We start from the raw sequence: 57671 nt of genomic DNA on the forward strand, positions 1-57671 counted from the left end.
ATCGAACCGAGCGAGGCCATCAGCTTGTCGGCGATGTCGCGCGCGCCTGGCAGGTTGTGGTCGTCTTTCTCAGGCAATACGGTGCCGAGCACCGACACGCCGGTGCGCATCACGTCCATCGGGTGAGCGGCGGCCGGAATCCATTCCAGCGCGGCTTTGACGTTCGCGGGCAGGCCGCGCAGCGCCTTGAGTTTGGTCTTGTAGGCGGTCAGCTCGGCTTGCGTCGGCAGCTTTTCGTGGACCAGCAGATACGCGATTTCTTCGAATTCACACGCACCGGCGATGTCGAGAATGTCGTAACCGCGGTAGTGCAGATCGTTGCCGGTCTTGCCAACCGTGCATAGCGCCGTATTGCCAGCCGTCACGCCGGACAGGGCGACGGATTTCTTCGGTTTGAAGGCGCCTGCATTCGGCGTGCTGTTATCGGCTTCACTCATAATTTCGTCTCCAACTGCGGGGTTGCGTTCGGGCGGCAATCAGCGCGCCGAGCTTGTCTTTCAGGGTTTCAATGCGGTGACCGGTGAAAACGGAGGCTAATAACGCAAAGAATGGGCCAGGCGGAACGCGAGCCGCTAAGTGCCTGATTTAACAAAAAATCGTCTCCTGGCCACATTGCCATCCGGTTTCATAAGTGAAATCGTGAATTTCAAATTCGAAAGCGACGGGTGCATAATAGGCGGCCTTCTCATCCTTCCCGCCGCTTTCTTCAGACAACGAGCCTTCCGCCGTGAGCACGCCTCCCTTCGATCCCGCGCAGCGCCCCCGCATCTGGGCCGTCAGTATCAGCCGGCTGCGCGATCTGTTCTTCGACATTGCCGGCGAGTACGTCGAACGCGCCGATCTGCGCATCGTCTCGCACGGCTTCGAAGACGCCGTGCATGAGGTTGACATGGTTGGCACCGGGCGTCCGGATGTCGTCATCGCTGGTGGCTCCAACGGTGCGTATCTGAAAACGCGCGTCGGCGTACCGGTTGTGCTGATCAACCCAACCGGTTTCGATGTCATGCACGCACTCGCGCGAGCGCGGCGCGACGGCGCGAAGGTCGCGCTCGTCACGCACGGCGACACGCCTGACGAAGTGCGCCGCTTCACCGCCGCGTACGGCATCGACGTGACGTTCGCTTCCTATCAATCGGCGCAAGATGCGGAGAGCGTCGTTCTCGATCTGCGCGATCGCGGCATCGACGTCGTGGTCGGCCCGGGGCTCGTCACCGATCTCGCGGCGAATGCCGGCATGGGCGCGGTGTTTCTGTACTCACGTGCGTCGGTACGTGCCGCATTCGATACCGCACTCGAAGTCGCGCAGGCCACCCGCCGCGAAACGGTTCGCCGTCAACGGCTCGACAATCTGCTGCAGCACCTGCGCGACGGCGTCGTCGCGCTCGATGCGCAAGGGCGCGTCGAAGCGATGAACCAGCGCCTTGCCAGCGTGCTCGGCATCGACGCAGCACTTGCAGTGGGCCGCGCGCTGCTCGACCTCGCGCCCGATCTCGCAGGCAGCTTGCCCGACTCGGACGGCGACACGTTCTGCACGGTGCGTGGCGCGAGCTACGTCGTGCATCGCGGGCCGCTGGCGAGCAGCGGCTCAGCGGCAGGCACCGTGCTGACGTTTCAGGAATCACGCGCGGTCGAACGGCTCGACCGCACCTTGCGCTCCCGGCAGCGCGTGCAGCAGTTCAGCGCGCGTTACCAGCTTGGCGATATCGTCGGCGCGGCCGATTCGATCGAACGGGTCCGCACGCTCGTGCAGCGCTATGCCAAATCGGACGCCACCGTGCTGATTCTCGGCGAAAGCGGCACCGGCAAGGAGATGGTCGCGCAGAGCATGCATCAGCTGAGCGCGCGGCGCGACTTCGCCTTCGTCGCCATGAATTGCGGCGCGTTTCCTGAGGCATTGCTCGAGAGCGAATTGTTCGGTTATGAGGAAGGCGCGTTCACCGGCGCGCGCAAAGGCGGCAAGGCGGGGCTCATCGAAGTGGCGCACCGCGGCACGCTATTTCTCGATGAGATCGCCGAGATGCCACTGTCGTTGCAGAGTCGTCTGTTACGCGTGCTGCAGGAGCGCGAAGTCGTGCGGCTCGGTTCGACGGAGCCGACGCGCGTGGACATCCGGGTCGTCGCGGCAACGCATCGCGCGTTGACCGAGGGCATCGAGGCGGGCAGCTTCCGTGCGGACCTGTACTACCGCCTCAACATTCTGAGCATCGCCCTGCCGCCGCTGCGGGAGCGGCCAACCGATCTGCTGCCACTTGCGGTCGAACTGCTGCTGCAGGCGGCGGCGCGTGAGCCGAGACTGGCGGCTCGCCTGCCCGATGCAGATGCGGCCCGGCGCGTCCTCGCAAATCTCAGTGAGCCGTTAAAGCGTTACACGTGGCCGGGCAACGTGCGGGAATTGCAGAACGTGATCGAACGGATTGCGGTGGAACTGGCTGATGCGGACGTGGGCACGCACCCCAACGGCGCGGTAGAAACCGTCTTTACGCGTGAGGTACTGCGCACCGTCGCGCCTGAAATCTTCGAGCAGCCCCAAGCGCGCTCGAAGAAAGCCGCACTAACATTACGCGAGCGTAGCCGTCATGTGGAAGCAGACGAAATCCGCGCCGCGCTCGCCGCATGCGACGGCGATCGCGATGCGGTTTGCCAGGCGCTCGGCATCAGCAAGACGACGTTATGGCGGAAGCTGAACGCGGCGGACTAGCCTGAACCACGCCGCCGTGCTTCACGGCATTCTTCGCCGCATTCGCTCCGGCGCGTGCGATGAACATGCTGGGCGTCATCCCGCAGCATCGTTTGAAATGCCGTCCGAAATGGCTTTGATCGAAAAATCCCACCTCCGTGGCGACGACCGATCCCGGCACACCTTCGAGCAACAAGGTTTGCGCCCGCTGAATCCGCAACCCGCACAGATAGCGATACGGCGACGAACCGTACTGCTGGCGAAACACCGTGGCGAAGCGCGACACGCTGAGCGCGGACAGCGCGGCGAGTTGCGCGAGCGTCACCGGCTCGTCGAAATGGGCTTCGATAAACGCCCGGGCGGCATTGAGGCTGATGGACTGTTTCATGGCGTCGCGATGGTCGAGCGGGGCGCGGCTTGCTTCGCGAACCGGGTGACGGAAAACACGTCGAGGGGAATGGCCGTACTACCCGTATCGACGAGCTCGGCCAGCGTCTCGCCGACGCCCGGACCGATCTGGAAACCCGAGCCGCAGAAACCAAACGCGTAGTAAAGACCGTCGACCTTGCTGCTCGGACCGATCACCGGTTCGCCGTCGGGCAGATAGCTTTCCACGCCACTCCACACGCGAATCACATGCAGTGGCGCCATCGCGGGCACGAGCCGCCGCAACTGCGCGACTTGCCGCACGGTGTTGCGCGGCAGGACTGATGCGCGGCACGTCACGGCATCCGCCGGCCCACCGGGACCGCCGCCGAGAATAATATTGCCGCGTGGAATCTGGCGGAAATAGATACTCTCTTCCTTGATCGATGTGAACACACCCATCGACGACTTGAACACATACGGCACCGGCTCGGTCACGGCCATCTGTGGTCCGCTCGTGGTCAACGGAACGGGTTCGCCGAACTGTTCGGTGAGACGGCTTGCCCAGGCGCCCGCGCAGATCACCAGTTGCGCGGCCCAATACACGTCGCCGCGTGCGCTCTCCACGCGAAACCGCTCACCGTCTTTTTCGACACGCACAATCTCGGTATTCTCGACCACCTGGGCGCCGAGCCGCGCGGCCGCACGCCCAAACGCGGGGGCAGCGAGACGCGGATTGGCGTGACCGTCGAGTGGCGAAATCGATGCCGCCAGCACCTCGCGCCCGAGAAACGGAAAGCGTTGGAACATCGCGTCGCCGTGCAGCACGTTGAGGTCGAGACCATAAGCGCGGGCGTCGATCGCATATTGATCGAAATTCTCCACGTCCTTCTGGTGGTAGCACACGCGCGTGTGGCCCGACGCCAGAAACTCGATGTCCTCGCCGAGCAGTTCCTTCGAGCGCTGCCATGTCCGCAGTGCGCGGTTCGCCATTTCGAGTTGCGGCAGCGCGCGGCCCTGCCGGCGGATGCCGCCGAAGTTCACGCCGCTCGCCTGCTGCCCCGTGAGCCCACGTTCGAGCAGGATCACCGACCGGCTACGCTGACGCAGGAAAAATGCGGTCGTCGTCCCCATGATGCCGCCGCCGATCACGATGACATCGGCTTCGTTTGCAGTCGTCGCGCTCATTCGGCCACCTCTTCGGTAAGCGCCACGGGCAGCGGTTTGACGGGCGCCTGGCCGCGCAGCCGTCCGACCGAGGACAACGGCACCGAAGCCGCCGCCGCGATGATTTCCGCGCCGGCGTGGCCGCAATAGCGCCCCTGGCAGCGGCCCATGCCGACGCGCGAAAAGGCCTTCGCGCGATTGGCTTCCTGGGCGCCCGTCGCGTGCACGACACGGCGTAGTTCACCGGCTGTAATCGCTTCACAACGGCAGACGATCGTTTCATCCGGCAGGGACGCAGCGAATTTCGCTGGCCACGGAAAGGCTTCCCGCAGACCCGCGGCGAAGCGCGTGAAACGTGCGAGTTCCGCGCGCAACTGCTCGGCGCCTTCGACCGGCACGCCGTGATCATGCAATGCCGCCAAAGCCGCGAGACGGCCCGAACGTTCGGCTGCGTCCGCACCGCGCACTCTTGCGCCATCGCCCGCCAGGTAGACGCCCTTGATACTGCTACGGCCATCGTCGTCGATTTGCGGAAGCCACTGCTGCGTGTTGTCGTCGAACAGGAAGCGACACCCCGCGAGGTCCGCAAGCTGCGTCTCGGGACGCAGGTGATAACCGAGTGCGACCGCATCGCATGTGAATTCGAGTCGCTTGCCGCCAGGCAATGCAACCTCGACGCCGCTTACGCCGTCTTGCGGCGAGCCTTTGATTTCCAACGGCTGCACGCCGCGATGAACCGGCACGCGCGCCTTTGACAGCACGCGCGTCAACGCAATCCCCTTTTTGAGCGCGGCCGGGATCGCCAGCAAACGAGGCAGCGCAGCCACACGCTGCACGAACGTCGACGTATCGAGCACCGCCGCCACCTGCGCGCCCGCCTTCACGTATTGCGCGGCCACGAGATACAGCAGCGGACCGCTGCCCATCATCACGATGCGCGAGCCGATCGCGCAGCCCTGCGATTTCAGCGCAACCTGCGCGCCGCCGAGGCTATAGGTGCCGGCCTGGTGCCAGCCCTTGACCGGCATCAGCCGGTCCGTCGCGCCGCTGCAAACAATCAGGGAATCGAACGTCAGCGTCTGGTAGCGCGTGCCGCTCGCCAGATGCACGGTGTTCGGCGAGATATTCCAGACTAGCGTCTCGGGCAGATAATCGATCTTGCCCTTCAGCGCATCGAAGCGCTGATGCAGCGAAGCAGCGCGCTCGGCTTCGGTGCCGTACAAGGTCGCGTAGCTGCGCGAAAAACCTTCCGGTTGCCGCCGATAAATCTGGCCCCCGTCACGCCGTCCTTCATCGATGACGGTCGGCCGCAGCCCGGCCTCGACCAGCGCCTGCGCGGCGCGCACGCCCGCCGGCCCAGTGCCGATGATCACTACACGCGGGGCCATACACCCTCCCCGGCTTCGGCCAGCTTCGTCACGATCGACATGCCAGGCGCCGCGGGCGTACTGCACGCCCGCATGCGTTCGCCTTGCGCCGTCCAGACCCAGCAATCCTGGCACGCGCCCATCAGGCAGAAACCGGCACGGCGGCCATCGCCGAATTCGGAATCGCGCAACCCGCTCACGCCGGTCAGCAAGGCGACCATCAGCGTGTCGCCCTCGGCAGCTTCGCGCACGACGCCGTCCACGGTAATAGGAAAGGTCTTGCGGCCCGTCTCCGCGAGCCGCACAAATCGTCCGTTCATGCCGGGGTCGCCTCCGCGGTCTGCAAGCGGTTCAATTCGGCGGCCGGATGATGGCAAAGAATCTCCGCGCCCGAAGGCAGTTTCTTCATGGACGGCGGCGTCATATTGCACATCCCGTCGATGCGAACCGGGCAGCGCGCGCGGAACGAGCACAACTCGGGAATATCGGCGCTCTCGCCCATCACCGGCAGCGCGGCACAACCGATCACGCGGCGTGCGTCGAGCCAGCCGGGTTTCAAAGCAGGCACCGAGTCGACCAGCAAGCCCGTGTACGGGTGATAGGGCGGCGCCGCGAGCACGTCGCGCTGCCCGGCTTCCACGCGGTGCCCCGCGTACAGCACGATCACTTCGTCGCAAATGGCGCGCACGGTCGAGATGTCGTGGCTGATGAACATGTACGACACGCCGAGTTCGCGGCGCAATTCGGCGAGCAGGTCGAGGATCGCCGCGCCGACCACCGTATCGAGCGCGGAGGTCACTTCGTCGCACAGGATCAATGCGGGATTGGCGGCGAGCGCGCGTGCCAGATTCACGCGTTGCTTCTGGCCGCCGGAGAGTCCGGCAGGCGTGCGCGTGGCAATCGAGGCGGGCAGTTGCACCAGATCGAGCAGTTCCAGCATGCGTTTCTTCGCAGCCGAGCCACCCAGATGGTGATAGAACGCGAGCGGGCGGCCCAGGATATCGGCGATCGAATGGCTCGGATTCAGCGCCGTGTCGGCGTTCTGGAACACGATCTGGATCTGCCGGTACTGCTCCGGCGTGCGGCGCGACAGTTGGGCCGGTAACAGCTCACCGTTGAAGAACACCTCGCCACGCGCGCGGTCAACGAGGCCCGCCACCACGCGCGCGAGCGTCGTCTTCCCCGAACCGGATTCGCCGATCACGCCGAGCGTGCTGCCGCGCGGGATCGACAAACTGACGTCGTCGAGCACACGCACAGCGGGTGCGCCGAAGCGATCGACCCGGCCATAGCCCGCCGAGAGACCGCGGATTTCGAGCAGCGGCGGGATGTGCTTGCCGACCTGCTGCGGCGTCTCCAGCTCCACTTCCGGACGGCGTGTGGCGGCGAGCAACTGACGCGTGTAGGCATCCACAGGCGCATCGAGCACTTGCGCGACCGCGCCGTTTTCCTTCACCGCGCCGCCATTCAGCACGACGATGCGGTCCGCCATCTGCGCGACCACCGCCAGATCGTGCGACACGTACACGGCGGTTGTGCCGAGTTCACGGACCACTTTCTTGAAGGCCGCGAGCACTTCGATCTGCGTCGTGACATCGAGCGCGGTGGTCGGCTCGTCGAACACGACGACAGCAGGATCGGTGATCAACGCCATCGCGGCCATCAAGCGCTGCAACTGGCCACCGGATACCTGATGCGGATAACGATCGCCGATCGTCTCCGGCGCGGGCAGCGCCAGCGCGCGGAACAGGCCGATCGCTTTCGTGCGCGCCGCTTCGGCGGACATCAAGTGATGCAGCAAGGCCGGCTCGGTGACCTGATCCATGATCGTGCGCGCGGGATTGAAACCCGCCGCCGCACTCTGCGCGACATAAGCAACAGTCCGTGCGCGCAACCCGCGACGGCCTTTCGCATCGAGCGACAGCACCTCCACATCGCCGATACGAATCGAACCGCCGCTGATCGAACAACCCGCCCGCGCATAACCGAGCAACGACAACGCAATGGTCGTCTTGCCCGACCCGGACTCGCCGATCAGCGCCAGCACCTCGCCCTTCTTCACCGAAAAATCGACGCCCTTGACGATCTCGATAACCGGCCCCGGCGCCGCACCCGCGACAACCCGCAGACCCTTCACTTCAATCATGTCCCGATCAGCGCGATCAGCCATCATGCACCTCCATGGCTACGGCCACGACGCCGCAGGTTGTCGATCAGCAGATTCATACCGATAGTCAGCGTTGCAATCGCGACGGCCGGCATCAAAACAGCAGGCGCGCCCTCGGACAAACCGCCGATGTTCTCGCGCACGAGCGAACCCCAATCCGCATTCGGCGGCTGCACGCCGAGGCCGAGGAAACTCAGCCCGCTCAGCAGCAGCACGATGAACACGAAGCGCAAACCGAAATCGGCGAGCATCGGATGAATCATGTTCGGCAGCACTTCGACTCGTGCGATATAGAAGATGCCCTCGCCACGCGCTCTTGCCACCTGCACGTATTCGAGGCCCATCAGGTTCACCGCGAGCGAGCGCGAAATACGGAATGCGCCGGGAATATAGGCTAAAGCGGCGACAGTCGTCAGCATCGTGATCGACGAACCGAACGCGGCGATGACAACCAGCGCGAGCACCTTGCTCGGAATCGAAATCAGCGCGTCGAACAGACGGCTCAGGACTTCATCGACCAGGCGCCCGGACACCGCGGCGAGCAAACCAAAAAACGTGCCGATCAGACTGGCAAGCACGGCGGCAGCCAGCGCAAGGCCGACCGTGTAGCGCGCGCCGTAGAGAATCCGGCTCAACATATCGCGGCCGAGATAGTCGGTGCCGAGCGGATAGGCCGCGCTATAGCGGCCGAAAATCTCCGTCGATGTCAGCGCGCCGCCTTTATACGGTGCGACCAGCGGTCCAATGAACGCGACGATCAGCCAGAAAGCCACCAGCACGAAGCCGATCAGGCCGAGCACGGAGAAGCGATGCACCAGCCGTTTAAACACGCCCTGCTTCAGCGCGGCCGTTTCGACGACCGGCGGCTCGATAGTGGGGTCATCCTGGCTCATGTCGTACAGCTCGGTGCCGGCATGGGGAACATGAGGAACGTGGGGATTGGTAGGTTGGCTCATCATCGACGCAGCCTCGGGTTGGATACGATTTGACACAGGTCGGCGATCAACACCAACGCGAGATACGCCGCGCAGAACACCATCACGCAGCCCTGCACAAGCGGCATGTCACGGTTGGTGACGGCATCCACCATCAGGCTCGCAAGGCCGGGATAGTTGAAGATCGACTCCACGATCACCACGCCGCCGAACAGATACGACAGGCTCAATGCCACTGCATTGGCAATCGGCCCAATGGTGTTGGGCAACACATGCCGCAGCACCACGCGCGCGGGTGAGGCACCCTTGAGCACGGCCATTTCCACATACGACGAATTGAGCTGATCGAGCACCGCAGCCCGCGTCATGCGCGCCATCTGCGCGACGATCACGCAGCACAGCGTCATCACCGGCATCGCGTAGATGCGCAGCAGTGCGCCGAACGAATGCACCTCCGAGAGATACGACAGCGCGGGCAGCCAGCGCAGCTTGACGGCGAAGATCAGCACGGCGATCGTCGCGATCAGAAACTCCGGCACAGCCACCGTCGACAGCGTGAGCACGTTGAGCGTGCGATCGAGCAGCGAGCCGCGGAACATTGCCGACGAAATACCGATCAACAACGCCACCGGCACCGAGACCAGCGACGTCAGACCCGCCAGCACCAGCGAATTTGGCAGGCGCGTCGCGATCAGCTCGCTGACCGGCAGATTGTTCGACAGCGAGGTGCCGAAGTTGCCGCTGACAATATGAATGAGCCACTCGAAGTAGCGTTGCAGCGCCGGCTGGTCGAGGCCGAACTGATGCCGCAATGCCGCGACGGCTTCGGGTGTGGCTGCCTGGCCAAGCGCCTGTTGAGCGGCATCGCCGGGCAGCAGCCCGGTGATGGCGAACACGACCGCCGAGACCAGCAGCAGCGTAAGCAGCGCGAGGCCAAGGCGCGCGGCGATGAGTCGTTGCACGTGTGCTTTCATCGAAGTCGGCTCCTAGGTTGAAGCCGCACGCCGCTTGATGCGCGGCGTGCGTGTTGCCGGGTGTGACTTTCCAGTTCGTCAGACTGGAAATCCTTCCTTACTGCTGGTCAGGCGGGACCACCTTAGGCGTTGCTGTTCAGGCGCGGCCGGCTTAGGCGCGGCCGGCCAGGCGCAGCCGCCTCAGGCACGGCCCGCTCAGCTTTCCAGCCAGACGTTTTCCGCGAACATGAAACCCATCAGGCCAGCCAGCGGAATCGAGCTAAGCCCCTTGAGTTTCGTCGTGTGAGCATCGATCGAACTCTGGAACATCGGAATGCCGGTACCGCCGGTTTCATGCACCAGCACCTGCATGTCGCCGTAGATCTTCTTGCGCTTCGCATCGTCCGGTTCGCCGCGTGCGGCCAACAGCAACTGGTCGAACTTCGGGCTCTTCCAGTTCGCTTCGTTCCACGGTGCGTCCGACTTGTAGAACTGGGTGAAAATCACGTCGGCGCTCGGACGCGCGTTGACGTTACCGAAACCCAGCGGATGCTTCATCCAGTGGTTCGACCAGTAGCCGTCGGCCGGCACACGCGACACCTGAAGATTCAGACCGGCCTGGGGCGCGACCTGCTGAAGGAACATCGCCATTTCAACCGAACCGTCCGCCGCCGGCGACGCGAAAATCTGGATCGGCGCGCTGCCGACCTTGGCTTTCTGGAAGTGGAACTTCGCCTTGTCCGGATCGAACGTACGCTGCGGCAAACCGGCCAGGTAATACTTGTTGGTCGGATCGATAGGCTGATCGTTGCCGATCGCGCCATAACCCTGGAAGATCGCCCGGCGCATCTGCTCGCGATCCTGCAGGTACATCATGCCTCGACGAAAATCATCGTTGCCGGTAATGCCACCTTCGTCGCGAACAATCAGGTCGGTGTACTGGCCCGTTTTGGTCTCCAGCACCGAGAAACCGCTGGCGCCCTTGATCTGGTTCGTCGAGCGCGGGCTTACCGCGTTGATCAACTGGACGTCGCCCGAGAGCAGTGCGTTCACGCGCGCGGATTCGTCGCCGATGCCAATCAATTCGACTTCGTCGAGGTGCGGCAGGCCCGGCTTCCAGTAATTCGCGTTCTTCACGCCGACCGTACGCACACCCGGCGAGAATTCCTTGACCTTGAACGGGCCGGTGCCGATCGCTGTTTTGAAATCCTTGGTGCCGTCCTTGATGATCTGGAAATGCGAGGTGGCGAGAATCACCGGCAGATCGGCATTCGGACCGTCCAGCGTGATCGTCACTTCGTTCGGGCCCGTCGCCTTCACATCCTTGATCTGATCGGCAAGCGTCTTCGCCTTCGATGCCGTCGCCGGATCCTTGTGCCGCATGATCGAATACACGACGTCCGCCGGCGTGAGCGCCTTGCCGTCGTGGAACTGCACGCCGGTGCGCAGCTTGACGACCCACACCGTCGCATCCTTCGTGTCCAGCGAGGTGGCGAGCGCCATCTTCGCGCCGAGATGCGAATCGAGTTCGGTCAGGCAGTTGTAGAACATGAAGCCGCGGACATAGTCCGTCCCGAGCGCGCCCTTGGCCGGATCGAGCGTGTCGGCGGCCGATGCGGACTGCGTCGCCACCCGGATCTTGCCGCCCTGCTTCGGCTTCGCCTGCGCAAAAGCCGCACCGCTCGCGCTCAACAGGCCGGCGCCCGTCACCGACATCATGCCGGCAGCGGCCATCGCGCGCAGCACGCCGCGCCGCGACGCGCCTTTTGACGTCAATCGCTCCAACCCGGTGCCGAGTTGAAGAGCGTCATATTGCGAGTTTTCCTTATTCATCGAACTTCTCCGCGAGGGTGACAGGGATAGCTGCGTGGTTTTTTAATGGCAAATACAACAATGAGAAATCAATAAAAAATGTCTTTGATGCGGTAGTACGTCCCCACCAGCGGCAGGAACCAGGGTTTGCCGGTGTGGCCTGGAATCGCGGGCCACTCGGACTCGCGCCACGGATTGCGCTCTTCGTGGCCGTCCATCACGTCGGCCATCACCTGGCCCATGTGCGTCGACATCTGCGTGCCGTGGCCGCTGTAACCCAGCGAGAAGTAAATCCCGTCGTGTTGCCCGGCATGCGGCAGACGGTCGGCGGTCATATCCACGAGACCGCCCCAGCAATAGTCGATGCGCGCGTTAGCCAGCATCGGAAACATCGCGGCGAGACCTTGCTGCAGAATCCTTCCGCTCTTCGCGTCCGACGGCCGCTCAGACGCCGTGAAGCGCGCACGGCCACCGAACAGCAAACGTGAATCGGGCGTCACGCGGAAGTAGTTGTGCATCAGGCGCGTGGTCGTGTACGCACGGCGGTTCGGAAACACCTGTGCCAGCAGTTCCGGCGATAGCGGCTCCGTCACGACGATGAACGAACCCACCGGTGCGAGACGACGCCGATACCAGCCGAACGGACCGTGCCGCGACGGGCCGGTGGCGATCAACACCTGCTTCGCGCGCACTTCACCGCGTGCGGTGGTGACCTTGAAGCCACTGCCGTCCTTCGCGATCGCCGTGACCGCCGCGTTTTCATACAGCTTCGCGCCGCGACGAACCGCGGCATCGGCGAGTCCGACCGTGAACTTGCCCATATGCATCTGGCCGCCGTGCCGTTGCAGCAATCCGCCGTAAAAACTGTCCGACTGGATTTCGCTGCGAATCCGCTCACGCCCGATTAGTTCGATATCCGTATCGACTTCTCGTCGGATCAATTCCGCCGTCTTTTCCAGATGCGCGAAGTGATGCGGTTTCGACGCCAGCTTCAGCTTGCCGGTCGCGCTGTAATTGCAGTCGATGTTTTCCTCGCGAATCAGACGCTCGACCGTGTCGACCGCATCCGAAAACGCGCGGTAGCAGGCGCTCGCACGCTCCACACCCAGTTGCGCAACCAGCGCGACGAAATCCTGCGCGACGCCGGTATTGACCTGCCCGCCGTTGCGCCCGGACGCGCCGCCGCCAATGCGCCCCGCGTCGAGCACCGTCACCAAGGCGCCGCGCTTGCCCAACGCCTGCGCCGCCGACAGGCCGGTGAAGCCACCACCGATCACGGCGACATCGGCCTGGCCCTCGACCGGACCTTCACACGCCGAAACGAGCGCCGGTGCGGTATCGAGCCAATAGGAATCGAGCTTCATCCGGTCTGTCCTTGAGATGGGCAATGGGGCAATCGACGCTTACAGGCCGAGTTCCGCGGCCAGCTGCGGAAGGTCGTTGACTTCGTAGTACTGGTAGTACGGCGTCGACGGTTCGTGGCCGCGATTGACGAAGGCCTTGTGCTTGATGCCCAGGTCGTGTGCGGTCATCAGGTCGTAGCGCAAGCTCGACGACACGTGCAGCACGTCTTCCGGATTGCAGTTCAGCTGGTCGAACATGTATTCGAAGCCTTGCATGCGCGGCTTGTACGACTGCGCCTGCTCCGCGGTGAAGACTGCGTGGAACGGCGCGCCGAGCTTGTCGACGTTGCTCTGGATCTGGTTGTTCGACGCGTTCGACAGGATCACCAGCTTGTACTTCTTCGCCAGACGCGAGAGGCCTTCCGGCACGTCCGGATGCGGACCCCAGGTCGGCACAGCCAGGTATATCTTCTCGGCTTCCTTTTCATCGAACGCGACGTTCATGCGCTTGCAGGCGCGGCGCAATGCGTTGACCACCACGTCGCGATACGGCTTCCATGCGCCGAGCACTTCGTCGCGGCGATAGCCCGCGTAGAACGCGACGAGCTTTTCCAGGTCTTCGGCGTTCAGCAGGTGGCCGAACATTTCGCGGGTCATGTCGGCCATACGGAACTTCGTGAGCGTGCCGTAGCAGTCAAAGGTGATGTATTTCGGTTCGAATTCGATCATGGTGCAGTCCTATCGTTGTGATGAACTCGCGGCGAGTTCAGTGGCGAAAACAGGGGCAACTGTGTTGCATGGGACCGGAGTAAGGGCTTTGCACCAACTCCGGATCGACAAAGCTAATTCCTGTAAAAGATTTAATCAGCGCAAAAACATAGATGTTCCTGATTCGGGCAGTGCTGATGACACAAACCATGCGTTTTGAGGCCGTTGCGCAGCACAGTCTGCGGTGGTCGGGCTGGAAGCCCCGCCCGTATTGGCTTTGCGGGAATCAGGCCCGCAGGTCGATCAACACGCTCTTGAAACGCAGGTTTGCTTCGTAAGCCTGGCGGCCGAGGTCTTTGCCGATGCCGGAGCGCTTGTAGCCGCCGGTGGGGATCATGAAGTCGGAGGTGCGACCGTAACGGTTGACCCAGACCGTCCCCGCCTCGAGGCCGCGCACGAAGCGCAGCGCCCGGCCGAGGTCGGCGGTGTGCACGCCGGCAGCGAGCCCGTACTCGGGATGCTGGGCGAGCGAGAGCGCTTCTTCCTCGGTGTCGAAGGTCTGCAGCGTCAGCACAGGGCCGAACACTTCCTCGCGCACGGCCTCGGAGTGGGCGGTGACGTCCGTCAGGAGCGTCGGTGTATAGAACGCGCCGCTCGATCCACCCGCCGCCCCGCCGTCAGCCCGCACGCCGCCGTAGCGCAGCGTCGCGCCCGCATCCAGCGTGCGCCCAACGATCCCTTCGATGCGCGCCGCCTGTGGCGCGGAGATGATCGGCGACAACGTGGTGCCGGCGGCCCACGTCGCGCCCGGTTTCAACTCGGCGAAGACCTTGCCGATCCGCTCGGCCAGCGGCTCCGCCAGGCTTCGCTCGACCAGCAGCCGCGAGCCTGCCACGCACACCTGGCCGGCATTGCCGGTGATGGCGCCGGCGATCCGGCGTGCCACGTCGTCGAGACGCGGAGCGTCGGCGAACACGATTTGCGGGCTCTTGCCGCCCAGTTCGAGCGTGACTGGCTTGGTGCCGCTATTGGCACAGGCCGCCATGATCGCGGCGCCGGTACGCGTGGAGCCAGTGAAGGTGACCTTGCTGATCTTCGGATGGCGCACCAGTTCGTCGCCGGTGACGCGACCGTCGCCTTGCACCACGTTGAAGATGCCCGCAGGCACGCCCGCCTGCACGGCCAGTTCGGCGAGCCGCAAGACCGAGAACGGCGTCATCTCCGAAGGCTTCAGCACCACCGCGTTGCCCGCCGCCAGTGCAGGGGCGATCTTCCATGAAGCCATCACCAGCGGGAAATTCCACGGCGCGATTGCGCCGATCACGCCGTACGGTTCGGCGATCGTCATGCCGAGATGGTCGTGATCGGTTGCCGCCACGTCGCCGCCCAGCTTGTCGGCGAACTCCGCGTAGAAGCGGATGCCTTCGGCGGTGAACGGCACATCCCAGCCAATTGCCTGAGCAATCGGGCGGGTCGAACCGAGCGCCTCCAGACGGCCTAAAAACGGCGCATCGGCTTCGACCAGCTCGGCGAAGCGGCGCAGGATCTTCGCGCGCTCACGCGGCGCCATGCGCGCCCAGCCGCTCGTTCTGAAGGCCTGCCACGCGTTCTCCACCGCGCGATCCACCATCTGCGCGTCGGCGAGCGGCACGGAGGCATAGATCACGCCATCCGAGGGGCGCGCCACCTCGATGCGGCGCCCGCCAGCATCGACATACTCACCGCCGATGAAATGCCCGCTGCGAATCGCGACGTCGTCCGGATTGAAGCTGTCCATGAGAAAGTGTCCTGTGTGACTGGCTGTTAGTCCCGGGCGGTGCGTCTTAACAACGCCGCCGCCATGACAAAATCGTAGAGCCGCGGGCCTGGCATATGTCGCCGACAAAAATCCCTGCGCAGCAGAACGCGCCTGTAATGAGCGATGAAACGCAGCGTTTTACATCGATTTGCGAAGCGGCCCGTTCGAACGCGCCGGATAAAAAGATCGTCCTAGTCACGCCGCGCACCGGATGACAAAGTGACGGCGTAAGCCTTCAGCCATTCAGGGAGTACGGCGTGTCCGATTCGATTACCTATAGACCCTTCACCCACGACGACATCGCCGCCGCGCACGCGCTGACGGTCGAACTCAAATGGCCGCATCGCGCGGACGACTGGAGGTTCGTCGCGCAGCTGGGTGTGGGGTTCGTCGCGGAAGACGCGAGCGGCGTGATCGGCACGGCGCTGTGCTGGAAATACGGCGCCGACCGGGCCTCGCTGGGGATGGTGATCGTGTCGCCCGAGCAGCAAGGGCGAGGCATCGGCAGGAAGCTGATGGAGTTGGTGCTGGAAGAACTCGGCAGCCGCGTCACGTTTCTGCACGCCACCGCCGCCGGTCAGCCTTTGTATGAAAAGCTCGGCTTTCGCGCGGTTGGCACGCTCGACCAACATCAGGGCGCCGCATTCCAGCCGCCGCTCGTCTCCTTGCCGCCAGGGGAGCGCCTGCGTCCGCTCGGCTCGAGCGATACAGCACGGCTGGTCGAACTGGCGTCGCAGGCAAGCGGCCTGGATCGTGCAGAAGTCTTGCCCGCACTATTGAGCGCCGCCGATGGCATCGCCCTCGATCGCGACGGTGAATTGGTCGGCTTCGCGTTGTTTCGCCGCTTCGGACGGGGCTTTGCGATCGGACCGGTAGTCGCGCCCGAGTCGAAGGATTCGAGCCGCGCAAAAGCATTGATCAGTCACTGGCTGGCGCTCAACGAAGGCGTGTTCGTGCGTATCGACACGCCAGGCGAGAGCGGGCTGACCGAATGGCTGACGCAGTTGGGGCTGCCGCGGGTGGATACGGTCGTCAAAATGGTTCGGCACGCCACACCGGCTGATCTTGCGGGTGCCGGCACCGCCAGTACCGGCAGCGCTGTCGGCAAGGACGCGCCCTATCTGCAATACGGCATCATCAACCAGGCGATCTGCTGATCCATCATGGCCTTCCTTTATAAAGCCGACCCGGCGCGCGGCGCGCAATGGGCGAAACTCTTCGCGCAGAAAGCACCGAACCTGCCGTTCCACATCTGGCCCGATCTCGGCGACCCGACCGCAATCCGCTACCTCGCCGCCTGGCAGCCGCCGGAAAATCCCACCCGCGCTTTCCCGAACCTCGAAATCGTGTTCTCGGTCGGCGCGGGCATCGACCAGTTCGACCTGTCAGGCGTGCCGGCCCATATACCGGTGGTGCGAATGATCGAGCCGGGCATTGTTGAAGGGATGGTCGAATACGTCACGCAAGCCGTGCTGACAATTCACCGCGATCTGTTCGACTACGGTCTTCAGCAACAACAGCAGGTCTGGCGCGAACTGCCGCTCAAGCCGGCCAGTGCTCGCCGCATTGGCGTGCTGGGGCTCGGCGTGCTGGGCACTGCGGTGCTGGAAAAGCTGCACCTGTTCGGCTTTGACTGCGCGGGTTGGAGCCGTTCGCCTCGCGAGATCGAGGGCGTCGATTGCTATGCGGGTGAAGGCGCCCTGGATGAGTTTCTCGCCCGCACCGACATGCTGATCTGCCTGCTGCCGCTCACGGCCGCCACACGCGGCCTGCTCAATGCCGGGTTGTTCGCGAGGCTGCCGCGCGGTGCGTCGCTGATTCAAACGGGCCGCGGTCCGCACCTGAACCAGGATGATCTGCTGGCGGCGCTGGAGAGCGGCCAGTTGCACAACGCCATTCTCGACGTCACCGATCCCGAGCCGCTGCCCGCCGGTCATCCGTTGTGGACGCATCCCCGGGTGCGTATCACACCCCATATCGCCAGCGCGACAAGGCCCGAGAGCGCCGTCGACGTGGTGCTCGAGAATCTGCGCCGCCATCGCGAAGGTCTGCCGATGCTCGGTCAGATTGACCGAACCCAGGGATATTGAACGCCGCGCTGAACGAAACGCCCGCCGGGCGCGGTTTTTCAACGTCCGCAGCAGAAAATGCTAAGGGCATGCATCAAAACGCGTCGGGCGCGCTTTTCAGACAATTGTTTAGGTGAGCAGGCGATCGTCGTGGGTCAGTAGTATGGAACGGTCAACAGCCCTTTCCCGCGACGAGAAACCATCATGCCGATTCATTCGCTCATCGAAGCCGACCGCAAGCATCTGATTCACCCGGTTATCAACTACCGCGCGCACGAAGCCCGCGGCGTCACCGTCCTCGAGTCCGCCAGCGGCGCGTTCCTGCGCGACGCGGCCGGCAACGAACTGCTCGACGCCTTCTCCGGCCTGTGGTGCGTCAATGTCGGCTACGGCCAGCAAAGCATTGTCGACGTCGCCACCGAGCAGATGAAAAAACTGCCCTACGCAACCGGCTATTTCCATTTCGGCTCGGCCCCGGCGATCGAATTGGCGCAAAAGCTGGTGGAGGTGTCGCCCGCTTCGTTGCAACACGTGTATTTCACGCTCGGCGGCTCCGATGCAGTCGATTCGGCCATCCGTTTCATCACGCACTACTTCAACGCAACCGGGCGGCCGTCGAAGAAACACATCATCGCGCTGCAACGCGGCTACCACGGCTCGTCAACGGTGGGCGCGGGGCTGACCGCATTGCCCGCATTCCACCGCAATTTCGATCTGCCGCTGCCAAACCAGCATCATCTGCCGTCGCCGTACGCGTACCGCAACGATTTCGCCGACGACGCCGCGTTGATCGCCGCCTCGGTAGCCGCGCTCGAAGCGAAGGTGGCCGAACTCGGCGCGGACAATGTCGCGGCCTTCTTCTGCGAACCGATTCAGGGTTCGGGCGGCGTGATCGTACCGCCGGTCGGCTGGTTGAAAGCGATGCGTGAGAGTTGCCGTAAGCTCGGCATCCTGTTCGTCGCCGACGAAGTCATCACCGGTTTCGGCCGGACAGGTCCACTGTTCGCGTGCCAGGGCGAAAACGTCGAACCGGATTTGATGACAGTGGCGAAGGGTTTGACCGCCGGCTATGCACCGATGGGCGCCGTGCTGATGTCTGACGAAATCTATCAGGGCATTGCGGATGGCGACGCCGAAGCGATCGTCGGCCACGGCCATACGTATTCGGCGCACCCCGTCAGCGCGGCGATCGGTCTCGAAGTACTGCGCCTGTATCACGAAGGCGGCCTGCTCGCGAACGGCGTGGCACGTGCCCCGCGTTTCGCCCGCGGCCTCGACGCGCTGCTCACGCATCCGCTCGTGGGCGACTCGCGCCATCGTGGCCTGCTCGGCGCACTCGAACTTGTCTCGGACAAAGACAGCAAGGCAGGTTTCGATCCGGCGCTGAAACTGTCCGAACGGATCGCCGCAGCGGCGTATCAAAACCGCCTGATATTCCGCGCGTTCGGCGACAATATCCTCGGCTTTGCGCCGGCGCTGTCGTACACGGAGTCGGAGTTCGATCTGATGTTCGAGCGCCTCGAAAAAACCCTCGACGACGTTCTCGGAGAACCCGATGTCCGGGCCGCGCTAAAGGTCAAAAATCATGCCACTGCATGCTAGAGTAGAGGGCACCTTCAGCCCCTTTCACCCATCGCCGGAGTGATAACGTTACGATGAGCAGCGACTGCAAGCTAGACCGGATTGACCTGCGCATACTTTCACAGTTGCAGAAGAAAGGCCGCATAACCAACGTCGAGCTTGCCGACGCGGTCGGCCTTTCGCCCAGTCCTTGCCTGATCCGGGTCAAGCGTCTGGAGAAAGCCGGCTACATCATCGGCTACGGTGCGCAGATCCAGCTCGAAAAGCTCGGCGACGTGCAGATCGTGTTTACCGAAGTCACGCTCGCCGATCATCGGCGGGAAGACTTCATCAAGTTCGTGAATGCGATCAAAGACGTCGACGAGATCGTCGAGTGCCATCTGGCAAGCGGCGGCTATGACTATTTGCTGAAGTTCGTCACACGTAGCGTGAGCCACTATCAGAGCATCGTAGAAGGCCTGCTGGAGCGCGACATCGGCATCGAGAAGTACTTCAGCTACGTGATCATCAAATCGCCGTTCGTGAAGAGCCACTATCCGCTCGAAACGTTGTTCTCGCAGAACCACCACTAGTGCAACCGCGCAGCAGAGCCGCCCAGCCAACGCCGGTTACGGATAATCGCTAAATCGCGATGTCGGTTCGCTTTCCGTGGTCGCCGGGGTATAACCCGGCACACTCGCGCCGAAAAACCCAGACCCAGCTTATACGATGCGCCGGCAATCACACCCGTGCGCGCAACGGTGCCAATGGGATCGCCGACGTTGAGGGTCACCTGTGGCGTGCGAAAGTCGTACTGCTCCGCAAAGACGAAACGGGCCCGTTCATCACCGCTCGAAGGATCGATGAAGCGCGTTGTCAGAGCCGCCGTGAGACGTCTAGCATCGGACACCCGGTCATTACCGACGAAGCTGTTGGGCATAAACAGTTCCGCCAGCCCGAAATCGGCCGTCGCCGTATCGAACAACGGCGCGAACGACTGGTTGCGGTAAGGCGTGTACACATAGAACAGCCGCGGTTCGAGCGTCTGGATGTACGACTGCCCGAAGAGCCGCACGCTTCGTTCGAAGCGCATTCTCGAATCGAGGCTGAAGGTCGGCACGTTGACGTCGAAGGTCTTCGGCTGGCCGGCGGGCGCATCCGCTCCGATCGTCGTCAGGTCATACGCCGCGAAATGCCATGCGAGCTTCGGTGTGATGAACCAGCCGGGATGCTCGATCGGATAGCTGACGTAAGGATTGAAAACGAAGCGGCTGCCTTGCGTCGCATCCGCGGACGAGATCGTAAAGCGCGTCGCATCCGCTTCGGCGCCGAAGTCGAAGCCCCCCACGTTATAGCGCGCGTAATGGACATTGACCTGCGGTTCACGGTTATAGGTCGAGTCACTGGTAAAAGCTTGCCAACGCTGCTCGCGAGCCAGCACACTCCACGCGCCGTTTGAGTAAGTCAGACCCGCTTCCTGCTGATACAGGGTGGTAGAACCCGTCGGAAACGCGACACCCGACGCAAGATCGGTGACCACCGTCGAATCTGACACCCGGTTGTAGTCGACGTACGCGCCGAAGCCCGAGCCGAGCTTCCAGTTCTGATTCAGCGCAATCGAGTAACGGTCGGTTTTGGTTGAGCGGTTCCGGAATCGCAGACGCGCCGACTAATTGTGCGTATCCGGCAAGCGGCACGCACCCAGCCGTACCCAGCATCAACGAAACGAGAGGCCTTAAGCGTAGGCGTCGAAATACACCGCGTAGTATCAAAGCAGATAAGGATCGGAAAGGATGACGGACACATCAAGGCGAACAGAAGCCCTGACTTGCGTCAGGATGAACAGCGGCGAGTGCGTGGGGCGCTATTGAAGCGTGACGTCACTAGAGCGCGGGTCCGCCCCACCTGCCGCGCTCGCTGCGTCGCCCAGCGCCTGCAGCAGATACGGAATCTGGTCTGCAGGCACTGTATCAGCAGATATTGACCATCCGCCGTCAGCCGCATATCGGTGATCGAATTCAGCATGAAGGTCGACGGATCAGACACGGCGTGTGTCCTCCTGAGTACCCGCTGCATGGTCCACCACGGCCCGGCCCCGCGCTGCGTTCACCGTGCTGCCGGACACGTCGCACAGCGTGCGAATCGACGCCATCGCCAGACGTGCTGAAAAGATCGGCGATGAGCTGACGCGCAAGACAGCCGCAAGAATCGCCGGTGAAAGAAATTCGATCATGATCAATTCTCCAAATGGTGCTACGCAGGTAGCGGAAGCCGACCATTTGACGATAGCAGCGCAAGCACGGCTTCAGGTTACGCGCGCCCTACGCATCCTTCGGATCTGTAACGCATTATTTCGACGCCCGCACTGCAATCCGCGCCGGCCTGACCCTCCTGCTCCGATTTCACAAAGTCTCCTCAATTTCGCCATCGTTGCTGCGACATTGATACCTATCATTCGATCATCATCAGGGCGACCGTGTACGGTCGGTTTTCTCTGAGTTCGATATGTCGTTCCAACGAGCGAATTGCTGAACGTAAACATCGCACAGACTGCAACCGTGGATTCCGGTTGGGAGGTAACGCAGATTTATGACTATCAGCCTTCTTGTAGTCGAACCGGATCAATCAGTCCGGGATCAGTTGCGCTTTCATCTTCATAAGAACCAGATCGCGCTCTCAGTCCTGTATAGCGCGGCTCAGCTTGTCAGCCGGGTGGAACTGGAATGTCCGTCAGCGATTCTATTGCGCGCGGAGTCGCCAATGATCGAGGCGCGAGAGGCGCTCCGGCAACTGCGGTTAGCGGGCTACGACATGCCCATTCTCGTACTGAGCACCTCCGGCGAGATCGTCGACAAAATCGTCGCTTTCGAATTGGGTGCGGACGACTATATCGTCGACCCAGTCGATCCGCACGAATTGACCGCCAGGATCAAGCGCGCCGTGCAACGCTGCAACCGCTCGCTGTGCGACGCGCCGGAAATTCGTGAGAAGGTTTCGTTCGGCAGTTACCAGATAGACTTCGCCACGCGGCGTCTGGTGAAGAATGGCAGCGAAATCTCGCTGCGATCCGGCGAGTTCGCCTTACTCAAACTGTTTGCCAGCAACCCGATGCGAATCCTGACGCGCTCGATGGTCAACAGCCAGCTAGGAAAGGCGGAGAGCCAAAGAGCCAGTCTGGATGTTGCGGTCTGGCGCTTACGCAGCGTGATAGAGGCCGATCCGTCCGCCCCTAAGTTCATTCAGACCTTGCGCGGACGAGGCTATATGTTCGTACCATCGCCAGAGTCGCCACCCTCGCATGGGACCCGCGAAAGTGCGGGTTTTATCGGGCGCAGGGAGTTTGGCGAACGAGGCGCCGGGGCCGTATGAGGCGGGCGGAAGCATTGATGCTCTCCAGGCGCAAACCATGGCGGATCGAAGGGCAGCAGATCGATGCCGCGGCCAGGACGAGTATGAGGATGCGCATGAAGGAAATACTCAAGTTGATCCTGCGAATCATACAGCCATAGGATACCGAAGTTTTTTGGCCAAATTACAGTCCCTGTCTGCTGGACTGACGTACTCGCGGTAACGAGGTTCAGCAACGCTCAGCCGCGCCGCAAACGCACGCGGCTCGCTGGCGTCGTGGGGTCGTCCGTCAGGGTGTGACGCCGACCGTTACGATGCATACGCACGCGCTCCCTGATCTCGGCCACGGTCGCGGCGCCTCGCACGGCAATGCAAGAGTACTCACCGTTGCGGTTGATCCACTCGACGATCCGGCAGCACTCGCCCCACGGTTGCATGAGCGGCGCGGAAACGCGACAGCCGCGTATCTTCATAGCGTCTGTAACCCGTGGTGCGCTAACACCGTTTTTAGCCTCGCCGCGTGCGCTGCCAGTAGAGACTGTCTTCCGGCCGGGCCGGAAACCGCGCGATTCGGCGCGGCTCACAGGTGAGGAGACTTGCATGAGATTGCTCCACTAACGGAACTGACCATCGGACATGGCCTCTATGCAAGGCCACCGGAAAAGTGCCATACCATCATATCCAGACAACACGCAGACACAACGAAGAAAGGATGGAGAAGTTGTGGAGATTCGCCGGTAACTGTGGATCGCCGTAGCATTCATCTAGAATCCAGCCATGCAAAGTGAAACTATCCGAATTCGTCCAAGCCACCCTTTCGGGAACCTTCGGACCCTTCTCTCGCGCGTGCGGCAGCAACAGCGGATGAGGATGCGCTTTGGCATTACCTGGAAAATGTTCCTCGCGGTATTAGTCGCATGCCTGACGATTTCCTTAACGATGGGCTACGCCTTGCGCGTGAGCTTCGAAAACGGTTTCCTGCACTATGTTCGGGAGCGCAACGCCGGGCGCATCAAAGCCGTCATGGCGAAGGTTACGAGTGAATACGCCGCTCACGGCAACTGGAATTTCCTGCGGGAGCATCCCGACGCATGGCTCGCGCTGCTGGACGGCGCCGCACACGACGCCCTGCGCGAAGAACTCGCCACCGCGCAGTTGGGCAAGCTGCCGGGCTGGCGAAGCTTTCCCGGAAGCGGCAGCGTTCAGCAACTGCTCGGGCCGCTCTCGGGCCCGTCTGAAGGACCGCACTGGGGCATGCGCCTTCCGCCCGCGCCACCGTCCAGTCCGGACATCGCGATGGAGCGTGACCGTGTGTCGGCAAGCGGTGTCGTGAGCGGCGACAGTCGCTATGACCGACCGCCCCCTTCAGCCCCTTTGGCGCCTTCTCCCTCCTCGCCGCCGTCGCATGACGGCGTGGCGCGTGACACGCCGCCCGAGGGACCGCCCGTGACACTCTACGACGCGAGCCACGAACTCGTGGCAAGCATCGGCCGGCCTCCGCCCCCCGGCAGCACGATGAGACCGGTTGTCTATAACGGCAAGGTCGTGGGCTGGCTCTCCGTGAACGGACCCGATACCCTTTCGGATGCTGCGGACATTGCATTCCAGGCGCAGCAGAAACGCGCGACCTGGGAGATCGCGGGCGTTGCTGTCGTGCTCGCCGCGCTAGTCGCGCTGATACTTGCGCGCATCGTTCTCGCGCCGGTCAAGCGTTTGATGAACGCGACCCACCGCCTTGCCGGCGGAGACTACACGACACGGGTGCCAGCCGGCAGACGCGATGAGCTTGGACGGCTTGCGGGAGACTTCAACGTATTGGCCGACTCGCTGCATAAAGCCGAGCGCTCCCGGCGCGATTTCATTGCGGATATTTCACACGAGTTGCGCACGCCGCTCGCTGTGCTGCGCGGCGAGCTGGAAGCCATAGAAGACGGTGTGCATGTGTTCAACCGCGATTCGCTCACCTCGCTGCAAACCGAAGTGAACATGCTCAACAAGCTCATCGAGGATCTATACGAGCTTTCTCTGAGCGATGTCGGCGCACTCAGCTATCGCAAGACGCCGACGCATGTCGGGCAACTGGCGCGGGCTTCGATCGAGGCCATGCGGGAGTCGTTCAAGACGAAACGAATCGAACTCGATCTGGTCTGCATGCCGGAAGTTGCCAACACAACTTTCGCGGTCGACCCCGCGCGTTTCGTACAACTGCTGAAAAACCTGCTGCAAAATTCATTGCGTTATACCGATCCGGACGGCCACGTGCACGTGGCGCTTTCGCAGAGCGCCAGCGGTTGGCAACTCGACGTGCAGGACTCCCTGCCCGGTGTGCCCGAGGCTGCACTCGAACACCTGTTCGACCGCTTCTATCGCGTGGACGAATCACGCAGCCGTCAGAACGGTGGCGCGGGCCTCGGCCTCTCGCTGTGCCACGCGATTGTGACGGCGCATGGCGGTACGATCGACGCCAAGGCCTCGCCACTCGGCGGCGTCTGGATCACTGCCCGTTTTCCGCCGGAAGGAGACTGACCTCATGACCGAAGGGCGTCCTTCGCACATCCTGATCGTCGAGGATGAACCCAAGCTCGCCGCCGTGCTCGAAGCGTATTTGCACCTCGAGGGTTTCGCCACCACGATCCTCGACGACGGCCATCACGTGATGCCATTCATTCGCTCAACACCGCCGGCGCTGATGCTGCTGGACCTCATGCTGCCCGGACGCAGCGGCATGGATATTTGCCGCGAGCTACGGCAGTTTTCGGCATTGCCCGTCATTATTCTGACCGCGCGCATCGACGAAATCGACCGTCTGCTGGGTCTCGAAATCGGTGCCGACGATTACGTCTGCAAACCGTTCAGCCCACGCGAAGTGGTGGCGCGCGTCAAGGCGATCCTGCGCCGTGCAACGCCTGCCGTCACGGCTGCGGCTGTGGCTGTGGCCGCGGACGGTTTGCCACAAGCGCCACATGGTCTCGAAGTCGACGAGCAGTTTCATCTTGCTTTACTCGACGGCAAGGAACTCAAGCTCACGCCGCTCGAGTTGCGGCTCCTTGCGCTACTGATGAAATCGCCGGGACGCATTTTTTCCCGCGACTACCTGCTGAGTCATCTCTACGCGGATCACCGGGTGGTCACGGACCGCACCATCGACAGCCATATCAAGAACCTGCGCCGCAAGCTACAGGGCGCACGGCCGGACAGCGAGCCTATCGCGTCCGTGTATGGCGTGGGCTATCGTCTGGAACTCTGATCGATATGATCGGATGCCTTAACGCCCTCTTCACGGGGGCGCTAGCCATTTTCGAACTCAGGTCGCATGCCCCGCCGCCGGTATGTCAGGCGGCGGACTCCATTGCGCGAATTCCTCGGCCAGAAAGTCGACGCACACCCGCACCTTCGCCGACTGCGCCAGCCGTGCCGGGTACACCGCCCACAGGTTCGCCGGTTGCGTGACGTCCGGCAGAACCTGCTGCAACTGGCCGCTGTCGAGCAGCGGCCGCACGTCCCACATCGAACGCAGCACGATCCCGCGCCCGGCCAACGCCCATTGCACCGCCACTTCGCCGTGATTGGTCGACAACGGTCCCGTGACCTTGATCGACGCCGCTTCGCCGCGCACCGTCAAACGCCACAGACCGAATGGATGGTCGCGCTCCTTGATCGCGAGACACGCGTGCGACGACAGATCGGCGAGTTGCCGCGGCGTGCCATGCCGCGCGAGATAGCCGGGCGACGCGCACAGCACCCGATGATTCGACGCGAGCCGTTTGGCAATCAGATGAGGAGCGATCTCGTCGCCGATACGGATATCGAGGTCGAAGCCTTCGCCGCCCACGTCGACGAGACGGTCGAACAGATCGAGCCGCACGCTCAGTTGCGGATACCGCTCGGAGAACCGGGCCAGCGCGGGCGCAACGAAACGGCGGCCAAAACCGAAGCTGCTGGAGATGCGCAGCTTGCCGCCGGGAATGCGGCGCGTGGTAGAGACGTCTTCCACCAGTTGGTCGACGTCGTCGAGAATCTTTTCGGCCCACGTGTAGACGCGTTCGCCGGCCTCGGTAATCGCGACGCGCCGCGTGGACCGGTGCAATAACCGCGTACCGAGCGTAGTCTCGAGCACATTGATGCGTTTGCTGACGTACGCTGCGGAGACCGACAGGGCTTCCGCCGCCGCGCTAAAGCTCGATTTGCGCGCCACTTCACAAAACACGCGCAAATCGCCGAGATCGGGTGACGGGACGGCGTTCATAGGTCGCTCGTTTGTACACGATTCGTGCACAGTGGCTTAACTAAAGCAGCTATTTTAAGCTCAAACAGCAGGAATAAAATAACCGCTGTCGAAACATCGAAAGTCCCCATGGAGGAGCATGAACATGTCGAAAACCTATCGGATTGCGGTCATACCCGGCGACGGCATCGGCGTCGAAGTCATGCCGGAAGCCATTCGCGTGCTGGACACAGTGAAAAAACGCTTCGGCATCGAACTGGAGTATCAGCACATCGAATGGGCGAGCTGCGATTACTACGCCAAGCACGGCAAGATGATGCCGGACGACTGGAAAGCCCAACTGCAATCCGCCGACGCGATTCTGTTCGGCGCGGTCGGCTGGCCCGACACGGTGCCCGACCATATCTCGCTGTGGGGGTCGCTCCTGAAGTTCCGGCGCGAATTCGACCAGTACATCAACCTGCGCCCTGCCCGGCTTTTCGCCGGCGTGCCGTCGCCGCTCGCGGGCCGCAAGGCGGGCGACATCGATTTCTGGATCGTGCGCGAGAACACCGAGGGCGAATATTCGTCGGTGGGTGGCGTGATGTTCGAAGGCACCGAGCGTGAGTTCGTGCTGCAGGAATCCGTGTTCACGCGGCACGGCAGCGAGCGCGTCCTGAAGTTCGCGTTCGATCTCGCGCAACGGCGCGAACGTAAGAAGATCACAGTGGCGACCAAGAGCAACGGCATCGCGATCAGCATGCCGTGGTGGGACAAATGCGCGGCCGGCGTCGCGGCGCAGTACCCGGATGTGGCGTGGGATAAGCAGCACATCGACATTCTCTGCGCGCGCTTCGTGCTGAGCCCGGACCGCTTCGACGTGGTGGTCGCAACCAATCTGTTCGGCGACATCCTCTCCGATCTCGGTCCTGCCTGCACGGGCACGATCGGCCTCGCGCCGTCGGCCAATCTGAATCCGGACCGTAAGTTTCCGTCGTTGTTCGAACCGGTGCATGGTTCGGCGCCCGACATCGCCGGCAAGAACATCGCCAATCCGATTGCGATGATCTGGTCGGCCGCCATGATGCTCGACTTCCTCGGCAATCACGAGGGCACGGAACGCGAGGCGCATGACGCGATTCTCGCCGCGATCGAGGCGACGCTGATCGAGGGTCCGCATACCGGCGACCTCGGCGGCAAGGCCAACACCACAGAAGTCGGCCAGGCAATCGCGGCAAAACTCGCCTGAGCCAGGCGACCCCAACCCTCTGCGAGGACGCTTTCGAATGAGCACGGAAACCTATCCCATCGAAGTCGAATTCCCCGATATTTCGGTTCACGAACAATCGTCGTCCGGCATCGCCTACGTTCATACGTTCGACTCGGGTGTGCCGGGACCGCATGTGATGATCAACGCGCTCACGCACGGCAACGAAGTGTGCGGGGCGATCGTCGTCGACGAACTGCTGCGCCGCGCGTTGAGGCCGCGCCGTGGACGCCTCACGCTCGCCTTCGCGAACGTCGCCGCCTATCAGTGCTTCGATCCTGCGAAGCCCGACGCGGCCCGCTTCGTCGATCAGGACTTCAATCGCGTGTGGACCGCCGCGGTACTCGACGATACGGCGCGCACGTCGAGCGAATTGGCCCGCGCACGCGAGATGCGCCCGGTGATCGACACGGTCGACGCGCTGCTCGATCTGCATTCAATGCATGAGAAGAGCAAGCCGCTGATCGTGGCGGGACCGCTGCAGAAAGGCATCGACCTTGCGGTGCGTCTCGGCACACCCGCCACGGTGATCTGCGACGAGGGCCACCCCGAAGGCCGCCGCATGCGCGATTACGAAGGCTTCGGCACGGCGGATAGCGCGAAAAACGCGTTGCTGATCGAATGCGGACAACACTGGGAACGAAGCGCGGTCGCCGTGGCGCGCGATACCACCGCACGCTTCCTGCTGCTGGCCGGCGTGATCGACGAAGCCGATCTGCCGGACGGCTGGCTGGCGCCGCTGCCGCCCACCCAGCACATCGTCCGCGTGACGCAGCCGGTGGTCGCGACCAGCATGGATTTTCGCTTTGCGGCGCCCTACACCGGCCTGGAAATCTTTCCAGATGCCGGCGCGGTCATCGGCTGGTCGAACGGCGAAGCGGTGGTCACGCCTTACGACAACTGCATGCTGGTGATGCCGTCGCTGCGGCAGCTGCGACCCGGGGTCACCGTTGTGCGGTTGGGCAAGATCGAACGAACCGTGACGAACGCCAGCACAAACACGAACACGAGCGGCCGATGAATCGGCTCATGCACATTCAAAAGGTAACGTGAAGATGAAGGTACAAAGCATCAAGCAAAGCGTGAGTCTGCAGAATCTGGAGGACTGGGGCACGGCAGGGCTGCCCGGCACCACGCCGCTTCGGGTATCAGGCGTGCAGCGCGTCATCAAGGGCAGCGAATCCATCGACACCGGTATTTTCGAGTGCACGGCGGGCACGTACCGCCGCTCGGTCAAGCAGGCCGAGGTGATGCACTTCCTCGCGGGGCGCGGCCGCTTCACGCCCGACAACGAAGAGACGGTCCATTTTGCAAGCGGCGACACGCTCTTTTTCGAAGCCAATACAGAAGGACTGTGGGAAGTCGAGGAAACAATGCGAAAGGTTTACGTGATCTTCTGAGCACGGCCTGAAAGACTAACCCGAGCGCCGCCTCCCGGCGCTCGCCCCCTCCCCCCTCCCCACTCCCGACTCCCGTCACGCCTCACTCCCGACTCCCGTCACGCCTCACTCCCGACTCCCGTCACGCCTCACTCCCGGCGCACCCTGCGTCGCGGCATCCGTAGCCATTCCCGCTGTCCATTCGCTCTGCCCGGTTCGATGTGCATCTGCAACATAGTCGGGTAATCCCGCGTTGCCCCTTGTTGTCAAACTACTTACAGTTCGGCCTGTTCGCATAAAGAATGGTAGTTCTATATACGAACATAACTCACAAAAAATCATCGACGACCGGGTCGCCTGGATCTTCTCGCAGGTCAGGCAGGTCGAATTGGAGAGAACGCCTCATGAATCGCAACATCACTATGACCCGGATCGCCTGCGCGATCGCAGCCTTGGCCAGCGCGCCTGCATTCGCGCAAAGCAGCGTCACGCTGTACGGTATCGTGGATACGGGTATCGGCTATCAAAGCAGCCAGACATCCCTCGGCTCGACTTCCGGCGGCAAATCCGCCGTCAAGATGATCAACGGCGTATGGGCCGGTAGCCGCTTCGGCCTGAAGGGTGCGGAAGATCTCGGCGGCGGCACCAAGGCCATCTTCCAGCTGGAGTCGGGTTTCAATTCCGCCACCGGCGCGCAGCAATACACGAATGCGCTGTTCGGCCGCCAGGCATGGGTTGGCGTGACGAACAACACCTACGGAACGTTTACCGCCGGCCGTCAATACACGGCCTATTACACGCTGCTGTCGCCGTATAGCCCGACCACGTGGCTCACTGGCTACTACGGCGCGCACCCGGGCGACGTCGACGCACTCGACACGATCTACCGCGCCAACAATTCGCTGGTCTATACCTCGCCGAAACTGTACGGCTTCACGTTCAGCGGCTCGTATGCGGTCGGCGGCGTGCCGGGCAGCCTGAATCGCGGCTCGACGTGGAGCGGCGCGCTCCAGTACCTCAACGGTCCGGTCGGCCTCGCGGTGGGCTTCATGCGGATCAACAATTCGACGCTGGGCGGCGGCGCGTACGGCGCGGATTCGACCGTGTCGAACAACGGCGCGCAACCGGGCGTGTCGGCCGTGACCAACGGCTATCAGACGGCGCAGGCGCAGCAGCGCTTCGCGGTCACCGGCGGCTACAACTTCGGTAACGGCTGGGACGTGTCCGCAGCCTACTCGAACGTGCAGTACATTCCGGGTGTAGGCTCGAGCTTCCGCGATACGGCGATCTTCAACACGGCCGGCGTCGTGCTGCACTGGAAGCCGACGGTTGCATGGGACTTCGCGACGGGCTATGCCTACACGCGCGCAACCAAGGCAAACGGCATCACGAGTTCGGCGCAGTACCAGCAGGTCAACCTGTCCGAGTACTATTCACTGTCGAAGCGCACCGGCCTCTATGCGTTGCAGGCGTTCCAGCGCACCAACGGCAACACGCTCGGCACGGCGGGTTCGGGCCACATCATCACGGCCACCGCAACCCTCGGCGACGGCTTCCAGAGCGCGCCGTCGTCGTCGCGCAGCCAGTTCGCCGCCGGCGTAGGCATCGTGCACCGCTTCTAAGCGACGCGCGATCGTAAAAGAAAGGAAGGCTCGTTACGACGAGCCTTTCCATATTCTGCAGTCAGGAGACCATCATGAGCCGCAGCACCGCCGTGAACGTTCAAACGTTTATCAACGAACATCCCTTCTCGCCGTTCCAGTGGCTCATCTTTTTCATGTGTTTCATCATCGTCCTGCTGGACGGATTTGACACAGCCGCGATCGGCTTCATTGCGCCGTCGCTGATCGCCGAATGGGGTATCACCCGACCCGCACTCGCGCCGGTGCTCAGCGCGGCGCTGTTCGGCCTCGCTTGCGGCGCGCTCGGCTCAGGGCCGCTGTCCGACCGGCTCGGGCGGCGCTCGATGCTGCTCGGCTCGGTGCTGCTGTTCGGTGTTGCCTGCTTCGCTTCGGCGTTCTCGAACAGCATCGAACACCTGACGATATTGCGCTTCATCACCGGCGTCGGCCTCGGCGCGGCCATGCCGAACGCCGTGACGATGATGGGCGAGTACTGCCCGGATCGCCGCCGCGCGACCGTGATCAATCTGATGTTCTGCGGCTTTCCGCTGGGCGCGGCCTTCGGCGGCTTTCTCGCTGCGTGGATGATTCCGCACTTCGGCTGGCGCAGCGTGCTGCTGCTCGGCGGTATCACGCCGCTGTTGCTGCTGGTCGTGCTGGTGCTGAAGATGCCGGAATCGGTCCGCTACATGGTGGCCAACAGCAAGCCGGTCGAACGGATTCGCGCAGCGCTGGCACGCATTTCGAGCGACGCCGCGCAGGCCGGCAGTTTCGTCATGACCGAAACCGCGCCTCAAACCGGCGGCAAGGGCATCGGCGTGGTGCTGTCGCGTTCGTACATCATCGGCTCGGTGATGCTGTGGATTGCCTATTTCATGGGTCTCGTGATCTTCTACGCCTCGATCAACTGGATGCCGATTCTGCTGAAGGACGCCGGACTCACGCCGCAACGCGCGACGCTGATTTCCGCGCTGTTCCCGCTCGGCGGCGTAGGCGCCGTGCTGTGTGGCGTGCTGATGGACCGCTTCAACGCGAACCGCATCATTGCGGCCTGCTACGCGCTGACCGCGGTGAGCGTGTACTTCATCGGCCAGGCGGTCGGCAATGTCGGCGCGCTGATCTTCATCGTGTTCGTCGCGGGTGTGCTGATGAATACCGCACAGTCGTCGATGCCGGCCCTTGCCGCGGCGTTTTATCCGACTCAAGGTCGCGGCACGGGCGTGGCGTGGATGCTGGGGATCGGCCGCTTCGGCGGGATTGCGGGCTCGTTCCTCGTGGCCGAACTGACGCGCCGTCACTTCACGTTCGCGGGCATCTTCGCGATGGTCGCGGTGGCGGGTCTGATTTCGTGCGTGGCCTTGCTGATCAAGCAGGCGGCACGGCCGCATGTGGCGGCAGAGGCTGGCGCGAAAGCGGAGTCGTTTGGGCATTGAGTTGGGCGTTGAGTTGGGCTTTACGCTCGGCTCGCGGATTCAGCCTGCCCGGTCCGACGAGTTGACGACTAATATGAAGGGTGGGCGCGCGAGCCTTTCGACGCGCCCTTGCATAACGTCGCTCTCGTACGCCAGGCAAAGGCAACCCAGGATGACCGAGCTTTCAATAGTGAAACGCCATCGCGGTGTGTTCAGGACATTGGCAGCCTTACTGGCATCGGGTGCCATCCTGGGTATGTCCGCTTCGACGTCCGTGTTCGCGCAAACCCCAGGCGCGCGTGGATCGATGGCGCAAGTGTTCGCGCCGGGCGGCACGCTGCGCGCGTCGATCAATCTCGGCAATCCCGTCCTGGCAAGTCTCGATCCGGCGACGGGCAAACCGGTCGGCGTATCCGTCGATCTCGCCACCGAATTCGCCAGACGACTCGGCGTGCCACTGCAACTGGTCGCGGTCGAGTCGGCGGGCGCCTCTGTTGAAAACGTAAGTCAGGGCAATGCGGACATCGGTTTCTTCGCCGTCGATCCGAAGCGCGGACAGGAAATCGCTTTCACCAGGCCGTATGTGCTGATAGAAGGTTTTTATCTTGTGCGCAATACCTCGCCGATCATCACCAACGAGGATGTCGATCAACCCGGTGTGACGGTCGCGGTCGGCAAGGGTAGCGCCTACGATCTGTTTCTGACGCGCGAACTGCATCGCGCGACGCTCGTCCGGATTCCAACTTCGCCAGCGGTTGTGCAGAGCTTTCTGGATCAACATCTGGACGTGGCCGCAGGCGTCAAGCAACAGCTCGAAAAGGACGCCGCTCAAGCGGGCGGAATGCGGATACTGGATCAGCGCTTCATGGTGATCCGTCAGGCGATGGGCGTGCCCAAAGCAAGAGGCGATGAAGCGGCCGCGTATCTGTCGAAGTTCGTTGAGGACATGAAGGTATCGGGCTTCGTCTCGGCGTCGCTGGCGCGGCATCACATCGCAGGCGCAGCAGTTCCAAACGACGATGAGCAATAAGTAGTGTGCGCCACGCGCATGCGCAACGTATGTGCCCATGAAGCGCACCGCCTTAAGCACGCCACGGGCTGCGCAAATGCGACCAGAGGACTAGAAACCATGAACAAGAGAGACATCAACTCAGCTGACACAGGTCACAGTGCGCGCCGTGGAAACGTCGTCGCGGGTCTAGTCTATGTGTTTGAGCAGGTCATGCCGGACCCGTTCGTCCTTGCAATTGGCTTGACCCTGGTGGTGGCCCTGCTGGCGGCGGCCTTCGCGCCACATGCTTCGCTGCCGGTCATCCTGACCTCCTGGTACGGTGGCACGTTCAACATTCTCGGCTTCGCGCTGCAGATGATCCTGATTCTCGCGACTGGCTATGCAATCGCTGACGCCCCTCTCGTCCAGCGCGGCTTGCGAGCGATGGCTGCCGGCGTGCGCACACCGACCCGCGCCGCGCTGCTGGTCTTCCCGATCGTCGCGGTGGCCGCGTGGCTTAACTGGGGACTTGGCCTCGTTGTCGGCGCACTCCTGTCGCGCGAAATCGCCAAGCGTGTGAAGGTGGATTTCGCATGGCTGGTCGCAGGCAGCTACTCGGCGTGGTCGGTCTGCAATAGCGGTTTGTCCAGCTCGATCGCGTTGTCACAGGCGTCGCATGGCAACGCATTAAATCTTGTTGAGAAAGCCACCGGGCAGGTGATTCCGTTGAGTCAGACCGTGTTCGCCCCGTTCGTCTTCATCCCGACCGTACTGGTGGTTATCGTCATGACGGCGATCTTCATCTGGATGCACCCGAGGCAGGAAGATGTTGTCGCTTTCAATGAAACGCAGTCCGAGCCTGCGACAGTTGCAGAGGCCGATCCCCATGCCCGGGACTCGACGACATCGTCATTCGCTGCCCGTGTCGAACGCTCAATGCTCGGCACGCTGTTCGTGCTGGCGCTGGGCGTCGGCTATCTCGCGATGACGTGGACCAGCAAGGGCTTCGAGTTGGACATCAACACCACGATCCTGATCTTCCTGCTGGTTGGGCTCGCGCTGCAGCGCACACCGATCGCCTATGCCGATGCGATTCGCCGCGCCGCGCGGCAGACCGGATCGATGCTGCTTCAATATCCGATGTACGGCGGCATCATGGGCATCATGACCGGGACCGGGTTGGCGTCGACAATCGCCAAGACGTTCGTGGCCATCGCGACGCCAGTCACGCTTCCGGTCCTGAGTTACTTTAGCTCGCTGATCATCACGCTGCTGATTCCTAGCGCAGGTGGACACTGGGCTGTGCAGGGACCTTTCGTTCTGCCCGCCGCGCTCAGCCTGCATGCTTCGGTTCCGCGCACCGCCATGGGTGTCGCCATGGCCGAAAACGTCTCGAACATGCTGCAACCTTTCTGGGCCGTACCCGTGGTTGCGATCGCTGGCATTCGCATCCAGCGTGTCATGGGCTATACGGCGATCACGTTTGTCGTTTCCCTCGTCATCTATGCGGCGGCGCTTTGGCTGATTCCGTGACCCGGGGTGGCGACGAAGTTGTGGGAGAATCCGGTGCGCCCTATTGACGGCGCGCATAACGACAGGATTTGGTAATGAAACGTGTAGTCGTATCGGCAGTGCTCGCGGTGTGCCTCGCGCAGCCGGCCGTTGAAGCCGTTGCACAAACAGTCAGCGATCAATGTTTTGCAATCGGCGATATTGCCGGCCAGGTGGCGTCCTGGCGTGCTCACAAAAAGACGAAAGCGCAAGCGCTCGATCAAGCGGCAAAGTACTACAAGAATGAGTCCGACCGGCAAGCAGTGTTCGGCATCATCGATAAAATCTACAGTCCTGGCGCGCCGCACATGACACCCGATCAGGCTAGCATGGCCTTCACATCGGACTGTGCAAACCAGCACAAACCGCAGGCACCCTCGCAGTAGAGCCTGCAGTCTGCACGGATATTTCACTGCGCTAGCGCCAGGCCCTGGCTAGCGCTGTCGAGGTGCAGCATGAGTGGGCCTACGCGTTCTTCCACGCGCAGACATCGCCAGTATTCAACTGTGAATGTCCCAGCACAAAAGTCGCATCGGCCGGCGCGGGTGCCTGCACTTGCTCCGAGCCGAAGTTGAACGCGAAGGTCAGATTGCCGCGCCGACGAATACGCAGGCCATCAGCCAGCCGTTGCGTCCCGATACCGGCATCCTTCGCCGCCTGCTGCAAAACCGTGCGATGCAACGCGTGCGACAACCAACCCGCCACATAGCGAACCCTTCCGTTGGCGAGGATCGCCGGCCACGTGTCGTCGAATTGCGCGTCGACGGTCGTCTCGCCATTGGCGCGAACGTGCTCGCGCCAATGCATCGCAACACCTTGCGTATCGCCTATCGAAAGCGCTGGCGTGAGCGTCGGGCGCAGCGTTTCGACTTCGAGCACCTGCATCGGCAGAACGCGTTGCAACGCGCCGGGCGGCAAGCTCGACGGAATGGCAAAGGTCGTGGTCTTCGAGCCGCTCCTCGGGCCGAATACCCATTGCGCCGAGCTCCGCTCAATCTGATCGACAAGCGCGTCGTCGATCACGGCGATGCTCGGCACCACCACCAGCCGGTACTGCGACAGATCGGCGTTGCTCGACACGATATCGACGTCGAGACCGAGCTCACGCAGCGCTTCGTAATAGTCGAACACCAGCGTCTGATAGTCGAAGGTTTTGCCGTGACGTTGAATCTCGAACATCCACTGCGTCTCGTAGTCGAAGACGATCGCGGTGGCCGCGCGCGCCGGTGCGCCGAGTCCGGACAGCACCGCGGACGAAGCGATTTCACGCGCCGCCTGCTGCACTTCGAGGCCGCCCGGCGACAGTTCGTTGTTCGGCAAATTGAGGCCGGAGTGCATCTGTTCCTGCGCATACGGACACTGACGCCAACGGAAATACGACACCAGTTCTGCGCCATGCGCGAATGCTTCGTAAGCCCACAGCCTGACCATGCCCTTCGCCGGCACCGGATTCCACGACGCCCAATTCACCGGCCCGGCCTGCTGCTCCATCACCCAGAAACGGCCGGCGCCGATTGCGCGGTAGCGGTCATGATCAAACGCGGAGACGTCGGGATGCGCGGTGCGTGCGTAACGCGCCTTCTGCTCTTCAGGCAGCGCGATCGATTCAGTGCGTGCGATCGGATAGCTGTCCCATGCCGCTACGTCGAGCGCGTTGTCTTCGGCGAAGCGGTAATGATCGAAGGTCGTGAAGAAGCCCATGAAGTTATGCAGCAGATCCGCCTCGGGCGCATGCTCACGCAGCACATCGATCTGCTCGCGATGGAAGCTCGCCACCTCGTCTGACATGAAACGGCGGAAATCGAGCAGATGGATCGGATTGGCGTCGGTGGGCGTGAGGTTAGGCAGGCCGATCGCCTCGAACGACGGGTACTCCATGCTCCAGAACACGTTGCCCCATGCATCGTTCAGCGCATCGACGCGCTCGTAACGATGGCGGAGCCACGTCTGAAAGCGCGTCAATGCAGCGAGCGAATAGCTCGGCACGGTCTCGTGGCAGCCGAGTTCGTTATCGGTCTGCCACGAGACGATAGACGGATGCCTTCCGTAGCGCGCCACCATCGCGGTGACAATGCGCACGCACTCGCGCCGGTATATCTCGCTGGAAATATCGTAGTGACGACGCGAGCCGAAATTCCAGCGCACGCCGTCCGCACGCACCGGTAACACGTCCGGGTGCGCGTCGATCAGCCACTTCGGCGGCGACGCGGTCGGTGTGCCCAGCACGAGTTTCAGTCCCGCGGCCGCGAGCGTCCCGACCGCCTCGTCAAGCCAGCCCCAAGCGAATTCGCCGGCGCGCGGCTCCATCCGGCTCCACGCGAATTCAGCGATCCGCACATGCGTGATGCCGAGCTCGACCATACGTTTCGCGTCGTCGGCCCACATCGAACGCGGCCATTGTTCCGGGTAATAGCAAACACCAAGTTGCATAAGAGAGTCTCTTTGATAGATGACGGCAAACGGGCAATCAGCCCTTGCTTGCGCCGAAAGTCAGGCCGGCGACGAAATGCTTCTGCATCAGGAAGAACATCAGCACAGAGGGCAATGCGGCAAGCACCGAGCCGGCGGCGACGAGATTCCATGCCGTCGTCCACTGGCCTTTGAGCGCTGCGACGCCCACGGTGATCGGCGCGGCCTCATCGCCCTGCGTGAGGCACAACGCCCAGAAATAGTCGTTCCAGACAAACGTGAATACGAGGATGCCGAGCGCCGCGAGCGCGGGCCGGATCAGCGGCAGCACGATGCGCCAGTAGATCGTCCATTCACTGGCCCCTTCCACGCGCGCCGCTTCGATCATCTCGAATGGCAACTGTTTGATGAAGTTGCGCAAAAACAGCGTGCAAAAGCCGGTCTGAAACGACACATGAAAAATCACCAGCGCCCACACGCTATTGAAGAGACCCACTTTCAGCGCCATGTCGCGCACCGGGATCATCAGAATCTGGATCGGTACGAAGTTGCCGGCGACAAACGCGAACAGCACAGCGGTATTGCCCGGAAACCGGTAGGTCGCCAAAGCGAAACCCGCCATCGACGCCAGTACGATCGCGCCGATCACCGACGGCACTGTAATCAGCACACTATTGGCGAAGTAATGGAGCATCGGCGTTTGCGTGAGCGCCGTGCCGTAGTTTTCAATCAGCGCGAAATGCTTGGGCCAGCCCCAGTAGTCGCCTTGCGACAACTCGTCCGAAGAGCGAATCGACGTGACCAGCACGGCCAGCATCGGCAGTAGCCATACCAGCAGCGCGAGCGGCAAAGACGCTTTGTACAGCGTACGATTGAGCGGTTTCCAGCGTTCGACGGGAAGCGGATACATGACACGTGACTCCTGTAAATCAGTGTTCTTCGCGCAGCATGCGGCGCAGATGGAACACGATGTAGACGAGCATGATGGCGAACAGCACGACGGCAATCGCCGCGGAATAGCCTTCGCGGTAGTACTTAATCGCCTGGTCGTACATGTAATAGGCGAGCACGGTTGAACTGTCGAACGGACCGCCGCCGCTCATTACCGCGATCAGGTCGAAGCTGCGCAGCGCGCCGATCACGGTCAGCACCACGGCCATGAACGTCGCGGGCCGCAGTTGCGGAAGAATCACGTGCCATAGCAGACGCACGCCTTTCGCGCCCTCCATGCGCGCTGCCTCGACCACTTCCGGATTGATGCCTGTCAGCCCGGTGAGATACAGCACCATGCAGAACGGCGTCTGCGGCCACAGCGCGGCGAAGATGATGCCGAAGGTGACGGTGTGCGGATCGCCGAGCACCGGAATACCGTGACCGACGATCAGCCGCAGCAAGCCGAAAGCGGGATCGTAAAACCAGCTGAACACGAGGCCGACTACCACGCCCGAGAGCACGAATGGCGCGAAGAACAGCGACTTCACGACCCGCATGCCACGGATATGCTGGTTCAGATATAACGCGAACAGCAGCCCGAGCGGCGGGGCCAGCAGGAACAGCGCGAGCCAGATCAGGTTGTTCTTGAGCGCCGTATAGAAGGTGTCCGCATGGAATAACTCGATGTAGTTATCGAAGCCCGCGAACGTCTTCGGCGTCATTCCATCCCAGTTATAAAAGCTGAGCGAAATGCTGCTGATGATCGGGTAGACCACGCACAGGCAAAACAACGCAAAACCCGGCAACAGGAAGAAAAGCGCCGCACGGTGCTGATGACGGCGCGTCGTAGAGACGTGCCGGTGCCGCGCCGTGGGTAAGCGGCGCGCTGCGGAATGAGACATGATCGGGCCTCGTCGGAGATCGAAGGCGAGCGCCAGCTGTTGCTACGCCGCTGGCGCCCTTGGGCTTACTTCTTGTAGATGCGCTTGCGGGTCGCTTCGAGGCGAACGAGCACGGCGTCGAGTTGCGACGGATCGCTGTAGAACTGCTGCATCGCCTTCATGCCTTCGTCGGCCATTTCCTTCTGCATGTCGCGATCGTAGAACTGCGCGATACCGCCCTTCGTGTTCGCGAGGGTCTGGAAACCCACCTTCGAAATTTCATCTTCAGGTTCGGCCGCCTGGCTGTTCGACGGCAACTGCCCCCAACCCTTCGCGAGATCGGCGTTGATCTGCGGTTGTTCCATGAAGGCCAGCAGCTTGCGGGCATCGGTCTTGTTCTTCGCCTTCGCCGGAATCAGCAGCACATTGACCGGACCGTCTTCGGCCAGCGGCACGTTCGCGTCGATCACCGGGAAGCGGAAGAAGCCGGTCTGCGGTTTGACCGATGCCGGAATGCTCGCCGAGAAGAACGTGCCCATCAGCATCATCGAGGCCTTGCCGCTCACGAGAAACGGCGCAATCGAATCGAGGTCGTAGGAAAGCGCGTTGTCGATGAAGTAGTGATCGTCGATCAACGTTTTCCATGCGGCGTAGACCTTTTTAACGCGCGGATCGGTGTAGGGAATTTCGCCGGCCATCAACTGCTGGTGGAATGCGTTGCCGTTGATGCGCAGGTCGAGATAGTCGAACCACGCGGCAAGCGTCCAGCTATCGCGCGCCGCGACGGCGATCGGTGCAACACCGCTGGCCTTCAGCTTCTTGCAGGCGTCGAGAAATTCATCCCACGTTTTCGGTTCGCTCTTGATACCGGCCTTCTCGAACAGGTCCTTGCGATAGAAAAAGCCGTAGGCGTCGTAACCGAGCGGCGCGGCGTACTGCTTGCCCTTATACGTCGAGGCGTCCTTCACCGACGCATACTGCTGCGACCAGCCGTTCTTGCTCCAGTCGGACGACAGGTCTTCGAGCAGGCCGCGTTGCGCGTAATACGCCATCCGCTCGCCATCGTGCCACGACACGACATCCGGCGGATCGGTGGCGAGCCAGCCGCCCATCTGCACCTTGTACGCTTCCTCGGTGATGTAGGTCGCCTTTAGGTCGACGTCGGGATTGGCTTTCTTGAACTTGTCGAACGCGTCCTGCCACGTCGAGCGCTGATTACCGCGCGCCGATACGTTGACGGTCAGCGTGGCCGCGTCTGCCGCGGTGGAGCAGAGTGCGCCTGCGACCAGAGCGGCCGCAATCGACGCATGTGCCAGACGGCGAAGGCGAAGAGAAATCATCTTATGTCTCCTTGACTACCTTGTTGGCTGACAGCGAATCGCTGCCAGACGATGTACCCGCTCTGTGGCGGAATAGGATTTCGGTGAATCCGGTGGCGCCTGGGTGCCTTGGATACCCTGGGCACCTCAAGCGGCGACCCGATCGGGTTCGAACATGCTGCGCCGCAGTGCAACGCCTTCAGCATCGAACAGATGACACGCGGCAGGCGGAACGTGAATGCAGATGCGCTCGCCCGAACCGATCGGCGTATCGCCCGCGGCCTTGGCGATGAGCGTGCCGGTCTCGTGATCCGCGTGAATATAGCTGTGCTCGCCGAGCCATTCCGATAGCACCGTGACGCACTGAATGAACTGCTCGTCGCCATCCAGACGCAAATGTTCCGGGCGCACGCCGAGGGTGACGGGCTGGCCGCGCTGGAGGCCTTGGCCGTCCACGTGAGCAATCAGCCGTTCGCCGCTTTTCATCAGCGTGACGGCCACCTTGCCCGCTTCGATCGAATCGACCACCGCGTCGATGAAATTCATTCGCGGCGAACCGATGAAGCCCGCCACAAAGCGCGACTTCGGATGGTGATACAACTCAAGCGGCGCGCCGGTCTGCGCGATGCTGCCGAAGCGCTCCGCGTCCGCTCCTGCGTGCAGCAACACGATTCTGTCGGCAAGCGTCATCGCCTCGACCTGATCGTGGGTCACATAGACCACGCTCGCGTTCGCGAAGCGCTGGTGCAGGCGGGCGATTTCGACGCGCGTCTGGCCGCGCAATGCGGCGTCGAGATTCGACAGCGGTTCATCGAACAGGAACACGCCGGGTTCGCGCACGATCGCCCTGCCGATCGCCACGCGCTGCCGCTGCCCGCCCGAGAGCGCTTTCGGATAGCGATCAAGAAAGGCGTCCAGTTGCAGAATGCGCGCGGCTTCGCGCACCTTCCGCTCGATCACGTCCTTGGGTTGCTTCGCGAGTTTCAGGCCGAACGCCATGTTGTCGAACACGGTCATGTGCGGAAACAGCGCGTAGCTCTGGAACACCATCGCTACGCCGCGCCCGGCAGCGGGAACATCGTTCACGAGGCGGCCGCCGATGTGCAGCTCGCCTTCGCTCAGGTCTTCGAGACCGGCGATCATTCTCAGCAGGGTCGACTTGCCGCAACCCGAGGGCCCAAGAAACACGCAGAACTCGTGCTGCGCGATCTCGAGATTCACGCGCCGGATCACCGGCGGATGGTCACCGTACGACTTCTGCACGTTCGTAAGACGAATCGTAGCCATGCTGCTGCCTCCCGGATTTAACCGCTTAAATTTCTATGAAAAATAAACGGCCAGCTCTTGTGCAGCAGGCATTTAATCGCTTAAATTTGAGTTCGAGGGAAAAAGTCATGGTGAGTGTCTCCTGTCGACCAGAGTTGGCGCTTCAGCGCCTTACTCTGATCCCATGCAAGGCGCTGTGTTTTCCAGCAAGTTATCAACGTCGCCAGTCGCTTGCAACATTTGAATCGCATTCCCTGAATATGGGATAAACAGAAAATGGTCACCCTGTCCGAAGTCGCGAAGCGCGCACACGTCACCGCCGCCACCGTTTCCAATGTCCTGCGCAACCGCGAGAAGGTCCGGCCGGAGACAGCCGAACGCGTGCTGAAAGCGATCGCCGATCTCGGCTACCGGCCCAATCTGAACGCGCGCGCGCTGGCCGAGGGCCGCTCGTCGACCTTGGCCTTGATGCTGTCGAACATCTCGAACCCGTTCTACCCCGAGTTCGTGCTGGCCGCCGAGCGAGCGGCGCGCAAAGCGGGGTACTTCCTGATGGTTTGCAATACTGACGACGATGCGGAAATCGGCCGCGCGTATCTGAACCAGATCGCCGGCACGCTCGCGGACGGTGTGCTCGTGATGAACACGGACATCGCGATCAACGATTTGTGCGCGTCGGCCACGCACAGCGCGCCGATTCTGCTGGCGATGTGGGAACACCCGGAGACGCCGCCCGCGCTGCCCTGCATTGCCGTGGATTTTGCCCATGCGGGCGCGCTGGCCGCGAGGCATCTGCTCGAACTCGGTCACCGCGAGATCGGCCTTCTGATCGGCGACGGTTGCGGCGGCTTGCAGGATGCGCGCTCCAACGGATTTCGTGCGGTGATGCGCGAGGCCGGAATCGAAACAGACGCTGCCGCAGTGCTGCAGATCCGCGACTCGATCGACGCTGGCTACGCCGCCTGCATGCAGTTGATGGCGAACCGCCCTCACCTCAGCGCGATTTTCGCGACCAACGATCTGCTGGCGATCGGCGCGGCACAGGCGTTGATCACGCTTGGCCGCGCTGTGCCGAACGACGTGTCGGTCATCGGCATTACGGACATTCAACTGGCGCATCAGGTACACCCCGCATTGACGACAGTGGCGATCCAGACGGCGGCCGTCGCGGAGTTGTCGATCGATAGTCTGATTCGTCTGATCCAGACGCCTGAACAGCAACCGTCGATGGTGCTCGCGCCGCCGCCGCAATTGATCGTACGAGCGTCGACGGGACCGCGGCGCATGAGTTGAGGCGCGAGAATACGCGTGCAGGTGGCCGCGCAACACGGCCGTCGCCAGCCGCCCCCATCCGGGCAGGGCGGCTTCACCCCACGTTCAGCAGAAAATGCTGTCGGGGCCCGAAAAAAAACGCTCCGCGCGTCGTGAAAGCCTCGATTGGCGATTTCGTCGACTGCCATGCGCGCGTAGCATCGAAGCATAGATCGGCCTGGTTCAAAGCCGGTCGCGCGCCAATGTGTGCGCGCCGCATTTCGCTGCGCCGCCGCATGCTGCCGTGCGGCCGTATCAACCACACGCCTGTCCTCGACGGCAATTTGAAGGAGCAACCCGATGTCTCTCGCATTGACCCGCAAAGAACTGATTCGCCCGCAGAATCTGATCGACGGCAAGTGGATCGACGCCGCCGACGCCGCCCGCTTTCCTGTCACCAACCCGGCCACCGGCGAATTGATCGTCGAAGTCGCGAACAGCACCGCATCGGACGCCCGCGCCGCCACCGACGCCGCGGCCCGCGCCTTCCCCGCGTGGCGCGATAGGCTGCCGCGCGAACGCGCGGGGATTCTGCGCCGCTGGCACGCGCTGATCGTCGCCAATACCGAAGACCTCGCGAAGCTGATGTCGACGGAACAAGGCAAGCCGCTGGCGGAAAGCCGTGGCGAAGTCGCCTACGGTGCGTCGTACGTCGCCTGGTTCGCCGACGAGGCGACACGCATCTACGGCGATCTGATCCCGCAGCAACAACGCGGCAAACGCATGAGCGCGGTGAAGGAACCCGTCGGCGTGGTCGCGGCGATCACGCCGTGGAATTTCCCGCTGGCGATGATTGCGCGCAAGATCGCGCCCGCGCTTGCGGCCGGTTGCACGGTCGTGGCCAAGCCCGCCGAAGACACGCCGCTTACCGCGCTCGCGCTGGCAGCGCTCGCCCAGGAAGCGGGCTTGCCGGACGGCGTGCTGAACATGCTGTCGGCTTCGCGCGAACAGGGCATTGCGGCGGTCGCTGACTGGCTCGCCGACGCGCGCGTACGCAAGATCACGTTCACGGGCTCGACGCCGGTCGGCAAGCATCTCGCCCGCGAGTCGGCTGGCACGCTCAAGAAGCTGTCACTGGAATTGGGCGGCAATGCGCCCTTCATCGTCTTCGACGACGCCGATCTCGATGCTGCGGTTACGGGTCTGATGGCCGCCAAGTTCCGCAACGGCGGCCAGACTTGCGTGTGCCCGAACCGCGTCTATGTGCAGTCCGGCGTCTACGCGCGTTTTGCCGATTTGCTCGCGAAGCGCGTCGCCGCGCTGAAGGTTGCGCCCGCAACCGATCCGGATGCACAGATCGGCCCGATGATCAACGAACGCGCCATCGACAAGATTGCCCGCCACGTCGAAGACGCCGTCAAACACGGCGCGAAAGTACTGACCGGCGGCAAGCGCCTGACCGAACTCGGCCCGAACTACTATGCGCCGACCGTGCTGACCGATACGCAGGACGGCATGCTCGTCTGCTGCGAAGAAACCTTTGGGCCGGTGGCGCCACTGTTCCGCTTCGATGACGAAGCCGAAGCGATCCGTCTCGCTAACGACACGCCGTTCGGTCTCGCTGCCTACTTTTACACGCAGGGCGTGCGGCGCATCAATCGCGTTGCGGGCCAGCTCGAAGCGGGCGTGATCGGGATCAATGAGGGCGCCGTGTCGAGTGAAGCGGCGCCGTTCGGCGGGGTGAAGGAATCGGGTTACGGCCGCGAAGGTTCGAAGTACGGGCTCGACGATTACATGTCGATCAAGTACCTGTGCCAGGGCGGACTGGATTAACGAGCTCCCGCACTTTCCGCCATCTTCCCCCTGACATCACGCTTCGCATGACGCGAGGCGTGAGCGTCCAGTCAGCATCCCGTTTCCCGTAGCAGTCGAACGTCAGCGCATCGAAGTCGGTGAGTTGCATACCCGTTTCCCTCAGTTGTCCCCAGGATGAAACCACCGTGTAGTGGTTTGTGGCAGTACCCCCAGTACACGCCGTCTCCATCCCTCGTCATGCACCCCATTCATGACGCCCATTTTTGTCCCGAATTTGACCGGGTTTTCTCGCGGCTCTATGGTTCGACCATGCCCGCCGGACTCGTATCGCCGCTCCCGCCGATCAGCATGACTGGGACGCGGAACCCTCAACATCGTGACCTTCCACATACCATGAACTCTGACGCGACCGCCGCTCTCACACCCCTGCCTGCTCTTCGGCGAACCAGCAAGGTTCGTCGCGCGGTGACGACCGCGGTGCTCGGCCAGATCCTCGAATGGTATGACTTTTTTCTCTATGGAACCGCCGCCGCCCTGGTGTTCGGCAAGCTGTTCTTTCCGGTCGGCAGCGATCCGCTGACGGGCACGATCGCGGCATTCGGCGGTTTTACCGTGGGCTTCATCGCGCGCCCCATCGGTGGCGTCCTGTGCGGCCATATCGGCGACCGCTACGGCCGCAAGACCGTCATGATGCTGACGCTGCTGGTGATGGGCACCGCCACCGTCTGCATGGGTCTTCTGCCGACCTACCAGCAGATCGGCATCGCGGCACCCGTCATGCTCGTGCTGCTGCGCATCCTGCAGGGCCTGGCGGCAGGCGGGGAATGGAGCGGCAGCATCCTGCTGATTTACGAGAGCGCGCCCGCCTCGAAACGCGGTGCGCTGGCGGCATGGAGTCCGAGCGGCGCGGCGTTCGGCTTCGTGCTGTCGACCACGGCATTCCTGCTCGTGCAGACGTTGTCGCCTTCCGACTTCCACAGCTGGGGCTGGCGTGTACCGTTCCTCTGCAGCGCCGTGCTGGTCGCGCTCGGCCTATGGATGCGCCGCTCCGTCGACGAAAGCGCGGAATTCGCCGAAGTGAAGGCCACGCGCCGCGCCAGCCGCATGCCCATCGTCGAGGTGCTGCGTCAATGTCCGCGCGAAGTGCTCACGGTGTTCGGCCTGCGCTTCGGCGAAGGCGCCGCGTCATACATCTTCTTCGCGTTCTCGATCGCCTATAGCCAGTTCATCGGCATCAAATCAAGCTGGGTGCTGGGCGGACTGACCTTGTCGATGCTGCTGATGATCCCCGTTTCGCTGTTGATGGGACGCCTCACCGACAAAATCGGCCGCAAACCAGTCTATCTCGCCGGCGCGATCGCAATGGTGCTGGTCGCGTATCCGTACTTCACGTTGCTCGGCTCCGGCGTGCTGTGGAAAGTGATCGCGGCGCTCGTGCTCGCCAACAGCATCACGCTCGGCATTCTCGAAGGCGCACAACCCGCCTTCATCAGCGAGTTGCTGCCTGTCCATCTGCGCTTCTCGGGTTTGGGTATCGGCCGCGAGATTTCTTCGGTACTCGGCGGCGGCCTCTCGCCGATGGTGGCCACCGCTTTGCTCGCTCATTACCGCAGCGCCGCGCCAGTCGCCATTTACCTCGTTGTGCTTGGTTTGATCACCGTAATCGCGACGTGCCTCGCGCCCGAGACCTTCCCCAAAGCGCTGCGAATTCAGGCGCAACGCAAAGAGCAAGACAACGCCTGACGTCCAGCCGACGCCACGTCAGCCTAAACCCCTCATTCATTTCCATACGTTGCCATCATGCAAAGCCTTCAAAGTAGCAGTCTTTCGACGTACGCCTACGAACCTCGCGCGATCGATCACGCGGATTCCTATCCTGAGTACGCAGGTCCGATTACGCTCGACGCGCTGATCGGCGAGATCGAGCGGCGCCGGGACGAATTCGATCAGGTGTCGCATGTTCCGCGCGACATGGTTGCGAAGATGAAACGCGCGGGGATTTTCCGCGCGAGTACGCCACAGCGTTTCGGCGGCGACGCGCTGCCGCCGGCGCAATTCCTGCGAATCCTCGAGCGCATTGCCATCGCCGATGGCTCAACCGCCTGGGTCGCCGCGTTCGGCTCGGCGAACACTTATCTCGCCGCGCTGCCGATCGAAACGCAGCAGCACATTTACGCCACCGGCCCGGACCAGGTCTTCTCCGGCGGCCTCTATCCGCTGCAACCCGCCGCCCGGGTATCCGGCGGCTTCACGGTCAGCGGCCAATGGCGCTTTGCAAGTGGTTGCAAGGGCGCGGATTGGATCGGCGTCGGGATCGGTGGCACGCCCGCCAGTTCAGGCGATGCGGGCGCGGGCAAACCGTTCACCGCAGTATTTCCCGCTCATGAAGTGGAGATTGTCGAGAACTGGAACGTCGTTGGTATGCAGGGCACCGGCAGTCACGACTTGCGATTGCACGACAAATTCGTCGATGCGCAATGGACGTTTGTACGCGGGGGCCAGCCGTTGATCGACGAACCGCTCTACCGCTATCCCGCCGTCGCCTATCAGGCGCAAGTGCACGCCGCCGTCAATATCGGCCTCGCGCGCGCGGCGCTCGATCTGCTGACGGGCATGTCCGGATCGACCAAAACCACGACCGGCGCGCCGCGTCTCGCGGATCGAGGTTATTACCGCTCCGGCCTTGCGAAAGCAGAGGCCAACTGGCGCAGTGCCCGTGCGTTCTTCTACGAGTCCGCCGAGACAGCATGGAAGACAATTGTGGCCGGCGATCCTGTCACACAGGAACAGGCCAATTTGCTGCGCCTGAGTGCGACGCACGCCGCGCAGCTAGGTGCCGAGGTCGTGATGCAGGCTTATCAGATGGCGGGCATAGCAGCGATTTATCGCGAGAACCGGCTGCAGCGTCTGGTTCGGGATTCGATCGTCGTGACCCAGCACGCGTTTCTTGGCGAAGGGACTTACGACGCATCCGGCGCGCTGTTCGCAGGCGTGCCTCCCGTCACGCCTTATCCCTGATGCGCCCCGCACTTCATAACCACGAGGCAGAGAACGTAATGATCGAAGACACCAGAAAGCGTTTCCGCGACGCCATGGCGTGCCTGCCTGCCGCCGTCAACATCATCACGACGGACGGGCCAGGCGGTCGCTGCGGCATCACGGCGAGCGCCGTGTGCTCGGTGACGGACGCGCCGCCGACAATGCTCGTCTGTATCAATCAGGCCAGCTACGTCCACGACGTACTGCATCGCAACCGCAACATGTGCATCAATGTGCTCGCCGCCGAGTACCAGGATCTCGCGCGTGATTTTGCCGGCATGACAGCATGTTCAATGGATGAGCGGTTCGGACGTCACGCATGGGCCAGCGGACAAGCTATGGTGCCCGTTCTATCGGATGCGATTGCCAGTCTGGAAGGCGAAATCGTCGACATCAAGACGGTCGGATCGCACTCCGTCATGTTCGCGCAGATCCGGCACATTGCGCTGCGATCTGATGGTGACGGGCTCATCTATTTCGGGCGGCAGTTCCATCGCCTGACACGGCCGGCAGCGGTAACGCCGTCCGTTACCACGCATACCTCGAGGTAAACATGGAGGCCTGTTTCTTTCTTCTCATCCACTGCGACGACACGGGCAAAACGAGTTCGCCCATCGACCCGTCGTTGCTCGACGCGGCATCGCGTGAAATACAAGGGCTGACGCGTTTCGTGATCCATCTCCCAGCGGAGTCGCCAGATAGCGCCCCTCTGTCGAAGACCCATGCTTCGAGCCCTTGCTGCGCATTGCAATGGTATTTCGACGATCTCGGTTTGCTCGAAACGGCGCTGCAAACCGACGGCGCGATGCACGGGATCGTAGATCGCATAACGCACGCTGCCAAAGTCAATCTTACGTTCGCACAGCAAGTCATGGCAGTCAGGCCATTCGCCACACCGAATCCAGGCGACGCCGACCATTGCGCTGAACGATGCACCTACCTCGTCAGCTACGAGGGCGAAGCGGAAGATTTCAACGCATGGCTGACGCACTACATCACACATCATCCGCCGCTGATGGCGCAATTGCCCGGTATTCGCGAGCTGGAAATCTACACCCGGCTCGATTACCGATCCGGCCTGAGTATTCCGCGCGCCACCACCATGCAGCGCAACAAGGTCGTCTTCGACGATCCCGAAGCGCTCGCCACCGCCCTGGCGTCGCCGATCCGCGCGCACATGAAGCAGGATTTCAACGCGTTTCCGCCGTACAGCGGACCAACCCCGCATTTCCCTATGCGCAGCATTTACGGTAATCTGAAACCGACGTAAACGCCCCTCATTGCCGCGATCCGAACGTCATGACAAAGTCGCACCCTGGCATTACGGATTTGAATCTGCTGCGCGTGTTTCTGGCCATCTCCGATCTGCGCAGTTTGACGGCCGCGGGTGAGCGCCTCGGGCTCACGCAACCGGCGGTCAGCCATGCGCTGCGCCGTTTGCGTGTCCTGTTCGACGACCCGCTCTTCGTTCGAACGCCCACCGGCATGGTCCCGACCGACGCCGCTTTGCGCTTGCACGCGCCCCTCACGCAGGCGTTCGGGATCATCAACGTGGCGGTCCAGCAACTCGCGAAATTCGACCCCGCCACCGCGCAACGTGTATTCCGCGTTTCCATGTCGGACATGTCGGAGTTCTATTTTCTGCCGCCGCTTCTCACCATGCTCGACCAGAACGCGCGCGGCATCCGCATCGAGATCGCGAATTTTCCAGTCGACTCGGTAAGCACCGCAATGCGCAGCGGCAAGGTCGATCTGGCACTCGGCTACGTGCCGGGCCTCGATCCGGGTTGCGTGAGCAAGACCCTCTTCGTCGACGAACATGTCTGCGTGGTACGGGCAGGCCACCCGTTACGCAAACAGAAGCCAACCAGGGAAGACCTCGCGGGCTTGCGCTACGTCTACGCAAGCACAAACGCAACCGGGCACAGGATGGTCGAGCAATGGCTGGAAGAACTGAATCTGCGCCGGGATATCGTATTGCGCCTACCCCATTTCGTAGTGGCGCCCGAGATCGTTCAACATACCGATCTCGCCGTCATTTTCCCGAGGAGCATCGCGCAGCGCTTTAACCGCAACAAGGCCTTCCGCATCCTTCCGTTGCCGTTTTCCCTGCCGCCCATCGAAATTCAGATTCATTCGCACTCGCAATTCTCGGCGGACCCGGGCATTGCATGGCTCCTCGATTCGATTTACACCATGTTCCATCAACCGTCGGCCGGTACAGAGACGGGACGTACATGAATCTTGGGGCGTTACAGTGCGTATGTTTTTCGATGCAGTGCGGCGGTCAGGCTTCAGTGTTGTGAATGAAATACGGCGGCACGTCCGGTCCCCACAAATAAAGCGAATCTTCAGGTGGAAAGTCGCCGGCCGGCCAGACATGGCCCGCTGTCACGAAATCGATATCCGCAGAAAATTCGGAGAACGAACCCCACGGATCCATCACGTAGTGGAAGTAGTTCGAACCGAGCACATGGCGGCCCGTGCCCCAGCCGCGCGTGTAACCCGCGGCCGCCATTTGCGAGGAACCGGTGCCGACTTCGTCGATACCGTCGACATCCCATGCAACGTGATGCCAGCCCTTTGCGTTGCTCTTCGCGAACGCGACCAGGTGGTGGTCGCTACCGTGCGTACCGTGCATGAAGGCGATGAGATCGGCCGAACGGTCGGACAGGCGCAGACCGAGTGCGCGTTCGTAGAAATCGACCGCACGCAACACGTCGGGCGTAAACAGCAGAACGTGGCTCATGCGCCGTGGTTGCACGGTGCGGGCCTGCGAACGCGGGTGTGAGCCGCGCCGATCGGCGTCGACTTCATGGCGGCCAGATGGCGTCTTCTGCGTTGGCGTTGTTTTCGGTCCAATGCCGACGTGAATCAGGTTGCCGTCGGGATCGACGAACCACAGGCCGTTACCCGTATGTTGCCGCCCGTTCGCAAGCGCGACCGCCTCCGCGCCGACGCGGCCGCCCGCTTCGCGCACCTGGCGCTCGAGTGTGCCGAAATCGCCTTCGAAACAATTGAAGCTGAGATACGCGAGCGATTTGCTCGCGGCAGGAAGAATGCGCGCCCAACGGTGTCCGTCGAGTGCGCGCAACTCCAGCTGCGTGTCGGGGCCCTCGCCGATATCGCGCACGTCGAGACCGAACGCGCTGTAGAAATGCCGCGCGTCGTCGATCGACGGCACGTTCAGCGCGAAATGATCGATTGAATGAACGGCGGCGCGGCGCGTGGATGCATCGTTGCTCATCTCTGTCTCCAGCGAGATAGTGCCAGACTCATGGCGCGGCGCCGGTAGCGGCCTCTATGGGCCGTGTGCCGCCGCCGCGCGAAAAACCACCCGGCGCGTCAGCCGCGCGTGGGTTCCTGCACGATCGGATTGCGCAGTGGCATGAAGCCGTCGACGCTCACTTCGCAGACGTCACCCGGCTTCATCAGCAGCTTCGGCTCACGTGCCCAGCCAATGCCAGACGGCGTGCCGGTCACGATGATATCGCCCGCTTCCAGCGTGATCGCCTCGCTGATCGTGGAGATCAGCGTTTCGATGTCGAACACCATGGTGTCGGTCGAGGCGGACTGCACGACCTCTCCGTTCAGGCGTGTTTCGAGTTGCAAACCGCGTGCACCGTGCGGGACTTCATCCGGCGTGACGAGTTCGGGACCGAAAGCCCCCGTGCCGTCGAAGTTTTTGCCGACCGTCCATTGCGGCGTCTTGAACTGATAGTCGCGCACCGAGCCGTCATTGAAGAGCGCATAGCCCGCAATGTGCGACAGCGCGTCGGCCTTCGCGATATGACGGCCACCGCTTTTCAGCACGACGGCCAACTCGCCTTCGTAATCAAGCGCGTCCGACACATTCGGACGCACGATCGGTTCGTTGTGCGCGACAAGGCTGGTATTCACGCGCAGGAACAGCGTCGGATAACTCGGCTGCTCGTACTTGCTCTCCTGCGTGTGTTCGCTGTAATTCAGACCCACGCAGATCACCTTGCCCGAACGCGTGAGCGGCGGCAAAAACTTCAGCTCTGCCACGGACCGCTCGCCGCTGACTTCAACGCCCGCCGCGTAGGTCACCAGATCGACGCCCCTCGCCAGCAGGTCGTCGAGCGACGCCGCACCCAGCACCTTGACCTTGCCGTCTTTCAGCAAACCCAGCTTGCGCTGGCCCTCTTCTTCAAACTGCACGAATCGCATTTCGTCCTCCTCCAGTGTTGAGGACGATCTTAAAGCAAAAATATATATAAAACAATTTTTATATATATTTTTCGCTAGCCGCTCGCAGCGCCTCGGCTACCAGCCGCGCGGTCGTACCGAAATGATCGGCCAGCAGCGAGCCCGCCAGCTCGACGTCGTGCGACAGCACCGCCTCGACAATCGCCTCGTGCTCGTCGGCGACACTGCGGTCGTGCCCGTGCGGCGCGGTGGCCGACAGATGCCGGTAGCGGGCGGTCTGATCGCGCAGCATGGTCGCGAACTGCGTCAGCCACGGCGATTGGCAGCCGGCAATCAGGGTTTCGTGGAACCGGTTATGGGCGATTTCCCACTCCGGATTCAGCCGGTTGGGATCGGCTGGGTCGTAGACAGGCAGGCGCTGCAGCAGATGGTGCGCAGCCAGCAACTCGCCTTCCCAGCGCGCGTCGCGGCGGCGAATCGCCCGTGTGATCGCGAGGCGCTCGATGTCCTGGCGCGTTTGCGTGATGTCCTCCAGCTCGTCCAGCGAGACCTCCGCGACGCGGAAACCCTTCTGGTCGATCGCCACGACAAAACCGCTCGCGCTTAGGCGCGACAATGCTTCCCGCAATGGAATGGCGCCCACGTCATAGCGCTCGCCGAGCTCCCGCACGCGCAGTTTGCTGCCCGGCTCCAGCAGCCCGGCGATGATGTCGCGCCGTAGCGTGGATTCCAGCGCGGAGGCCATCGTGCGGCCCGAGCCGTCGTCGAGTATTGCTGTCGCGTCGCTCATGCTCGCGTCCCCAATCTGATGAAAGTGATACAAACGCCAATTTTATATATATTTCGTGATTTTACCAGCTTCATTATCAAGGAGCCGCTGGTGCGCCGAGATGTCCTCCCGGCGCATGGGCATTGCATCGTCCATCGCACAACCCGCTATCCTTTGCCTAGCGAAGATCGGGGAAAATGGATATGAATCTTAGGGCGTTACAGTGCTTCGTGATTCTGGCAGAGGAACTCAATTTCAGCCGCGCCGCCGAGCGCCTGCATATCGCGCAGCCTGCACTCAGCCAGCAGATCCGCTCGCTCGAAGAGCGGCTCGGCACGCAGTTGGTCGATCGGGCAAGACGCCCGCTGAGTCTGACCGAGGCCGGCCACTATCTCTGCACGGAGGCGCGTCAGATACTGGGTTCGTTGGAACAGGCGGCCCTTGCGGCGCAGGAGATCGGCGTCGGCCGGCGCGGCTGGCTCAGCGTCGGCTTCACGCGCTCGGCGATGTACAGCATCCTGCCGCCCGCACTCAAGGCGTTTCACAACGCATTCCCCCAGGTCGAACTCAAGCTCTTCGAGTTGCTCACCGAGGAACAAACCGATGCGTTGCGCGACATGCGCATTCACATCGGCATCGGGCGGCAGCCGCTGGCGATCGATGGCTGCACATCCTATCCGCTGCTGCGCGAGCGCGTCATGGTCGCGCTCGAACCGGGCCATCCGCTTGCAGCGCACAAAACCGTGCGGATTGCCGATCTCGCCGATACGCCATTGATTCTGTATCCGAAGCATCAGAACGCCCAGTTCAAACGCTCGGTGCAAACGCTCTATCGCGATGCGGGCGTGACCCCGGTTGTCGCCCACCAGGCCTATGAAATTCAGACCGCGATCGCGCTCGTGGCGGCGGGCCTGGGCGTCACGTTCATCGGCGAATCGGTGGCACGGCACGGACGCGCCGACGTCGTGTTCCGCCATCTCGCCGGTCCCGGTTCGTCGTACCGATCGACGCTCGCGGCCACCTTTCGCACCGACGATGCTTCGCCTCATCTGCGTGCGTTCCTCAGCTGCCTCCCCGCTCCGCTGACTGACGCCACACTATAAGTAAAAACCTATACAAGAATAAGGAAGCGGTCTTGGACTCTCCGTCCTGGCGTTCTTATCATTGGTCTCATGCTTCAGCCCACCGCCCTTTCATGATCGCATCAGCGCGTGCAAGCGCAAGCGGTGACACCTGAAGTCCGGCCGTCAAACGCGCGGCCAACGAGACACTGCCGGCGTTCGATCCGGCAGGCCGACCATAAGAGAACGCAGCCACGGCTCCGGCCGTCGCAGCAAGGTAGGAGACAACATGAACTCATTCAACGAAGCCGCGACCATGCGCAAAGTGTACGGGCGATTAATGCCCCTGCTCTTCGCGATGATGTTCTTCAACTATCTGGACCGGATCAATATCGGATTCGCCGCGCTGGACATGAACAAGCAGCTGGGTTTCAGTCCAGCTGTGTTCGGTTTCGCGGGCAGTATCTTCTTCTTTGGCTACATGTTGCTGGAAGTGCCGGGCAACCTGTTGCTGCATCGGGTCGGCGCGCGCCGCTGGATCGCGCGCATTCTGCTGACGTGGGGCGCGGTCGCGGCAGCCACCGCCTTCGTCTTCAACGATTCGAGCTTCTATGTCTTGCGCTTTCTGCTGGGCGTGATGGAAGCGGGCTTCTTGCCGGGCGTGGCAGTCTATCTGACCAAATGGTTTCCGGAGCGTTACCGGGCTCGCGCGGTGGGCGGCTACATCATTGCGGGTTCGTTTTCGGCGGTGCTGGGCGGTCCGATCTCGACGACGTTGATGACCTACGCGAACGGCGTTCTCGGTTTGCAGGGATGGCAATGGATGTTCATCCTCGAAGGCGTCCCGGCGATGGCGCTCGGTCTCTTGACGCTGCGCATCATGACCGAACGTCCGGCCGATGCCACCTGGCTCTCCGACGACGAAAAGCGCTGGCTCGAATCGACGCTCACCGCCGAACGCGAAGCCGTCGGCGGCAACACCCATTTTCCGCTGCTGCGCGTGGCGAGCGACATCCGCGTGTGGAGCCTCGCGTGTCTGTTCGGCTGCGCGCTGGTCGGCATCTATGGTCTGTTCCTGTGGCTGCCGCAGATCGTCAAGAGTTTCGGCCATCTGAGCAATATCGAGGTCGGCTTTCTGTCCGCCGCGCCGCCGCTACTCGGCGTGTTGGGCACCTTCCTGATCAGCCGCAGTTCCGACCGCACCGGCGACCGCAAGAAGCACCTCGCCTTCGTGTACGGCATGAGCGCCCTGGCGATTGCCGGCAGTGCGTACGCGCCGAACCCCGTGATCGCCTACGCGTTGCTGTGTCTGACCGGTTTGTTCATCTACGCGGGCAACCCGCTGTTCTGGAGCCTCGCGTCGTCGTTCCGAACGGGGGCCGCGGGCGCCGCGACGATCGCGCTGATCAACACCATCGCGCAGTTCGGCGGTCTGGTCGGCCCTTGGAGCATCGGGCTGGTGCGCAATGCGACCGGCAGCTTCAAGCTCGCTTTGCTGACGATCGCAGCGTTTCTGGTGGTCGCAACCATCATCGCACTCGTGATGCGCGTCACGCCGGCCGAAGACGAAGCCCGCTCGCTCGCGACCGGCGACGCGGCCCCGCGCGCCTGACCTGTGACCGACGAAGCAGCGAATGCACATCGCGGACAGATAAGCACGCACGCAAGTACAGGTAAGCACTCTCAAGGACACCCAAGGGGTTTCACACCATGATCATCGATTGCCACGGTCACTACACCACCTCGCCGCCGCAGCACGAGGCCTGGCGCGCGCAGCAGATCGCCGCGCTCAAAAACGGCGGCTCGCCGCCAGCGCGCCCCGTCATTACCGACGACGAAATTCGCGAGAGCATCGAAACCGGCCAGATTCGCATCCAGCGTGAACGCGGTACCGACCTCACGATTTTTTCGCCGCGCGCCGCCGGCATGGGGCACCACCTCGCCACGGCCGAAGCCAACGCGGTCTGGTCGAGCGAATCCAACGACCTCATCCATCGCGTGGTTTCGCTGTTTCCGCGCAACTTCGTCGGCGTGTGCCAGTTGCCGCAGGCGCCGGGCGTGGCCCCGGCCAATTGCATCGCCGAATTGCGGCGGTGCGTGGAAGAGCTGGGGTTCATCGGCTGCAATCTGAATCCGGATCCGTCCGGCGGCCACTGGTCGGGGCTGCCGCTCACAGACCGCTCGTGGTATCCGCTCTATGAAGCGATGGTGGAACTCGACGTGCCGGCAATGATTCACGTGTCCTCGTCGTGCAACCCGAATTTTCATGCGACGGGCGCGCACTACATCAACGGCGACACCTCCGCGTTCATGCAGTTGCTGCAGGGCGATCTGTTCGCCGACTTCCCGACGTTGCGCTTCATCATTCCGCACGGCGGTGGCGCGGTGCCCTATCACTGGGGACGCTACCGCGGGCTCGCGCAGGACATGAAGCGGCCGCTGCTCAGCGAGTACCTGATGAAGAACGTGTTCTTCGATACCTGCGTGTATCACCAGCCCGGCGCCGAACTGCTCGCCAAAGTTATTCCGGTCGAGAACATCCTGTTCGCGTCGGAAACCATCGGTGCGGTTCAGGGTATCGATCCGGAAACCGGTCATTACTACGACGACACGCGGCGCTACATCGATGCGATCGAATGGCTCAGCGCCGCGGACCGTCAGCGTATCTACGAAGACAACGCCCGCGCGGTGTACCCGCGGCTGTCATATCAACTTGAGCAGCAATTCGGCACGCAAGGAGCAACGGTATGAATCCCGCAACGAACCCCATCGGCTGGCGCGAACACGAATCCGCGCCGCAGGCAAACCCGGCAACGCTCGATGTATTGCGTGAACTGGCAGTTTCACTGCTCAGCGACAACATGGCGCGCGCAAGCGGCATGGTCGGCTTGCGGCCGTATCATCAGCCCAAACCAATGGCCGGGACCGCGGTCACGGTCCATACCCGCCCCGGCGACAACCTCGCGATCCATCGCGCGTTCGACTTTTGCCGGCCGGGCGATGTGCTCGTGATCGACGGCGCGGGTGAACTCACGCAAGCGCTGATGGGCGAGATCATGGCCAGTTTCGCGGAGAGCCTGGGTGTGCAGGGCCTCGTGATCGACGGTGCGATCCGCGATGTCGGCGCACTACGGCAGCGCGATTTCCCGGTGTATGCGCGTGGCGTGACGCATCGCGGGCCGTACAAGAACGGGCCTGGTGAGATCAATGTGCCGGTCACGGTGGGCGGGATGGTGGTTCATCCCGGCGATATCATCGTTGGCGATGAAGACGGTTTGCTCGCGATCTCGCCCGCTGACGTGGAAGCGGTGATCGAAGGCGCACGGCGGCAGCATGCGAAAGAAACGGCGGCGTTGAAGTCGATCGCGAATGGGTGTTTCGACCGTTCGTGGGTCGTCCCTCATCGCGACCGGATGATGAACACCTGACTTCACGCGCGGCGCCGGAGCGTGCATGATGTTGCCGGTCCGCCGCGTAGCATGAGTCGCGGCGGCATCATCGTCTCAACCCTGCAGGAATCGTGTGCCTCATGGCGGAATATCTGAACGCTGCAACGCTCCTTGAACTCGCGCAACGTGCACAAGAGCGCGCTGCCGCGCCCTGCATGTGCACAAAAACACCGCTGGACGGCTGGCAATCGCAGCCGCTTTCTCTCGACGAAACGCAGTTCAAAGAGATCGGCACGCTTGCACCGGACGACGATCCGGAACCCACGTTCAAGGAATACCTGCCGGGCAAAACCAACTACTGGTCGGCCGACGCACCCATCGCGCCGCGTTACTTCCCGTACAACCGCTGTGCCGTCTGGCAGTGCGCGTTGTGCAGCCGTGTTTATCTGCGGTACACGGAAGGCGGTGGTTATTTCGTCGATCGCAGGATTCGCGCAGTCCAATCGGCGCTGATCGAGGACGTTCCGCTTCCTGAGTAAGCCTAGAGGCGCTTCTTCGCCTGTGACGCTTGAGCTTCGTTCTCGGGAGCGCCTGCGAGGTTCGAGGCGATTCCCTGTAGCAACGCGCGCCGCATCCCAGCAACGCGCGGACCTAATGCCCAGGCTTCAGCGCC

General features: G+C 62.5%; 52 protein-coding genes and 1 pseudogene (1 of these 53 running past the window's edge). 28 read left to right on the plus strand and 25 right to left on the minus strand.

The features are described from left to right. On the minus strand, window positions 1-437 hold a 437-nt coding region (locus HHL24_RS06655; RefSeq protein ID WP_329606592.1), incomplete at its 3' end, for a citrate/2-methylcitrate synthase. A 290-nt stretch (window positions 438-727) separates the two neighbouring features. On the opposite strand from HHL24_RS06655, the gene prpR reads away from it, so the two are divergent. Beyond that, entirely contained in the window at window positions 728-2698 is a 1971-nt protein-coding gene (gene prpR / locus HHL24_RS06660) for a propionate catabolism operon regulatory protein PrpR (protein ID WP_169484717.1), read from the plus strand. Here prpR and HHL24_RS06665 read toward each other — a convergent pair. From HHL24_RS06665 to HHL24_RS06715, 11 genes are all read right to left on the minus strand, one after another. After that, complete coding sequence (locus HHL24_RS06665) at window positions 2655-3065, minus strand: helix-turn-helix domain-containing protein (protein ID WP_169484718.1); 411 nt, start codon at window positions 3063-3065, stop codon at window positions 2655-2657. The genes prpR and HHL24_RS06665 overlap by 44 nt on opposite strands. After that, window positions 3062-4231, minus strand: a complete 1170-nt coding sequence (locus HHL24_RS06670; RefSeq protein WP_169484719.1) for an NAD(P)/FAD-dependent oxidoreductase — start codon at window positions 4229-4231, stop codon at window positions 3062-3064. Before HHL24_RS06670 ends, HHL24_RS06665 begins: the two co-directional genes overlap by 4 nt. After that, window positions 4228-5598, minus strand: coding sequence for an FAD/NAD(P)-dependent oxidoreductase (locus HHL24_RS06675; protein WP_169484720.1), 1371 nt, complete (start codon window positions 5596-5598; stop codon window positions 4228-4230). The genes HHL24_RS06670 and HHL24_RS06675 overlap by 4 nt, the downstream gene beginning before the upstream one ends. Further along, window positions 5583-5897, minus strand: a complete 315-nt coding sequence (locus HHL24_RS06680; protein WP_169484721.1) for a (2Fe-2S)-binding protein — start codon at window positions 5895-5897, stop codon at window positions 5583-5585. Before HHL24_RS06680 ends, HHL24_RS06675 begins: the two co-directional genes overlap by 16 nt. Continuing rightward, the gene (locus HHL24_RS06685; protein ID WP_407947486.1) at window positions 5894-7747 is read right to left on the minus strand and encodes an ABC transporter ATP-binding protein; all 1854 of its coding nucleotides are present in this window, start codon (window positions 7745-7747) and stop codon (window positions 5894-5896) included. Before HHL24_RS06685 ends, HHL24_RS06680 begins: the two co-directional genes overlap by 4 nt. Then, on the minus strand, window positions 7747-8703 hold the full coding sequence (locus HHL24_RS06690) for an ABC transporter permease (RefSeq protein WP_169484723.1): 957 nt from the start codon (window positions 8701-8703) through the stop codon (window positions 7747-7749). The genes HHL24_RS06685 and HHL24_RS06690 overlap by 1 nt, the downstream gene beginning before the upstream one ends. Beyond that, window positions 8700-9653 (minus strand): ABC transporter permease, encoded by a 954-nt coding sequence (locus HHL24_RS06695; RefSeq protein WP_169484724.1) that lies wholly within the window; start codon window positions 9651-9653, stop codon window positions 8700-8702. The genes HHL24_RS06690 and HHL24_RS06695 overlap by 4 nt, the downstream gene beginning before the upstream one ends. Window positions 9654-9848: 195 nt before the next feature. Next, a complete protein-coding gene (locus HHL24_RS06700; RefSeq protein WP_169484725.1) occupies window positions 9849-11465 on the minus strand; it encodes an ABC transporter substrate-binding protein in 1617 nt (538 codons plus the stop codon). Window positions 11466-11533: 68 nt separating this feature from the next. Continuing rightward, window positions 11534-12808, minus strand: a complete 1275-nt coding sequence (locus HHL24_RS06705; RefSeq protein ID WP_169484726.1) for an NAD(P)/FAD-dependent oxidoreductase — start codon at window positions 12806-12808, stop codon at window positions 11534-11536. A gap of 39 nt (window positions 12809-12847) precedes the next feature. Beyond that, window positions 12848-13516 (minus strand): haloacid dehalogenase type II, encoded by a 669-nt coding sequence (locus HHL24_RS06710; RefSeq protein ID WP_169484727.1) that lies wholly within the window; start codon window positions 13514-13516, stop codon window positions 12848-12850. Between the two features lie 265 nt (window positions 13517-13781). Continuing rightward, the gene (locus HHL24_RS06715; RefSeq protein ID WP_169484728.1) at window positions 13782-15272 is read right to left on the minus strand and encodes an aldehyde dehydrogenase family protein; all 1491 of its coding nucleotides are present in this window, start codon (window positions 15270-15272) and stop codon (window positions 13782-13784) included. A 278-nt stretch (window positions 15273-15550) separates the two neighbouring features. On the opposite strand from HHL24_RS06715, the gene HHL24_RS06720 reads away from it, so the two are divergent. The 4 genes from HHL24_RS06720 (at window position 15551) to HHL24_RS06735 (ending at window position 19515) form a co-directional block, all read left to right on the plus strand. Next, window positions 15551-16450: a GNAT family N-acetyltransferase gene (locus HHL24_RS06720; protein ID WP_169484729.1), complete on the plus strand. Its 900-nt coding sequence runs from the start codon at window positions 15551-15553 to the stop codon at window positions 16448-16450. Window positions 16451-16456: 6 nt separating this feature from the next. Beyond that, a complete protein-coding gene (locus HHL24_RS06725) occupies window positions 16457-17383 on the plus strand; it encodes a 2-hydroxyacid dehydrogenase (RefSeq protein ID WP_169484730.1) in 927 nt (308 codons plus the stop codon). A 183-nt stretch (window positions 17384-17566) separates the two neighbouring features. After that, window positions 17567-18964 carry an aspartate aminotransferase family protein gene (locus HHL24_RS06730; protein ID WP_169484731.1) on the plus strand — a complete coding sequence of 466 codons (1398 nt, stop codon included), beginning with the start codon at window positions 17567-17569 and terminating at the stop codon, window positions 18962-18964. A 53-nt stretch (window positions 18965-19017) separates the two neighbouring features. Beyond that, complete coding sequence (locus HHL24_RS06735) at window positions 19018-19515, plus strand: Lrp/AsnC family transcriptional regulator (RefSeq protein ID WP_074288529.1); 498 nt, start codon at window positions 19018-19020, stop codon at window positions 19513-19515. A gap of 107 nt (window positions 19516-19622) precedes the next feature. Here HHL24_RS06735 and HHL24_RS06740 read toward each other — a convergent pair. Both HHL24_RS06740 and HHL24_RS06745 read right to left on the minus strand, forming a co-directional pair. Next, window positions 19623-20561: pseudogene (locus HHL24_RS06740) on the minus strand (LPS-assembly protein LptD); the annotation flags it as partial. A gap of 399 nt (window positions 20562-20960) precedes the next feature. Next, entirely contained in the window at window positions 20961-21155 is a 195-nt protein-coding gene (locus HHL24_RS06745) for a hypothetical protein (RefSeq protein WP_169484716.1), read from the minus strand. A 356-nt stretch (window positions 21156-21511) separates the two neighbouring features. Here HHL24_RS06745 and HHL24_RS06750 point away from each other — a divergent pair, with 356 nt between their 5' ends. Beyond that, a complete protein-coding gene (locus tag HHL24_RS06750; RefSeq protein WP_169484732.1) occupies window positions 21512-22291 on the plus strand; it encodes a winged helix-turn-helix domain-containing protein in 780 nt (259 codons plus the stop codon). Between the two features lie 218 nt (window positions 22292-22509). On the opposite strand, the gene HHL24_RS06755 is transcribed toward HHL24_RS06750, so the two are convergent. After that, window positions 22510-22743, minus strand: coding sequence for a DUF2866 domain-containing protein (locus HHL24_RS06755; RefSeq protein ID WP_169484919.1), 234 nt, complete (start codon window positions 22741-22743; stop codon window positions 22510-22512). Between the two features lie 391 nt (window positions 22744-23134). On the opposite strand from HHL24_RS06755, the gene HHL24_RS06760 reads away from it, so the two are divergent. Next, window positions 23135-24796, plus strand: coding sequence for an ATP-binding protein (locus HHL24_RS06760; RefSeq protein ID WP_169484733.1), 1662 nt, complete (start codon window positions 23135-23137; stop codon window positions 24794-24796). 4 nt (window positions 24797-24800) lie between these two features. Further along, complete coding sequence (locus tag HHL24_RS06765) at window positions 24801-25517, plus strand: response regulator (RefSeq protein WP_169484734.1); 717 nt, start codon at window positions 24801-24803, stop codon at window positions 25515-25517. Between the two features lie 57 nt (window positions 25518-25574). On the opposite strand, the gene HHL24_RS06770 is transcribed toward HHL24_RS06765, so the two are convergent. Beyond that, window positions 25575-26516 carry a LysR substrate-binding domain-containing protein gene (locus HHL24_RS06770; RefSeq protein ID WP_169484735.1) on the minus strand — a complete coding sequence of 314 codons (942 nt, stop codon included), beginning with the start codon at window positions 26514-26516 and terminating at the stop codon, window positions 25575-25577. Between the two features lie 124 nt (window positions 26517-26640). Between HHL24_RS06770 and HHL24_RS06775 the strand changes: the two genes are divergently transcribed. The 8 genes from HHL24_RS06775 to HHL24_RS06810 all read left to right on the plus strand — a co-directional run bounded on the left by HHL24_RS06775 (window position 26641) and on the right by HHL24_RS06810 (window position 35082). Beyond that, complete coding sequence (locus HHL24_RS06775; RefSeq protein ID WP_169484736.1) at window positions 26641-27723, plus strand: tartrate dehydrogenase; 1083 nt, start codon at window positions 26641-26643, stop codon at window positions 27721-27723. Window positions 27724-27760: 37 nt separating this feature from the next. Next, the gene (locus HHL24_RS06780; protein WP_169484737.1) at window positions 27761-28762 is read left to right on the plus strand and encodes a M14 family metallopeptidase; all 1002 of its coding nucleotides are present in this window, start codon (window positions 27761-27763) and stop codon (window positions 28760-28762) included. 34 nt (window positions 28763-28796) lie between these two features. After that, the gene (locus HHL24_RS06785; protein WP_169484738.1) at window positions 28797-29141 is read left to right on the plus strand and encodes a cupin domain-containing protein; all 345 of its coding nucleotides are present in this window, start codon (window positions 28797-28799) and stop codon (window positions 29139-29141) included. Window positions 29142-29542: 401 nt separating this feature from the next. Beyond that, the gene (locus tag HHL24_RS06790; protein WP_169484920.1) at window positions 29543-30742 is read left to right on the plus strand and encodes a porin; all 1200 of its coding nucleotides are present in this window, start codon (window positions 29543-29545) and stop codon (window positions 30740-30742) included. A gap of 74 nt (window positions 30743-30816) precedes the next feature. Continuing rightward, on the plus strand, window positions 30817-32175 hold the full coding sequence (locus HHL24_RS06795) for an MFS transporter (RefSeq protein WP_169484739.1): 1359 nt from the start codon (window positions 30817-30819) through the stop codon (window positions 32173-32175). A 286-nt stretch (window positions 32176-32461) separates the two neighbouring features. Then, window positions 32462-33184, plus strand: a complete 723-nt coding sequence (locus tag HHL24_RS06800) for an ABC transporter substrate-binding protein (protein WP_230417367.1) — start codon at window positions 32462-32464, stop codon at window positions 33182-33184. A 99-nt stretch (window positions 33185-33283) separates the two neighbouring features. After that, entirely contained in the window at window positions 33284-34678 is a 1395-nt protein-coding gene (locus HHL24_RS06805) for a short-chain fatty acid transporter (RefSeq protein WP_169484740.1), read from the plus strand. Window positions 34679-34752: 74 nt separating this feature from the next. Further along, a complete protein-coding gene (locus tag HHL24_RS06810) occupies window positions 34753-35082 on the plus strand; it encodes a hypothetical protein (protein WP_169484741.1) in 330 nt (109 codons plus the stop codon). Window positions 35083-35161: 79 nt separating this feature from the next. Here the strand turns inward: HHL24_RS06810 and HHL24_RS06815 are convergent, their stop codons facing one another. The 5 genes from HHL24_RS06815 to HHL24_RS06835 form a co-directional block, all read right to left on the minus strand. Then, on the minus strand, window positions 35162-37126 hold the full coding sequence (locus tag HHL24_RS06815) for a beta-galactosidase (protein ID WP_169484742.1): 1965 nt from the start codon (window positions 37124-37126) through the stop codon (window positions 35162-35164). 37 nt (window positions 37127-37163) lie between these two features. Continuing rightward, window positions 37164-38015 (minus strand): carbohydrate ABC transporter permease, encoded by an 852-nt coding sequence (locus tag HHL24_RS06820; RefSeq protein ID WP_169484743.1) that lies wholly within the window; start codon window positions 38013-38015, stop codon window positions 37164-37166. 19 nt (window positions 38016-38034) lie between these two features. After that, the gene (locus tag HHL24_RS06825; protein WP_169484744.1) at window positions 38035-38940 is read right to left on the minus strand and encodes a carbohydrate ABC transporter permease; all 906 of its coding nucleotides are present in this window, start codon (window positions 38938-38940) and stop codon (window positions 38035-38037) included. A gap of 65 nt (window positions 38941-39005) precedes the next feature. Then, window positions 39006-40259: an ABC transporter substrate-binding protein gene (locus tag HHL24_RS06830; RefSeq protein WP_169484745.1), complete on the minus strand. Its 1254-nt coding sequence runs from the start codon at window positions 40257-40259 to the stop codon at window positions 39006-39008. A 126-nt stretch (window positions 40260-40385) separates the two neighbouring features. Beyond that, window positions 40386-41525: an ABC transporter ATP-binding protein gene (locus HHL24_RS06835; RefSeq protein WP_169484746.1), complete on the minus strand. Its 1140-nt coding sequence runs from the start codon at window positions 41523-41525 to the stop codon at window positions 40386-40388. A gap of 255 nt (window positions 41526-41780) precedes the next feature. On the opposite strand from HHL24_RS06835, the gene HHL24_RS06840 reads away from it, so the two are divergent. From HHL24_RS06840 to HHL24_RS06870, 7 genes are all read left to right on the plus strand, one after another. Then, complete coding sequence (locus tag HHL24_RS06840; RefSeq protein WP_169484747.1) at window positions 41781-42797, plus strand: LacI family DNA-binding transcriptional regulator; 1017 nt, start codon at window positions 41781-41783, stop codon at window positions 42795-42797. A 318-nt stretch (window positions 42798-43115) separates the two neighbouring features. Further along, complete coding sequence (locus HHL24_RS06845) at window positions 43116-44588, plus strand: NAD-dependent succinate-semialdehyde dehydrogenase (RefSeq protein ID WP_169484748.1); 1473 nt, start codon at window positions 43116-43118, stop codon at window positions 44586-44588. A 375-nt stretch (window positions 44589-44963) separates the two neighbouring features. Next, window positions 44964-46313, plus strand: coding sequence for an MFS transporter (locus HHL24_RS06850; RefSeq protein ID WP_169484749.1), 1350 nt, complete (start codon window positions 44964-44966; stop codon window positions 46311-46313). Between the two features lie 57 nt (window positions 46314-46370). Beyond that, entirely contained in the window at window positions 46371-47588 is a 1218-nt protein-coding gene (locus HHL24_RS06855) for an acyl-CoA dehydrogenase family protein (protein ID WP_169484750.1), read from the plus strand. 38 nt (window positions 47589-47626) lie between these two features. Further along, the gene (hpaC, locus tag HHL24_RS06860; RefSeq protein ID WP_169484751.1) at window positions 47627-48160 is read left to right on the plus strand and encodes a 4-hydroxyphenylacetate 3-monooxygenase, reductase component; all 534 of its coding nucleotides are present in this window, start codon (window positions 47627-47629) and stop codon (window positions 48158-48160) included. A gap of 2 nt (window positions 48161-48162) precedes the next feature. Then, the gene (locus HHL24_RS06865) at window positions 48163-48879 is read left to right on the plus strand and encodes an EthD family reductase (protein ID WP_169484752.1); all 717 of its coding nucleotides are present in this window, start codon (window positions 48163-48165) and stop codon (window positions 48877-48879) included. 29 nt (window positions 48880-48908) lie between these two features. Next, the gene (locus tag HHL24_RS06870) at window positions 48909-49850 is read left to right on the plus strand and encodes a LysR family transcriptional regulator (protein WP_169484753.1); all 942 of its coding nucleotides are present in this window, start codon (window positions 48909-48911) and stop codon (window positions 49848-49850) included. Window positions 49851-49896: 46 nt separating this feature from the next. Here HHL24_RS06870 and HHL24_RS06875 read toward each other — a convergent pair whose 3' ends face one another. From HHL24_RS06875 to HHL24_RS06885, 3 genes are all read right to left on the minus strand, one after another. Further along, window positions 49897-50856, minus strand: a complete 960-nt coding sequence (locus HHL24_RS06875; RefSeq protein ID WP_169484754.1) for a VOC family protein — start codon at window positions 50854-50856, stop codon at window positions 49897-49899. Window positions 50857-50954: 98 nt separating this feature from the next. Next, a complete protein-coding gene (locus tag HHL24_RS06880; RefSeq protein WP_169484755.1) occupies window positions 50955-51800 on the minus strand; it encodes a fumarylacetoacetate hydrolase family protein in 846 nt (281 codons plus the stop codon). A gap of 58 nt (window positions 51801-51858) precedes the next feature. After that, window positions 51859-52569, minus strand: coding sequence for a GntR family transcriptional regulator (locus tag HHL24_RS06885; protein ID WP_206002745.1), 711 nt, complete (start codon window positions 52567-52569; stop codon window positions 51859-51861). 182 nt (window positions 52570-52751) lie between these two features. Between HHL24_RS06885 and HHL24_RS06890 the strand changes: the two genes are divergently transcribed. From HHL24_RS06890 to HHL24_RS06910, 5 genes are all read left to right on the plus strand, one after another. Beyond that, window positions 52752-53651, plus strand: coding sequence for a LysR family transcriptional regulator (locus tag HHL24_RS06890; protein WP_169484923.1), 900 nt, complete (start codon window positions 52752-52754; stop codon window positions 53649-53651). Window positions 53652-53898: 247 nt separating this feature from the next. Beyond that, entirely contained in the window at window positions 53899-55221 is a 1323-nt protein-coding gene (locus HHL24_RS06895; RefSeq protein WP_169484756.1) for an MFS transporter, read from the plus strand. 98 nt (window positions 55222-55319) lie between these two features. Further along, on the plus strand, window positions 55320-56360 hold the full coding sequence (locus HHL24_RS06900; RefSeq protein WP_169484757.1) for an amidohydrolase family protein: 1041 nt from the start codon (window positions 55320-55322) through the stop codon (window positions 56358-56360). Continuing rightward, window positions 56357-57037, plus strand: a complete 681-nt coding sequence (locus HHL24_RS06905) for an RraA family protein (protein ID WP_169484758.1) — start codon at window positions 56357-56359, stop codon at window positions 57035-57037. Before HHL24_RS06900 ends, HHL24_RS06905 begins: the two co-directional genes overlap by 4 nt. A 101-nt stretch (window positions 57038-57138) precedes the next feature. Then, window positions 57139-57537: a hypothetical protein gene (locus HHL24_RS06910; RefSeq protein ID WP_169484759.1), complete on the plus strand. Its 399-nt coding sequence runs from the start codon at window positions 57139-57141 to the stop codon at window positions 57535-57537. A 112-nt stretch (window positions 57538-57649) separates the two neighbouring features. Here HHL24_RS06910 and HHL24_RS06915 read toward each other — a convergent pair whose 3' ends face one another. Continuing rightward, window positions 57650-57671 carry the 3' end of an AraC family transcriptional regulator gene (locus tag HHL24_RS06915; RefSeq protein ID WP_169484760.1) on the minus strand. It continues 833 nt past the right edge of the window, so the window shows 22 of its 855 coding nt (coding positions 834-855); its start codon lies beyond the right edge, outside the window; the stop codon is at window positions 57650-57652.

The organism is Paraburkholderia polaris, from assembly GCF_012927345.1.
Taxonomy (GTDB): Bacteria; Pseudomonadota; Gammaproteobacteria; order Burkholderiales; family Burkholderiaceae; genus Paraburkholderia; species Paraburkholderia polaris.

What these genes read in the sequence shown, in the direction of transcription:
- HHL24_RS06815 (WP_169484742.1), bottom strand. Translation starts at nt 37,126, where the DNA reads ATGCAACTTGGTGTTTGCTATTACCCGGAACAATGGCCGCGTTCGATG.
- HHL24_RS06785 (WP_169484738.1), top strand. Translation starts at nt 28,797, where the DNA reads ATGAAGGTACAAAGCATCAAGCAAAGCGTGAGTCTGCAGAATCTGGAG.
- HHL24_RS06705 (WP_169484726.1), bottom strand. Translation starts at nt 12,808, where the DNA reads ATGAAGCTCGATTCCTATTGGCTCGATACCGCACCGGCGCTCGTTTCG.
- HHL24_RS06750 (WP_169484732.1), top strand. Translation starts at nt 21,512, where the DNA reads ATGACTATCAGCCTTCTTGTAGTCGAACCGGATCAATCAGTCCGGGAT.
- HHL24_RS06670 (WP_169484719.1), bottom strand. Translation starts at nt 4,231, where the DNA reads ATGAGCGCGACGACTGCAAACGAAGCCGATGTCATCGTGATCGGCGGC.
- HHL24_RS06905 (WP_169484758.1), top strand. Translation starts at nt 56,357, where the DNA reads ATGAATCCCGCAACGAACCCCATCGGCTGGCGCGAACACGAATCCGCG.
- HHL24_RS06800 (WP_230417367.1), top strand. Translation starts at nt 32,462, where the DNA reads ATGGCGCAAGTGTTCGCGCCGGGCGGCACGCTGCGCGCGTCGATCAAT.
- HHL24_RS06725 (WP_169484730.1), top strand. Translation starts at nt 16,457, where the DNA reads ATGGCCTTCCTTTATAAAGCCGACCCGGCGCGCGGCGCGCAATGGGCG.
- HHL24_RS06885 (WP_206002745.1), bottom strand. Translation starts at nt 52,569, where the DNA reads ATGAGCGACGCGACAGCAATACTCGACGACGGCTCGGGCCGCACGATG.
- HHL24_RS06690 (WP_169484723.1), bottom strand. Translation starts at nt 8,703, where the DNA reads ATGATGAGCCAACCTACCAATCCCCACGTTCCTCATGTTCCCCATGCC.
- HHL24_RS06695 (WP_169484724.1), bottom strand. Translation starts at nt 9,653, where the DNA reads ATGAAAGCACACGTGCAACGACTCATCGCCGCGCGCCTTGGCCTCGCG.
- HHL24_RS06710 (WP_169484727.1), bottom strand. Translation starts at nt 13,516, where the DNA reads ATGATCGAATTCGAACCGAAATACATCACCTTTGACTGCTACGGCACG.
- HHL24_RS06895 (WP_169484756.1), top strand. Translation starts at nt 53,899, where the DNA reads ATGAACTCATTCAACGAAGCCGCGACCATGCGCAAAGTGTACGGGCGA.
- HHL24_RS06795 (WP_169484739.1), top strand. Translation starts at nt 30,817, where the DNA reads ATGAGCCGCAGCACCGCCGTGAACGTTCAAACGTTTATCAACGAACAT.
- HHL24_RS06735 (WP_074288529.1), top strand. Translation starts at nt 19,018, where the DNA reads ATGAGCAGCGACTGCAAGCTAGACCGGATTGACCTGCGCATACTTTCA.
- HHL24_RS06810 (WP_169484741.1), top strand. Translation starts at nt 34,753, where the DNA reads ATGAAACGTGTAGTCGTATCGGCAGTGCTCGCGGTGTGCCTCGCGCAG.
- HHL24_RS06675 (WP_169484720.1), bottom strand. Translation starts at nt 5,598, where the DNA reads ATGGCCCCGCGTGTAGTGATCATCGGCACTGGGCCGGCGGGCGTGCGC.
- HHL24_RS06890 (WP_169484923.1), top strand. Translation starts at nt 52,752, where the DNA reads ATGAATCTTAGGGCGTTACAGTGCTTCGTGATTCTGGCAGAGGAACTC.
- HHL24_RS06760 (WP_169484733.1), top strand. Translation starts at nt 23,135, where the DNA reads ATGAGGATGCGCTTTGGCATTACCTGGAAAATGTTCCTCGCGGTATTA.
- HHL24_RS06880 (WP_169484755.1), bottom strand. Translation starts at nt 51,800, where the DNA reads ATGCGATTCGTGCAGTTTGAAGAAGAGGGCCAGCGCAAGCTGGGTTTG.
- hpaC (WP_169484751.1), top strand. Translation starts at nt 47,627, where the DNA reads ATGATCGAAGACACCAGAAAGCGTTTCCGCGACGCCATGGCGTGCCTG.
- HHL24_RS06765 (WP_169484734.1), top strand. Translation starts at nt 24,801, where the DNA reads ATGACCGAAGGGCGTCCTTCGCACATCCTGATCGTCGAGGATGAACCC.
- HHL24_RS06850 (WP_169484749.1), top strand. Translation starts at nt 44,964, where the DNA reads ATGAACTCTGACGCGACCGCCGCTCTCACACCCCTGCCTGCTCTTCGG.
- HHL24_RS06835 (WP_169484746.1), bottom strand. Translation starts at nt 41,525, where the DNA reads ATGGCTACGATTCGTCTTACGAACGTGCAGAAGTCGTACGGTGACCAT.
- HHL24_RS06730 (WP_169484731.1), top strand. Translation starts at nt 17,567, where the DNA reads ATGCCGATTCATTCGCTCATCGAAGCCGACCGCAAGCATCTGATTCAC.
- HHL24_RS06830 (WP_169484745.1), bottom strand. Translation starts at nt 40,259, where the DNA reads ATGATTTCTCTTCGCCTTCGCCGTCTGGCACATGCGTCGATTGCGGCC.
- HHL24_RS06855 (WP_169484750.1), top strand. Translation starts at nt 46,371, where the DNA reads ATGCAAAGCCTTCAAAGTAGCAGTCTTTCGACGTACGCCTACGAACCT.
- HHL24_RS06755 (WP_169484919.1), bottom strand. Translation starts at nt 22,743, where the DNA reads ATGAAGATACGCGGCTGTCGCGTTTCCGCGCCGCTCATGCAACCGTGG.
- HHL24_RS06875 (WP_169484754.1), bottom strand. Translation starts at nt 50,856, where the DNA reads ATGAGCAACGATGCATCCACGCGCCGCGCCGCCGTTCATTCAATCGAT.
- HHL24_RS06685 (WP_407947486.1), bottom strand. Translation starts at nt 7,747, where the DNA reads ATGGCTGATCGCGCTGATCGGGACATGATTGAAGTGAAGGGTCTGCGG.
- HHL24_RS06845 (WP_169484748.1), top strand. Translation starts at nt 43,116, where the DNA reads ATGTCTCTCGCATTGACCCGCAAAGAACTGATTCGCCCGCAGAATCTG.
- HHL24_RS06805 (WP_169484740.1), top strand. Translation starts at nt 33,284, where the DNA reads ATGAACAAGAGAGACATCAACTCAGCTGACACAGGTCACAGTGCGCGC.
- HHL24_RS06745 (WP_169484716.1), bottom strand. Translation starts at nt 21,155, where the DNA reads ATGATCGAATTTCTTTCACCGGCGATTCTTGCGGCTGTCTTGCGCGTC.
- HHL24_RS06900 (WP_169484757.1), top strand. Translation starts at nt 55,320, where the DNA reads ATGATCATCGATTGCCACGGTCACTACACCACCTCGCCGCCGCAGCAC.
- HHL24_RS06770 (WP_169484735.1), bottom strand. Translation starts at nt 26,516, where the DNA reads ATGAACGCCGTCCCGTCACCCGATCTCGGCGATTTGCGCGTGTTTTGT.
- HHL24_RS06775 (WP_169484736.1), top strand. Translation starts at nt 26,641, where the DNA reads ATGTCGAAAACCTATCGGATTGCGGTCATACCCGGCGACGGCATCGGC.
- HHL24_RS06840 (WP_169484747.1), top strand. Translation starts at nt 41,781, where the DNA reads ATGGTCACCCTGTCCGAAGTCGCGAAGCGCGCACACGTCACCGCCGCC.
- HHL24_RS06865 (WP_169484752.1), top strand. Translation starts at nt 48,163, where the DNA reads ATGGAGGCCTGTTTCTTTCTTCTCATCCACTGCGACGACACGGGCAAA.
- HHL24_RS06680 (WP_169484721.1), bottom strand. Translation starts at nt 5,897, where the DNA reads ATGAACGGACGATTTGTGCGGCTCGCGGAGACGGGCCGCAAGACCTTT.
- HHL24_RS06715 (WP_169484728.1), bottom strand. Translation starts at nt 15,272, where the DNA reads ATGGACAGCTTCAATCCGGACGACGTCGCGATTCGCAGCGGGCATTTC.
- HHL24_RS06825 (WP_169484744.1), bottom strand. Translation starts at nt 38,940, where the DNA reads ATGTCTCATTCCGCAGCGCGCCGCTTACCCACGGCGCGGCACCGGCAC.
- HHL24_RS06790 (WP_169484920.1), top strand. Translation starts at nt 29,543, where the DNA reads ATGACCCGGATCGCCTGCGCGATCGCAGCCTTGGCCAGCGCGCCTGCA.
- HHL24_RS06700 (WP_169484725.1), bottom strand. Translation starts at nt 11,465, where the DNA reads ATGAATAAGGAAAACTCGCAATATGACGCTCTTCAACTCGGCACCGGG.
- HHL24_RS06780 (WP_169484737.1), top strand. Translation starts at nt 27,761, where the DNA reads ATGAGCACGGAAACCTATCCCATCGAAGTCGAATTCCCCGATATTTCG.
- HHL24_RS06910 (WP_169484759.1), top strand. Translation starts at nt 57,139, where the DNA reads ATGGCGGAATATCTGAACGCTGCAACGCTCCTTGAACTCGCGCAACGT.
- HHL24_RS06820 (WP_169484743.1), bottom strand. Translation starts at nt 38,015, where the DNA reads ATGTATCCGCTTCCCGTCGAACGCTGGAAACCGCTCAATCGTACGCTG.
- HHL24_RS06870 (WP_169484753.1), top strand. Translation starts at nt 48,909, where the DNA reads ATGACAAAGTCGCACCCTGGCATTACGGATTTGAATCTGCTGCGCGTG.
- HHL24_RS06665 (WP_169484718.1), bottom strand. Translation starts at nt 3,065, where the DNA reads ATGAAACAGTCCATCAGCCTCAATGCCGCCCGGGCGTTTATCGAAGCC.